Raw genomic sequence first — 57,671 nt, 5'->3', positions numbered from 1 at the left:
GCAGAACATGGTGGCGTTGGTACAGGGCTCTGTCGCGCTTCCGATCATGATTTTTTCGCTGCTGGCGGGGGTCTTTGCCGATAACTTTGACCGCCGCCGGGTCATGTTGATCGCGCAGAGTTTTATGTTCGGGGTCTCAATTCTACTGACCTTTATGGCCTTTGAGGGCTGGCTTACGCCGTGGCTGCTCTTAGCGTTCACATTCTCTATTGGTTGTGGCACCGCGCTGCACAACCCATCTTGGCAGGCGACCATGGGTGACATTGTTAGCCGGGAAGAGCTGCCCTCGGCGGTATCGCTGAACTCGATGGGGTTCAACCTGATGCGCAGCATCGGGCCTGCGGCAGGCGGGGCGATTGTCGCGATCGCGGGAGCCGCGGCTGCCTTTGCTGTCAATGCGCTAAGCTATGTGGCGATCATTCTGGCTTTGCTGCGCTGGAAAGCGCCCCTGCGCGACACGCATTTACCACGTGAACCGATGGGCAGCGCCTTTTCTGCGGGGCTGCGCTATGTTGCCATGTCGCCCAATTTGATGCGTGTCATCCTGCGCGGTTTCTGGTTCGGCCTTTCGGCCATAGCATTGTTGGCCCTGCTGCCGGTCGTGGTGCGCGAGACGCTTCAGGCGACAGCTTTTGTCTATGGCATTATGCTAGGCTGTTTTGGCATGGGCGCCGTCTTCGGCGCCTTGACGAATGCGGCTCTGCGGGCGCGATTTCGGAATGAGATCATCGCGCGTGGCGGTTTTGTTGGGTTCGCACTGAGCTGTGTCGTGCTGGCAGTGAGTACGCATCCTGCTCTGTCGGGCGGCGCTTTGATGCTGGCCGGTGCGTGCTGGGTGCTTTCACTGTCGATGTTCAACGTGACGATCCAACTTTCGACGCCGCGTTGGGTCGTGGGCCGGGTAATCGCCCTTTATCAGACCGGCACCTTCGGGGGCATGGCCGCTGGCAGTCTGATCTGGGGGATCGTCGCTGACCGGGGCGGCCCGGAAGTCGCTCTCGTCGGGGCCAGCGTAATGCTTTTAATCGGCGCGTTGATCGGCTTGCCGCTGCCGCTGCCTGAGTTCAGCGGGCTCAATCTTGATCCCCTAAACCGCTTCAAAGAGCCCGACACGCGGTTTGATCTTAGCTATCGCAGCGGACCAGTGATGGTCATGGTTGATTATGAGATCGCGCAGTCCGATGTGCCGGAGTTTCTAGCCGCGATGAGTCTCCGGCGTCGGGTGCGCATCCGCGACGGTGCGCAGCAATGGGCGCTGTTGCGCGATCTGCACCGGCCAGAGCACTGGAGTGAAAGCTATCATGTGCCAACCTGGGCCGAATACGTCCGTCACAATGAGCGGCGGACCAATGCAGATGCAGAGCTATCGGATCAGCTCAGACGGCTACATCGCGGAGAGACACCGCCCGAAGTGCATCGAATGATCGAACGGCAAACCGTGCCACTGCGCGACGACATGTTGCAAAAGGAGGGCGCGAGCGACGCCCATTAAAAATGATCAAAGCTAAAGCGCTTATCTTGTCCAAAGTGCTGCTCCGGCGCCGATGCCCCCTTCGATCTTAGGAGCGGTCACGCCACGGGGAATTCGAGAGAAAAGATCGTTCCCTCGTCGAACGCATAGCTGTAGGTGCCGTGCAATTGCAGGGCCATGCCTCGGATGATTTTGGTCCCCATGTTGATGGGACGTGTCCTGGGGTCAAACCCCGGTCCGTTGTCGGCTATGATGAGGTTGGCTTGCTCGTTGGTAAGGAGCTTAAGGCTCACGCGGATCTCTGCGGTGCCTTCTTCTGATTTCGCGTGTTTTAGGGAGTTGGTGACGACTTCGTTGATCAGCATCGCCAGTGAGGTGGCTTGCTCATGGTCAATCGAAACCTGATCTATATCGAGGCTTAGGTGATCTGAAGCGCCATGAGCCTTGAAGATGTTTTGCGTCACTGAAGTGATGAAGGCCGGCGCATCTAGGGTGGCATATTTGTCGTGGTTGTACATATGCTCGTGGACGGTGGACATGGCAGAGAGGCGCAGCTTGAAGTTGGTCTCCACGGCTTTGGGAAGTTTGTGCATGGCGACCAGTGCTTGCATCGCCTGCATGTTGTTTTTGACCCGATGGTGGATTTCCCGAAACAGCATTGCATTTCGTTCAAGCGCTTCCTCGAGGGCCTCGTTTTTTTGTGCTTCCCGCCTCAAAAGCCGGATGATCCAGATGGCACATGCCGCGAGGGCCAGAAGGGTGGGGATGACAATCGCCAAAAACACCTGAATACGCCGCCAGAAACGCGCCATGGCTTCTTCATAGCCATTTGACGCGATGGCGATGAGCCCCCTGTTTGGGAGGGTTTGATAGCCTACAAACCTTTTCTCTCCGTCTATGGGGGACGTGTCGATATAGGTCCCCGCATCCGCGTTGGGCAAGTGATCTTTGAAGATTGTGTGTTGCCTCAGGTCCACGGGGCCATCGACCGGGGGGAAACGGGCCACCAACATGCCATCTGTACGCAAGATCGCCAGAGCAGCGCTTTGCCCAAGGCCGAGAGATGTCAGCAGATCTTCCAGCAAGGCCGCATCAAAGGAAATGATCGCGACACCTACAAACACGCCCTCCCGCTCAAGGCGTTGACTGAATGTGAATATTGGGCTGCCGTCGATGCGGCTGGTAAGAAGTGAAGAGGTAAAGAACTGCTGCCCTCCGGCGGGGGCCGTAAAATACTCTCTGTCGCGAATATCTATATTGGGCGCATCGGGGTCAGTAGTGTAAAGGGTTTGCCCCTCGGCGGTCACGATATAGGCTTTGGCGCTGTCGGGCAGTCCTTCTAACGCATCCTCGATGGTCGCTAAGGTTGCAGCCTGGTTGGCCCGAACATCGGCACCCAATGCAAAATCCATCCGGCGCAGTGCCTGTTGGGCCACTTCGACGATCCAGCCGGTGTTGATCTGGACAGCCTTTGCGGCGGCGGCCACCGAGCTCTCGGCCCGATCTTCCGCCGAGTTGAACTCTTGATAGACAAGCACCGCCAGGATGCTTGAATAGATAAAAAAGGTCGCGGCGATGAATATGGTCGCGGCGCGCACGGAGCCGGTAATCGTCCTGGTCACCATGAAGACTTCCCCTGCAGTTGCTGGACGGAAAGACATAGCGCTCCGGCAACGGTCTGCACTTAGAGGTATTTTACCGGAAGTCTATGAGCCAGCGTCTCTAGGTATAGCGGGTCATCGCACGAGCCTATGCCGGGGGAGGAGAAAAGGCCCGCATGCAACGCTGGCGTGGGTCTGGTGTGGCCCAAAGACCGTGAATTTATGCGTCCCTGTCTGCCTCGGTGGCACTGCGATGCGCATGCGGCGCGTAGAAGGAGCTGCGTTGCGTCTGCAACATCCGGAATTTAGGTAGTATGGTGCGGAACTGAACAGCTTTTGCATGGTTGAGGTTGAGCAGTTGAGCAGGATTGAGAATGAACGCCAAAGTCGTATTACTGGTCGAAGATGAGGCGCTTATTCTCTTGGACATCGAAGCGGCCCTTGTTGACGAAGGGTTTGACGTGGTCCCGGCAATTAACGGTGCCAAAGCCATGGAGATTTTTGAAGCTGACCCGTCGGGCATCGACGCGGTCGTCACCGATATAAATCTTGGCAAGGGGCCGAACGGATGGGACCTCGCAAACCACATCCGGGCGTATCAATCTGAAATTCCGGTCGTCTATATGAGCGGTGACAGCTCTCATGAATGGAGCGCTAAGGGTGTCCCGGAAAGCACCATGATCCCAAAGCCCTTCGTACACGCACAAGTCATCACGGCTCTGTCCTCATTGATGAACCATTCGGACCAAGCCTGAGATGTAAAGAAACGTGGCAGGTCGCGCGGGCCGTGCTGAGGTTCTTCCTATGCTTTGGGATGTGCGCCGCCTGAGGTGAAGCGGGGACGCATTACGCTTTTGCTACAGCGGCTTTTCTGCGGTTTACTGTAATTCAGAGCCGCCATAGAAAGGGGCAGAAACTTGCCGCGGGGGAGCCTTATGATCCGAACCATCTTAGTTAGTGACTACATTCAAGTTCAGGGCGCGTTCGTGCGCGCGTCGAATGATGGAAACATCGTTGTTTGCACAGGAGAGGGTCAGTTCGAAGGGCGTCCGATCGGGCACCTTGGCAAGAAGCCGTCCTCACATGTAGTGCTTGCAGTCTCCTAAGATCCCAATGTGGCCGCAAGGCCGCATCTCGCCTGTCTGGGGGTCGCGTATCAACGGGAGTTCGCCTTTTTCGTAAGAAGCGCAAGCGGAGAGAAGCAGGGCTGATATCACGATGAAAAGTTTCATAGGGCATGGCTCCTAAGGCTTTTGGGCGTTGCGCGATCGGCCAACAGACTGCTTCTCTATATGAATTTATCCTTTGAACATTCAATGGAATTTTCGCCTCTGTAAGTGTGCGAGGGTAACCGCTTCGGAAAAATACTTTTGCGACCTGAAGAACTGCGTCTCTCCCCATAGCCCTGTCGGTGGAAGGTCTGCCGAAGCACTGGCAGAGAGCTGTCGTCTATCGCGAAAAGGCGCAATGGCTTTGCGTGGTCTGCGATGGCGACGGGCATATCGACTGACCTACTGGCGGCAGAAAGAGTAATAACGTGCCAAAGAGTAACACCCTAAGCCAAGGAGGCGCGCCGCTTGATCCTGAAGCGCTGTCTGAGGTGCTCGGATCTTTGGAGGACATGAAGGTCGGCGTTATCTCTTGCAGTCCCCGCCTCGCAGGAAGCATCATGTCAGATGCGGCCTTGGTGATCCGTGCTCTTGCAGAGAGGGCGGAGATCAAAATTGGTTAAAGGTGCGTAAGGGGTAACCGTTTGGCGGGCAACCGTTGGGGCGCTGGCGCTGCTTTCTACCGTGGTTTTTGACACGGTCTAGGAAAAAGCTGCCTATACTGCACGTATTGCTTGTTTAGATCAGGGGAAACGGGAATGGCGAGGATTACCTGGAAGGAGCCGGACCGCAGACGGGGGGCGAAATCTTGGTTGCTCCGACCAATTTGTTGGCTCATGGGTCATGGATATTACCAAGCGGATGGGGAGAGCTGGACGGAAGCGACGTTGGAATGCCCCCGGTGCGGGTTGGAGCATCCAAGATAGGAGATTGACGTGCAGGTCTTTGTCGCATCTCTTGAGCAGTGCCTCAAAGCAAAAAACTGGCCTGCGGCACTGTGCCTTGCGCTGACCCTGCCGGAGATGGCCGGTGCCGTGGAAAGCCCCGAAAGCGCTGCGCCGCAAAGATACGCACAGTGGTTCGATAAATGGGTGGGCGTTAAGTATCGAACCCGTCTTTTGTCTGGGCAACAGGCGCTGTTCTCCGGGTTCGACTGCTATGCCTTGAGGTGCGCGATGCTCTATCAGGAGCAGGACTCGGAGGCAGGTCGGCGCCGGTATGGAACAGATGCTCTTGATCGGTTTCAGTTTACCCAAGTCGCGGAAGAGCACTGCATGCATAAGAACCGGGCGCTTCAGCTCCACGCGGACCGCTTTTGCCGAGATGTTGCTGAGGGATGCGAAGCTTGGCTCAAATCCACTAAGAATGACGCCAGTAAATCGGCGGTCTTGAAGCGTGAGCTGAATATGACAATGCCCCTCTAGGGCTGCGTGCCAGTAAAGTCGCGCGGACGTGGCAAGCATCTCAATGATCAGCCCCTGGGTAACGGCTTTTCATATATGTCCGCGCCTTCCGATTTGGGTCAGACTTTAGATAATGGTGAAGGGTTTCACGGAGGCGGGTTAGATGGGGTCGTTCTCGCGGCGCCGATGACCTGTAAACATGGTCTTGGGGTAAGGCTTGCAGTACAGCGAGGCAGGGCATAGGCGGCAGACGAGCAATGCGTCACCTAGCTTAAACCTGACTTCGGGTATCCCTAAGGGGTGCGCGTCATACAAAATCACCCCTTTGCATCCGGCCAGCTACCGAGCGCCCAGAGGGGTGTCACTATTGGGTGCCGATAAGGGGTTATGGTTGCGTGCCGATTGACAATCAAAGTCCTTTAGGGGCGGATTTTGACTTGGGGCCTCAGGGTCCAATGGTTCGTAATAGAGGTCGACAAAAAACTGATACGTGGGGCCTTCGCGGGCATCCAAAAGGACGCTCGATAGACGATCTGGCGGCCCGAGCAGTCAGGCGGCTCTTGGCGGAGGCTTGGGCTGTGAAATCGTGGAATTGTGGCTTTGGCTATGGTTGAACAGACGGACTACTGGCTCACCCTTCCGGCAAGACATTTCAAATGGTGTTAAAGGGGAAGAAGTCGGCGCCTGTTTGTTGACATATTTCGGCCTCCGTATTTCCTTTAGGTGCTTAGAATTGTACAGTAGCGAAATTTATTAAATAGAATCAATTATATATCTGCATATCTCGGGTAGCCTCTTGCGCTTTCTTGGTGTGAAGCGGTTTTTTGCTATCCCGCTTATCCACCAAAGAAAGCGGCAGTATCACAATGACGCATTCCGTTCAGCGGGGCACGCCGTCCATGACAGGCGTCCCAAGGTGAGTTGGGGGTTTGCTTTTCAGGCAGCCCAGAACCGGGTCCATCCGAGCAAAGCTTCTCGGATGACGATTCCAGTCCAGCAGCGCAATGGCGCCGACCTGACAACGGTGATACGGGCACGGGGAGTGTAGGACTCAAAGCATTTGCCACAGGTCTCGTGCGACGGAGACGCCTGGTCGGCACCTGCATGTGCGGAGGGGGGGTAACACTGGTGTCTCGCAACCCGGCCTTACGTGGCGAAGTAGCCGGCGATCTGCTTGGTGCGCCGCGACGGAACTCCGGCGGCGTCTGCGTGTCGCGGCCAGTCGGCGATGGCGGCGCGAACCGGATCAATGAGCGCGGCGATCGCTGCAGGTTTCATCCCGAGCGCCTGCCCGACTGCCTCTACATGCTTCCTGCCGGGTCGGCGCCCCTCTCCGGCGATGGCGAGATGGTGCTCGCCGCCGGGCCCGTCGGAGAAGCTGACGTCGTAGGCCGGCGACAAGCGCCAACCGCCCCCAGCGTCCATCAGGAAGGCGTGGTTCTTCAGGTGATCATCCCGATTGTGGGCGAGGACGTTGAAGGCCATCCTGCGGAACATTTCGTCCTGATCTCCAGCATGCCGGGTGGTCCAACGCACCAGCTTATGCAGGTTCTCGTAATCGGTGGACGGCTGCCGGAAGTCGACGTCGAGCATGCCAGCGGCGGTATGCATATGCACCCGTCCGGCGCCTCTGCGGTCAAAGCGCTCAACGGCAAAGAAAGCATCGCCGCGCCCAGAGCGCAGCACCATCGTCCAGGGCATGGCGATACCGGCCGCCCGCGCCATCCTCGCGTAGGCCTCTTCCTCTTCGATCGCGGTCGGGCTGTCGGTTGTCGCCCGGTGCTTGATCAGCACCTGCCGTTCGCCGCGCTCCGGGGTTCGCCGATGGTCGCGCACGCGGCCGGTCTCCACATCGAGCAGGGCCACGAGTTTCGGTCGGGCGCCGGCAGAGCCACCGGCCGCCGCGCGGGCCTTGCGGAGGTCCTCCACGGAAGCGTCTTCGGCCATGCTGGTCGCGAGATCGGCGAACCACTCGAGGTCGACGCTGTTCGGGCCGACCACTTGCTCTTCTGGACGATAGATGAGGGCGCCCATGCCGTGGGTGCCGACGATCGCCAGACGGTCAACCGGAGTGATGGCGGTGCGACCGCTGCCGCGGCGCTCGAGTTCGCGGTCGATGAGCAACCGTCCCCAGCCGTCAGGGAGCGAGTCGCCGAAGACTCCAGGCAGGCCTTCGAAGGCGGCCGTATTGCCGGTGCGATAGAGCCCGGCCAGCGTCTTGATGTGGTAGGGCGAGATTGGGAGCGGGGCTGCGACGAAAGAGGGGTCCCATTCGACCGCAGCGGAGCGGCGGGCGGAATCCCAAGCGATCTGTCCCACGGGGCGGACATCGTCCGAGTCGAAGGCGATATCGACGCGAAGACGGCGGGCCATGGTTACGAACTCCTGCAGTTGCGAGCGCGCTGTCGCGTCGTTGGCTTGTCGAGATCATCGAGACGGGTCGCCTCGACAGCCGGGAACAGGGTGCCGAAGCCAGCGATGGCGTCGAGCGCGTCGGCGATGGCGAGCAGGCCAGTGAGGCTGATCTTCCCCTTCTGCTCGAAGACTTTTAGGGTCGCCAGAGGAACTCCGGACCGCGTGGCCAGGTCGCTCTGAGTTAGCCCAAGTGCGAGCCGGCGGTCACGAGCAGCCGCGCGAACCCTATCCTGCATCTCGGACGGCGTGTCGAGATTAAGCTTAAGGGTCATTATGATATCCTTTATTAGGATTTTTTGCTATTATGGATACTATATTAGTCGTTATCTTGGGGCAAGAAGGAAGTAGACTTGGTGCCCCGCACGCGATGACGCATTCCGTTCTTTGGGATCGCAGCAATGCGTGCTCTGTATGTCCCACGGAACGGAATGCGTCAGCATAACGGCCTGCATAGGCCGTATTCCTTCGAGCGGTGGACTTGCTTGCCGACCGCGCCCTGTAGGAGGACGCGCATCTGGTCAACCACTGGGATCGGCCGCCAGATTGTTGTCGATTTCTCTCGTGCAACGCCGGCTCTCGTGGTCCATTGCTTGACCACTTCCCGAACGGGCTCACGGTGGTTCCACCGCCAGACAATCTCGTCGAGGTATCGCTGAAGGTGCTGCCTTCCAAGATTGTGGTAGACCCCGACCAGGGCACGTTGCACCTGGGAGATCACGGCATCGGCCGTGTTCACGTGCGCGCCGGTCTCTGGATTGGCGTATTCTTTCCGGCTATGGATCACAGACTGATGGTCGGCCATGGTCTTTCCGAGTCCGATGTAGCTCTTGCTGCCATCGGTCATTAGACTGATCGTCGCCGGATCGACCCATTCCAGAAGAACCGGCTCGAGCGTGGTCCGTTTGTAATCAGAAACGACCCTGGCGCGCGCCTGTCCGTCGCGAGAGGCCGCGACGAAGATCATCGGCTTTGCTGTGCCCTTTCCCCTTTTGTTGTAGGTACCTGACAGAGACTTCGGTGCTCCTCCGACATAGGCCTCATCGACCTCGACAATGTCCTCCAGAGGCAGCAGCTCACCATTGCGGTAATACATCATCTCTCGGATCGCATGCCCCATTTTCCAGGCGGTCTTCTGGTTGACGCCAAGTAGCCGCGCCATCACGACCGAAGAGATCCCCTTGCTCGATGTCAGCACCAAGAACATCGCGGAAATTCAGACACGCAAGTCGAGCTTGGTGCTATGCATCGGTGTCAGTGTGGTGACCGTGAACTGGAGACGGCAATCACGACACTGGTAAAGCCCAGGGCGGCATGTCTTGCCTCGTAGCGGCGACGAGGCCACCGACCCGCAGTGCGGACAGTGCCTGCCAGTTGACCATATGAGATTTTCCAGAAAGCGTCGCGCGTGCATCTCGCTCGGCATTCTTTTCCAGATGTCCGGGATCGACTTCAGTTCGGTGATCATCAATGCTCTCCGTTCGTTCCGCCAGGCGAGCAATGTTGGCACGTAGGCTGTTTGACGAAAAAACCGGGAGAATCGCGCAAAATACGGCAAAAGCGCGGAAAACCTAAGTTACACCAACACCTTGCAATATTCGCTACTTTTTAGTGTGGATAGGCGGGTTTGCTATTGATTGTCCCCGCAGCTTTGATTTTGCTCAAACGGTAAGCCAGAGGATGGAATTGTGACCTTAGATTATGATGTTTCCCACGCTTTCCGCGAAACTGAAGCCATAGATCTGGGGGCGTCTTTATCTGAGCGAGACGCGCGCTTTGATAAGCTCACGAACATAGCATCCCTTACCATGCAGGCGCCTGTATCTCTTCTTACGATTATCGACGATGCCGGGGGCCAGCAGATTTTTAAATCAGCTTCTGGCTTGACAGGAGAGCTTTTCCAAACGCGCGCAACACCGCTAAGCCATTCTTTTTGCAAGTATGTGCGCGACAGCGGTAAGCCGCTTTTGGTTCGAGACGCTCGAACACACCCCGAACTTAAGTATAACCCAGCTGTCGCAGAGTTCGGGATCATCGGGTATCTTGGGGTTCCGTTTCGCAATGAACAAGGGAACGTAGTTGGTGCTTTATGCTGTATAGACCATCAACCGAGGAACTGGGATGAGAATGATGTCGAAATCCTTACCCGATTGGCTTCCATCGCAGCTGATCAGCTTCACTTGAACTCTGCTGAAACCGGACGCGTAAAAGCCAAACGCCTAGCCGAGCAAGCAGCGGCAACCCGGGCAAGCTTTCTGTCGCATGCCAACCATGAAGTGCGAACCCCACTGAGTTCGATTGGGGGAGCAACCCGCCTTCTAAGTACACTTATTACCGATGAGAAAGCGCGCAATCTTGTTGGCGTAATCGAGCGGAATGTCTCTCGGCTGAGCGCAGTTGCGGATGATCTCGTGCGAATTGCTGACTTAGACGATGCCAGCTCTTCTATTGCCGCGGAAACCTTTAACCTAACGGAAGTCGTTCGTAGCATTGTAGAAGAGCATCAAGGCGCCGCTAAGGCTAAAGGGATAGGTCTTACGTTCACCTGCAGCCTTAAAGATAACCCGCTTTTACTCTTTGATGCGCAATCGCTCACTCAAGTCATTCAGCGCCTTCTATCCAACGCGGTGAAGTTTACTTCCGTGGGCGAAGTGCATGCTGCGATCGCCCCAGAGCGCTGCCGTGATGGTGTCACCCTCCGCATTAGCGATACGGGTTGTGGTATTGAATCTGAGCAACTCGGAAGGCTGTTCGAGGAGTTCGAAGCCCACAATCCAAGAACGGCACGTCAAGGCGGAGGTACAGGGTTGGGTATGAGCATCGTTCGCCGCGAAGTTGAGCGGATGGGGGGCGAGATTTCAGTATCCAGCCGTCCAGGAGAAGGAACGACTTTTGTCGTATTTTTGCCTGCCAGTCTTGGCGCGTATTGCAGCGAAGTCGATGAATAGGACCAAGAGGGTGACTTTCATCTTTCCGCTTGCCTTGAATGGGGGAAAGATGAGCCTTCTGCGGCGCCACCTAAGCCAAGTGCGTGGACTGACGCCTGAGGCATATCGCGCAAAATGGAAGTTGGCGAACGACTACGCACTATCGGGCGAAAACTATAGAAAGGATCGACAGGCGGTCAAAGACTTGATGTGAGTGCAGGAGCACAACTGGGAGACGGGAAGTTCATCTGTGAACAGACTTGGAAGCTTGGCCCTGTAGGGGGGTGATCGGCGTCCAAAAATGCCCCCCTTATACTGATGTGGACAATGCTCCCGGCGAATTCTCGACCGCTCCTAAGCACCGCCTTTCGAAGGTCGCGCGCGTAGAGCCTCATTGATCAATGATACACACTTGTAGCATTCTCTCAGAGCCTTCATGAAAGATACAAGGCGGTAGCAATGTGCATTTGACGGCAGCAAAGTTGCCGAACTGTATCAAGAGGGGCTACCATGCAATTGAAGCCCGCAGAACAACGTCTGGCCCGTCAGTTTGGCGAGTACGTCCGCGCCCGGCGCAAGACGCTTGGCTATCCCAAGATGATCTCACCTCCATGATCGTAACCAACAGACGCTTTATCAGCGGACTGCAGCGGGGAAAGGGCGCCAGCTATCTTGGCTCATCCCTAGCGACCGCCGAAGCCCTGGGTATCAACATTTCCATTCTCTTCGAAGGCCCCCGAACGACGCTATTCTCTTCGCTTCCGAAGGCGTAGCTCATGGATATCTTTTTTGAAAGATACCGGAACATCCTAGGGAAATAGGTTTCGGGGTCATTCCAAGGGGTGGCGATGTTCTAAAGATGTTCTTTCATCAAAGGAAGGGTTGGCAGTAGTGCATCAATGGCCGCCCTAACGTCTTCGAGCATCGGTAGGGCATCTTTTTCACGCTTCCAGAGCGATGCAAAATCGCTCGCGGTTTCTCGTGCCACGTCCAGAACCATTTTTCTAGGTAAAGCGGCTTTCGCGGCGAGATGGGAGATTTCATCTTCATCAAAGGCAGCAAAGTCTCGCACGCGGCTGTAGTTCAATGCAAAGCTATCACCCGTAATGTAGGGAATTGTTGATACAAAATCATAGGCTGGCGACAGGGCGGCCGTGCGTCGATCAGGGTAGATTAGCGACCAGTTCTTAAGATGCATATCCCCGTTGCCAATCAGCGTGTTGAACGTCAGGCGGCGTAAGAATTCGCGGATATCCTCATCCGATCCTTCTGCGCCAATGACAGTCGCAATATTGCGCATGCTCGCCTTTTTATACTTGTCTTCGCTATAGACGCCAAAGACTTGCGCGAAGTCTTCGATATGCGCCCGGTCGCCGCTGGAGCGCCGGTCAAATCGTTCGATAACGAAGGCCTTTGTGCCAAAGCGATCAGTGTCAACTGGAAGATTGGCGATACTCTCTATGTCGACGAGGTTAATGCGAGGTACGTCTATGCCGAGCATGCTGGCCAGCCGCATCATTGAGAATTCGTTTTCAGGGACGCCTAGGTAGTCCCGTGACGGCAGCTTAACGATCCAGTTGCCGCCGGTGCCCGACGCGGGAATAGTCAGCCCACCACTTGCGGCCTCAATGGCGGAGAATTTCAGCTGAACGCCTGCAAGAGAGAACCGAAGCATGTTATCTTTGGGGTTCAGTCCGTCTTTGCCCGTTACATGCGCAGCCTCCGGTGGCCAGATTTCGCCGTCCGCAGGCTTGATCGTAATCGCCCCGGGAAGGTCACGCCCTAGGGCCCAAAGCAAAAAGAATTCTCGCTCAGCATTCACGCCTGCTTGCTCTGCGAGGTACTTGCGCAAGTGCCCCTCCGGCAAGAGGTTGGAGAAGAACGGCATGACCTGCTTTTGGACTGGCTTAAACTCCGTACGCAGGTCGCCGAATTCATCTTTGAAGAACAGGCCAAGTGTCGGGCGGTCAGCGCTCTCGATATAATCTTCGTTGAACGCGAACAGACTGCGATCCCCCGGGACGCGTGTCAGCGTGCCGATAGCTTCTCCATAAAGCTCGACATTTAAAACAGAGACATCAGCCATCACTGCCCTCCTCGTCCAGGCTGTAGGCGGGTCTGCTGGTTGGTTCGCTGATCATGCGTGACGGCACATTATGTGCTAGCATATTGCGCAGGCGCTGCGTCTCTCTGGCAATTTTTTCGAGTTTCTCAAGGTCTCCAGAACTTTTAATTCTTTCAATATCTTGGCGGATCCGCTTGATTGAGCCAGTCTCCTGCCAGATGTTGTGGAAGTCATTCAGTTCTTGAAGATGCTTTTGTAGCGCGTTTGCCGCAAGACTCTCATGGAGAGATGACGACAGTGTATCGAGGACGCGCTGCGCGCGCGCGAGCTCACGTAGTGCATCGTTATTGCTATGAGGTTTGTGGCTGCCCGTACTGCGCACAATCGACCTGACGGCTGGGACCGATTTACGCGGTATCATCGTCAGTTCAAGGTCAAGCGCATGGGCAAGTGAAGCAAGACTTGAGAGCCGCAGATCGACTGCGTTGCTCTCGATCTTTGAGATATGCGACTGTGGCACGCCTGAGCGAGCGCTAAGCTCTCTTTGACTTAATCCCTTGTTTTCACGTGCCAGCTTCAGGGAAGCAGCGATGTTTTCGCTAGCGTAACTCATTTTTGATCTGCCTTTGCACATCAAAATCAACTCCTGATATGCAATGATATATCAGGTATGCGGCGTGGCATCAATAATGATATGCGATAGTAGATCATCCGGTGAAAATGATCTGCCTGTGCATATCAAAATTTGCACCGCTTATAACAACCCAGAGCCCTAGAAGGGCGGCATCTAGAGTGCTTATCCACATTTTGCCATGGACTGCTGTCCATGCCAGCGCTCACCGCTTATGGATAGGTTTCATTGCCATTTTGGTGAACGAGCCCGAAGGGATGCATGAGGGAGCTTCATGCCTTACACACGAAGGCCCTTATCGCTGAATGCTTTCGAGATAGACCAGCAAGCCTGCCAACTCACGTGGGGTTGGGGTGAGGACGCCATTTATCTCAACCGGCACGGTATCATGTGCCATTGCCCCGCCAAACTGCGGCATAGGGCGTTCCATATTACGTTGCTCTGGATGCCCGTAGATATAGCTGAGGGCCCGCGCGCGGGGGAACGTGCCGTCGTTCTTACGGGCCAGCAGGGTGAGGTCTGTCGGCGCTTGGTCAAGGTTTGCGGCTAGAACGCCGTCTCCTTTTCCTGATGCGCCATGGCACGCAACGCAGTTTTTGGCGTAGAACTGAGCGCCATCAGGTGCTTCTGGCATGGAAGGTACTGTACAGGCTGCAAGCGCGATACCAGCGCTGGCCAAAAGGAACAGGGGCAGTTTGAGCGATGGCATATCTATTCCTTTAGATGTGAAGGCAAACGCAGCTCACTCAACCATAGCTGCTGCGTTGCGCATTGAACATAGCGGCATAGAGCCCTTCTTCGGCCATTAACTCGGTATGCGTGCCCTCTTCAACCACCCGGCCCTCGTCAAGGACATAGATATTATCGGCGTGGGTTACCGTCGACAGGCGGTGAGCGACCAGGATCGTGGTTTTGCCCTTGGAAAGCTCGTGGATGGCGCCGCGCACTTTCTCTTCGGTACGCTGATCGAGCGCAGATGTGGCCTCATCGAGCAGCAAGATTGGGGCGGACCGCAGGAACGCCCGGGCGATGGCGATCCGTTGTTTCTGCCCGCCTGAGAGTTGCGAGCCTTTTGGCCCCAGGGGCGCATCGCCGCGGTCGCGCATCAATTGGTCGATGCCTACAAGTTCAGCCGCGCGCCAGATTTCTTGTTCAGTGGCGTCGGGGCGCACATAGCGAATGTTTTCGTAGATCGAGCTGTTGAAGATGACGATGTCTTGAGCGACCACGGAAAAAGATTGGCGCAGCTTGTCGACGCGCAGCTCTTTCACGGGCGTCCCGCCGATGGTCACAACCCCTTCGCTGACATCGTAGAGCCGGGCGATGAGGCTGAGAACGGAGGTTTTACCGGACCCGGTTGCCCCGACGATGGCGGTGACCTTGCCACCCTCAAAAACCATGTTCACGTTGTGGAACAGGGGGTGTTTCTCGGAATACTGGAAGGTGACGTCATCCAGAATGATGTCGCCCGTGGCGTTGAACGTCTCTTTGGCGTCCGGCGCATTGGTGATGCTGGGGACTTCGCGGTAGAGTGAGCGCAGACTGTCGAGGATGATCAAGCTGGCTTGCATGCTGACAAAGAAGGCAGTGAGGCGGCGTGCAGGATCAAAGATCAGGGCCATGCCAATCATAAAGCCGATGATGCCGGCGCCATCCATCTCAAACCCTGGGCTGAGGGCCATGTAGCCTCCCACCCCGATGATGAGAACATAGATGATTGCGGCCAGCACATCGACGGTAGGGCTCATCATCGCCTGCAGTCTTTGCAGGCGAATAGAGAGGTCTTTGATCTCACCGGTAGCTTTGTTCAGGCGGGCTTTTTCCACGGGCTCTTGGTTGGAGATTTTGACGGTGCGCATGCCGTTCGTCATCTCTTCGATCCCGGACATGTAGTTGCCCATGGCATTCTCGGCGTTTGCCTGCGTGCCTTTGATGCCTTGAGAGATCCGCCGGACCACGATCGTGATCGTGGGCATGACGATGATCACCAGCATGAAGAGGGCTGGATTTTTCCAGATCAGATAGCCCGAAACGGCAATGATGGTCACGGTATCGCGCACCGCGTTGACCGTGGTCTGGCCAATGAAGCCCGACAGATCCTGCGCCTGATTGACCAGCCGCAGGATGATATCGCCCGACTTTGTCCGCTCAAAAAACGCCAGATCCAATGTCATCATGTGATCAATCAGATCGCGCCGCATCTTGAACACCGCGTCGCTGGCCAGCCAAGCCGAGAGCCTGGGAACCCAGTAAGACATCACCGCGCGCAAAGCAAAAATCGCCAGCACCATGCCGCAGACCTTTACCAGCCCTGTGACCGTGCCTTCGTCGAAGATCACCCTTAGCCCGCTTTCCGTGAGGGCGATAAACTGTTGATAGGCAAAGCCCTGAACCAGGATCATCAGCATCACCAGGCCCAACCAAGGCGTGCGTTGCTTCAAGTAGGTAGACCAGAACCAGGAGATGTTGTCCTTATCTTGGTCATTGAAGAGCGGCGCACGTTTTTTGCCTTTCGGTGCGGCGTTTGTCGTGTCTACTGGTTCTGCTGCTGCAGTATGATCTTGCTTGGCCATGGTCTGCTTCAGGCTTTCGTGGAACTGGCGGATACCGTGGCGATGATATCTGTCGCAACGTCTTTCCAAGTCCGGAGTGAGGAATGGTTGCGCCGTATTTTGTCTTTTGCAGCTTCATAGGCTGCGGGATCAGTATGCATTTTGTCGATAAGGGCTGCGAGCTCTCCAGGCTCGTTTGGATCGAAGTATTCCGCCAAATCCTTTCCTACTTCGCGCAAAGCCGGTGCCGAGGCGGAAATTCCGGGGGTTCCCAGCCATAGAGCTTCACCCAAAGGTAGGCCGAAGCCTTCCATATGGCTTGGGATAATGAGGGCGCGGGCTTTTTGATAGAGCAGGCGCAAGCTCGCTTGATTGGGGTTCAAAATGAGCCGCACTTTGTCTTTGATCGGCGCCAACTCTGGCTTGTCGAGATGCGCGACAGTTCTCTTTCTATGAGCGCCGGCCAAGACAAACAGCGGCACAGGGCGGCCGGTATCGTGCAAATGCAGCATTGCTTGGAGAATGCACTCAAGGTTTTTGCGCCCGGTCATCACCCCAACCCCCAGAAAATAGGGTGTATCGGGGATGTCGACATCGACCGCCTCATCGGTTGGGCGCAACTCATGGGGCAGGGGGACGGGCACAACGGGGGGGATGTCGGGTAAATGACCGGAGGCAGAAAACTTTTCGACTTCTGTTTTTGTAAAATGGGAATTGGTCATCACTTTTTCGGCGTGGCTGATGACGATTCCATTGTCGTGGGCAAAATTGCGCGCAAACATGCTTTGGCGGGGGTGTGCAAATTCATGCAGCGGGATCATGTCGTGGACCAGCGGATAGAACCGCGTGCGGATGTTCTGCTTATCCAAGGCGACGAGGTAATCTGCCATCATTTTGGGCCGTCCGAGGGAGACAAGGATTTGGCCTGAGAGATCAACTTCGCGCAGACTGCCTTCGGGGATTGCCCGGCGCCATCTGCGTAGGCAAATACGTTTCATCACTGTGCTCACAAGCGGGTAGAGTGCATCGCGCAGCCAATGAGGTTCGGGAAAGCTATAGCGAAAGCGCATAGGCTTTGCTTCAACCGGCATATTGGGGTCGCAGACACCTGTCTCGGAGGCAGATCCTATGTTTGGCTCAACCTCAAAAAAGCGATCATGTGCAGGAGAGAATACGACGAAGCGGACGTCAGCCGAGGAGCGGGCGAGCTCATAGCCCACCTCCATCACGGTGCGCGCGATGCCATAGTATTTGAACTTGACCCCAGAAGACAGAAATTGTTCTGAAAGGTCAAAATATATAGGGCTCATAAGTCGTCCTAACATCGTCTCTGGGGTTGAGGAACTTTAAATTGTTCTTCACTGAGCGTCGCAAAGCGGTGTTCTATCCCTCTTGGGGATTGTGCACCAGACTCAAGGAACCGCACCCGACATGTACTATTTTGACGTGACCGATATCCTAATCTACGTGGAAAAAGAAACCACTGTATCGGGTATTCAAAGGGTCTCTTTCGAAGTCATCCGCCGTATGGTCGCGCGCTTGGGGGCCGAGAATGTTCGGCTGAGTTACTGGGACCGGGGCCAACGCGCCTATGTCGCCATCGAGTCCAGTTTTTTGCGGGATATGGAAGAGTTCTCTCCCGATGATTTGGGGGCGGTGTTCTTTGGCAAGAAGGCACGCTCTCAACATGATGCGGCACCGACATTGGTGCGCTATCGCAACAGACCCCTGAAGTACTGGTTTTATCATAAGGTGCGTGCGTATCACGCGGCGCGCGGACATGAGCGCTATTTTGCCAAGATGGGCTCGAGCATTGAAGAATGGGAAGCCTTCAAGACGCGGCGCGCACCGCTTCAGGCGCGCGGGGTGCAGGAGCTTTCCCGAGAGGTTGTGAGCGAAACCGCGAAGCCAGGTGATCAGCTGATCATTCTAGGTGCGATCTGGAACATCGATGGGTTAGAGCCCGCTCTGCAGCGTTTGAAAGACGACAAGAGCCTTGAGATCTACCAGCTGGTGCATGATCTGATCCCGATCATTGCGACCGAGCATATTGCGGCGGATTTCTCGGGCGAATTTTATCACTGGCTGCGGTCCTCTTTGGACTATTGCGACCGCTTAATGGCAAACTCTCAAAATACCGCACGGGATTTGCAGCGATTTATGGACGAAGTCGGGCAGCAGCGCCCCATCGACGTGGTGCCGCTGGCACAGAAGTTCAACGTGGTGCACTCCAACCGGGTAAATGATCCTGCAAAGCCGTTTAAATCGCGTCTCAGCAGTTTGCAGGGGTTGCAGCAATCTGTGTTGAACCTGACCAAGACGCCTTTTGTTCTGGTCGTGGGCACGATGGAATCGCGCAAGAACCTTTGGAGTCTTGCTCAAGCTTGGCAACGTCTTATTCAGACCCCGGGACTTGAGGTGCCCAAGCTTGTCTTTGCTGGCAAGCCGGGCTGGTATAACGGCGATTTTGAAGAGTTGATGTCAGCTACGGGCAACCTAGGAGGCTGGGTGCAGTTTGCCAAACGCCCCAGCGATACCGAACTTGGGTTTCTGTATGAGAACTGCCTTTTTACAGCGACCGTGAGCTTCTACGAAGGCTGGGGGTTGCCGATCGGTGAAAGTCTGTCTTTTGGCAAGACCGCGGTGGTGGCAGATAATTCCTCCATGCCTGAGGTCGGTGGGGATTTGGTGGAATATTGCGATGCCCACTCCATCAGCAGCATCTATGAAGCCTGCCACCGGCTGATTGCGGATCCTGAACATCGGCGCGCTCTGGAACAGAAGATCAGCACAAGTGCGCTGCGCACATGGGACGATGTGGCGCAGGATGTTGAGGCCGTGTTGAACCACAAAGATGATTGAGCCGCGCGGCAAGAGATATCAAATGGCAAATCGCTCTCGGATATGGCACACTCCCTCACAAGGTTTCTGACGTGATATCTCATTACATTATGCGCGTTCTGTGAAGACGCGCGGCAGTAGGTGGATGGCGGAAGCCTGATCTTGGGGGCTTGTCTTTTAAGCGCTCAGAGCAAGAAACGCGCTTCCATCCTGCTTAAGCCAAAGAGAGAGCGCATATAAAAGGCGAGACGAGCAATGCAGATCAACCGTTTCAGAAGGTCTCTACGGCAGGCGAGCGTTGCCTTGCCTCTCGCGCTGGTGTTGTTGGTGCCGCGCCCTTTGTGGTCCGAAACATTGGCGGACGCGTTGGTGGGGGCCTATGAGCATTCAGGGCTATTGGATCAAAACCGGGCCTTGTTGCGCGCCGCGGATGAAGATGTCGCCAGTGCTAAGGCCGCGCTCAAACCGGTCTTGCGGTGGGCTGGGGGGCTAACGCAGAGCTTTGGCAGCACACGGGCCTCCAGTCTCGCACCCTCACAATCCACCGAAGCTCTGACCGCGTCAATCAACCTGATTGGGGAGCTGCTGCTGTATGATTTTGGCGCCAGCCAATACCGGATTGAGGCGACAAAGGAGACGGTACTGGCCACCCGCCAGACGCTTCTCGACCTTGAGCAGCGGGTGCTCTTGCGCGCCGTTTCCGCTTATATGGGGGTCATTGAAGCTTCAGACGTCGTCGCACTGCGCAACAACAACCTGCGTCTTTTGACCCAAGAGCTGCGTGCCGCGCGCGACCGTTTTGATGTGGGGGAGGTGACGAACACGGATGTCGCTCTTGCTGAAGCGCAATTGGCGCAGGCCCGCAGTGGGCTTGCGGGGGCAGAAGGTGCCTTGCTGCGCGCCGTGGAGGAGTATCTCAATGTCGTTGGCCGCAAGCCCGGCAATCTCAGCCCCCCGCCTCAGCTGCCGAACGTGGGTGGCAATTTAGAGGCGGCCAAGGCTCTGGCTGTGCGGACGCATCCCGCCGTTTTGGCCGCACAACATCAGGTCGCGGCCGCACGGTTGGCTGTCAGTTCAAACGAGGCGGCGATGCAGCCTCGGGTCACGCTGCAAGGGAACTACGGTCTTTCAGAAACATTCGACAGTCAGCGCTATAGCCGCAGTGGCAGTATTGGGGTGGAGGCAGGTCAAACAATCTATCAAGGTGGGGCGCTGTCTTCAGCTGTGCGGCGGGCCATGGCCCAGCACGATGCGCAGCGCGCCAATCTTCATGTTGTGAGCCGCGAGGTCTCTCAAGAAGTTGGCAATGCCTATGCGTCTTTGTCCTCGGCGCGGGCGCAACTTGAAGCCTCAGATCGGCAGATCCGCGCCGCGCGTGCCGCTTTTGAGGGGGTGCGGGAGGAAGCAAAGCTGGGGGCCCGGACCACCTTGGATGTTTTGGATGCCGAGCAGGTATTGTTGGACGCGGAATCTACGCGGGTCACTGCGCGCGCCAATCTCTATGTTGCGGCCTATGCCGTTTTGGCCGCCACGGGACAGCTCACCGCGCAAGATTTGCGCCTCCCCGTGCAGCTCTATGATGTCACATCCTACTACAACTTGGTCAAAGACGGGCCGCCCAAATATTCCAAACAGGGCAAAGCGCTCGACCGCGTTCTACGTGCATTGCAAAAGAACTGATGCCTTAGGGGGCATTGCGCCCGGCTGGGGGATGTAGCATGCGATCCTGTCGACTGCGAGGTCGGTACGGTCGGACCTATATTGAAGCCATGGTTGCCGAAGAGGGAGACCCCGCATTGGATGCGTTCCTTGGTTTTATCGAAGCTGACATCAAGATGCATCCGGAAGGCCTGCAGGCACTCAACGGTGGCTTGCATGACCGGCTCAAAGCATTGGTTGGAAACGCCGATGTTATTCTTGACGCGCCACTGTCAGACGAGGACGAATGACTGGCAGTGCCGCGCACCTGGAAGCGCTGCTCGTCGGTAACAGATGGTCGTTCTATGCTCACCCGGTTTTTCTTGACCAACTCGAAGCGCTGATTGAGTAGGTCGAAGAGCGCAAAGTACGCGATCCAAAAAAACTGCAAAGGTTATCGTGCTTGCATGGGTGAGGGATGAGAAGACCTTGCGGGCGTATGGCCGTAAGACTGATCCCTATGCAACTTTTAGAGGGATGCTGGACGGAGGAAACCCACCAAAGACATTTGATGCGCTCATGAATGAGGCCATGGGGGCAGCGAAGCGTTTTGAGGAAGCCCTTAATGGGGTGCCTAATCCTTAGCGTGAGCAGGGCGGTGGTGAGAGAGCGATCAGTACACGATTTCTGATCGCCTATCCTCTGGCTGCAAATTTTAACGCCTTGGTATAAATACAAAGCCGTCAAAGCGCTCTATAAATGCCGTCATCTCCGCCCGAGGGTGCTTAGCCTCGGGAGCTTTGAACGATAGGTTGAGCTTTCATGTCCAATTTGCGCGCGTTTGACTTGAAGACTTCGTCTCGCCGCATGATCGTTTTGTGGGTCACGGTAGGCCTGATGATTTGCATCGGTATGCTGATGCTTCTCCCTCTGGGGCTTTCCGATATGCCTGGTCGTGATAAGGACCACCATATATGGGCGTTCGCAGTCTTGGTATTGCCCTGTGCTACTCTTTATCCTCAAGGGCTTACGCGGATGGTTCCGGGGGCCACCGCCTATGGCGCTCTGATTGAGATCATACAGCCCTTTGTTGGACGTTCGGGTGATTTTATTGATCTCATGGCGGATTTGGCAGGCATTGGGCTGGGGTCCATCCTGGGCCTTGGGCTACATCACGCGGCCCGAAGCTATTCCAGCTTTCGGCGCGGGGGCGTTCAGAGTCATGCGACAAATGTTATCCAACTCCATGATTCCCGCCCCTCCGAAACCACTGCCAAAGACCCTTTGGAGTTTTGAGCGAGAGGCTTATGCAAGAACCATTTACCGATCATCACGCCCAGGGCCTGGATCTGAGATATGTGAGTATCTCCCAAAAGATTGCGTATTCCGGAGTATCCGCCCACTCATTCCGACAACATGCGCCCACCTATTCCGGGGTATCCGCCCACTTGTGACGCGTTGCCGTGAGGCAGTGGGTTTGGGTTATCAGGTTTGAGGGTTTTCGTCATCCATTTTGGTGACGCTTTTCCGCATAGACTGCCCCTCGAGTTCGAGGCGGTAAGCGTTGTGAACGATGCGGTCGAGGATGGCATCAGCGAAGGTTGGTTCGCCAATGACGTCATGCCAAGCCTTGATGGGTAATTGGCTGGTTATCATTGTTGAGCCGCGACCGTAGCGCTCTTCCACGATCTCCATGAGATCCCGGCGTTGCGTGGCGGTCAGTCGGTCTGGCCCCCAGTCATCGAGGATGAGCAGCTGTGCTTTGGTGATGCTGCGGAACAGGCGAGGGAAGCGCCCGTCGCCATGGGCCAGTTCGAGTTCTTCGAAGAGACGCGGCATTCGCTTGTAGGCCACAGTGACACCGTCGCGACAGGCTGTTTGCGCCAGTGCGCATCCGAGCCAAGTTTTGCCTACACCACAGGGGCCGGTAATGATCAGATTGCGCTTGTCGGTGATCCATCTACCGGTGAGCAGACTCCGGAACAGCGTCTTGTCGAGACCACGGCGCGCGCGGTAATCGACATCTTCTGGGCAGGCGCCCACATGGCGCAGCCTGGCGGCGCGCATCCGAGCTTCAAACCGCTTGGTCTCACGGCTGGCGACCTCACGGTCAACGAGCAAGCCAAGCCATTCAGCGTGGCTGAAGTCTGCTGCGGCATCCTGCGCTTGCAGCTCGGCAAAAGCTTCGGCCATACCGTCCAGCCGCAGGGCCTTCAGATGATCGAGGGTTGGGTGATCAAGCATTGTGTTCCTTTCAATGGAAATAATCGGCGCCACGGATGTTGGGATGGGTGATTGCAGGCTCCTCCGTGGCGCGGGTGCGGGGCTTGCTCTCCAGCCCATTCTTGAGAATGGATTGGAGTGACGAGTAAGAACGGGCGTTGATCTCGAGCGCGCGGCGGCACGCCGCATCAAGGCGGGCAGCACCGAACTTGTCGGCCAGCCGGATGATGCCCAGACAGCTCCGGTAGCCCTGTTCGGGGTGCTTGCGTTCGCGCATCACAACCTCTGCAAAGGTAGCGACATTCGGCCCGACACGAGCGGCCCGTGCGATAATACGTTGTGGTGTCCAGTCCTCGCGGAACTTGTGGTGCGCCGGCATGTGGTCGCGCTGTGTAGAATGCTTGCCGTTTCCAGAGGTGCGCACATGGGAAGCAACACGCTGTCCAACATGGAAGACTTCGACCGTGCGGGCGGTGATGCGAGCCCACAGCTCTTTCTTCAGCAACTGATGGGGCACAGAGTAGTAATGTTTGTCGATCACTACGTGATAATCGAGCCCTGCTCGGCACTTCTTCCATTCGGCATAGACATATGGAGCCGTCGGTAGCGGCTTCAGGGCGGGCTTGTCCAACTGCTCGAACAGCTGCTTGCGGCTGGCCCCAAGATGGCGAGAGACCTTGTCGTTGAGCTGGTCAAGCAACGGGCGAATGGCAGCGTTCACATCCCCGAGGCTGAAGAACTGCCGATTGCGCAACCGCGCCAGAATCCAGCGCTCGACCAGCAAGACCGCCCCTTCGACCTTTGCCTTGTCCTTTGGTTTATGCGGCCGCGCGGGCACAACGGCTGTGTCGTAATGGGTGGCGAGATCCGCATAGGTTCGGTTGATCACAGGGTCGTAGAAGCACGCTTTGGTGACCCCGGCCTTCAGGTTGTCGGACACGACCTGCGCCGTCACACCCCCAAGGAAGCCAAAGGCACGCACATGGCTCGAGATCCAATCCGGCAGCGATTGCGTCCAGGTCGCCTCTGCAAAGGTATAGCTTGAGGCCCCAAGCGTCGCGACGAACAGCTGTGCCGTGCGCACTTCCCCGGTCTGAGGATCAATCACGTCGATGGTGTGCCCTGCGTAATCGACGAACAACCGCTCGCCCGCCGGGTGACGCTGTCGCATCACCGGCGACAGCTTGCCTTCCCACCGCGTGTAAAGTTCGCAAAATCGGGAGTAGCCGTATCCCTCGGGGTGGTCGGAGCGATGTTCCTCCCACAAAAGTGACAGCGTTACGCCCTTCCGACGCAACTCGCGGTGAATATACGACCAGTCAGGCTGCGTCTCGATCCGTTGGGTGTTCTGGTGAGCGCGGTGAAAGAGGCATCGCTCAAGGTCCGTATCAGACATCTCTGCTGGCAGCGGCCAGCTCAGACCCAACTCAGTAGCGCGATCAAGGTAGCCCCGAAGGGTTGTTCGCCCAATCGCCAGGCTCGCTGCGATCTGGCGGGTTGATAGGCCCTCGGCTGAGAGCCGCAAAACATCTCGTATCTTCCGCATCGGCAATCTCTTCATCGGGCTTCCTTCATGCCAAAAGGACGAAGGGTAGCCGGTTACAGATTGCCTCGCAGCAGCACGTCACAGGGGTGGGCGGATACCCCGGAATCAGTGGGCGGATAAAATCGGTACGGGCGGGCGCATCAAATCGGAATCGGTGGGCGGATCACCCCGGAATGCGCACAAAAGATAGGAAGCGTGAGCTACCAGTTGATTGATGAGGCGGGGGGGATGTGATTTCCTCTGGAAAAGTGGAGGCTTTCACTTCCTATTCTTCAGAAGGTAATTTGTCTGTCGCCTCACAGCATGACGCCAGTGAGAGATTGCTTATCATCTTGGCCGATAGGGTGATTTCCAAGCTAGCGGCGCAGTTGCCTTCTGGCCAATGAGCACCTGCGTGTCGCACTCCTTGGCGAAGGATAAGCTGCGCAAAGCGTAGCGGCTGCGGCAATGCGCGGCCAACTTTAAACTCGGGTGGAAGCTGCGTGGGAAGGGGGCAAATTACGCCCTCTTGGCCAGATGAGATTGCGAGAGCAGATCGAGTTCAATCCAAAACACCGATCCGTCGCCTTCGACGGAGGTAAACCCTACCTTGCCGCCGAGCAGGTCTATCAATTGTTTGGTGATGCTCAGGCCTAAGCCGCTGCTTTTGTTTGCGCCCGTGGTGCCAGGGTTAATCTGATGAAAGGGGGTAAAGATGTCGGGCTGCAGGTCTGCGGGGATGCCGATCCCATGATCGGTAACCTCAATCCGCGCTCTCTCGCTGACCCGCGTCAAGCGAACTTCAACCACATCCCCGGCGGAGGTGAATTTGGCAGCATTGGAGATCAGGTTGTTCAAAATTTGCGTCACCCGTGCGCCGTCTGTGAGGGTGATCACGGGCTCTTGGGGGATGTGGACAGCGTAGCTGACGCCGAGTTTTTCTGCGTAGGCTTGGCAGTTCTCGACTGCAGTTGTGACCACGTCATTGAGGTCCACCGTCTCGCGCTTTACGGAGACTTTCCCTTCGCTCAAGGCTTGGGCGTCCAAAATATCGTTGACGAGTGTCAGGAGCCGATTTCCGTTGCGGTCAGCGACATCGAGCAGTTTCAGGGCGGCTGGGTCTTTCAGGGTGGTGCCGACCCTGGCTTTCAGCAAGGACAACCCGCCTAGCAGTGACGTCAGTGGCGTCCGCAACTCGTGGCTGACCACACTCATGAAGTTCATTTTCAGGCGCGCAGCTGAAGTTGCTTCTTCAGCCAGAATGCGCATTTTCCTTTCCCTTTTCTTGGCGGCGCGCAGCTCGAGCAAAAGCAGAGAAACGAAGATACCGAAGAGGATTAAAAGCGTCGTGCCGAGATAGGCAATGACCTGTGATAATGACAATAAGCCAGTTCGGAACTCTGATAGCGTGCTCGTTTTAGCCTGGGCAAGGGCCACCAACAGATTGCGCAAAGCGATGTCGTAGCCCGCGAGTTCTGCAAGAATCTCTGCAGCCTTTTGGCGTCCCGCGTCATTTGTCAGCTCTTGTGACGCGAACTCAGCGATATCGGGCTCAACGGTCTGGAAGGTCTGCTCCAGATCAGAAAGCACTGTTTGATCTATGCCAAAGCTCTTGAGGAGCCGTGCAAGCTTACCTTCCTGCAGGATCGTGATCCGGCTCCAAGCGATGTTGAAGCGCAAAACCACCTCGGTTGGGGGCTTGAGGCCGAGCACGACTTCGCTGAGCGCTTTTTCAAGCCTGAGCACTTCGAACTGAAGCTGCGAGCCGATCCAAAGGGGGTCGCTTTGCTCCGCGGTCTGGATATTGTCGACCCTATCGCTCAGCTTATAGACGACCCCGATACCAAAGAGCACGGCACCGACAAAAACGACGAGGAGTACCGCGCGAATGATCCTGCTTTTACCGTTCACTCGATAGCTATGGTTTTGAGCTGCCATACCAGTCTGCCATTAAAGGCCTCGTCTCGAAGCTCCGCATGGTCGTCCATTGGATAAATGACCCATATCGGTCCTTTATCCCGCACCGACATCGGCTCACCATCGCGTAGCACTGCCAGAATGACATCGTACTCGAAGGCATCTACGGCCGGCACATTTGAGCTGAAATCATTGAGTGCGACCATCTTCAGGGACGCGTCAGGCCCGACATTCAGGGGTTCCAGCACAGCGCGCAGACGCGGCCCTTGGAACGTTGTGGCGGTATCTACATAGTCGTTTGTGGTCACAACGGTGGTCTGAGGCAGCGCGAGCAGCTCTTCCAGCGTATAGGTTGCGGATTGCTCAGGGGTCGAAACCGTCAAGATTGTTTGCGCGGCCCCGATAGTAGGAAGGGCGAGCAGCGCAGCCGCGAAGAGGGCGTTCAGAAAATTCTTAAGTCGCATAACCGATCCTTGATAGTCTTTGTTGCTCTCGCATGTCGGTTCGAAAACGACCAGATCTTGGTGGCAATTTTGAGGCTTTTGCAAAAAATGATGCCGCTTTGCAGCGCTATACCAAGGCTTTGAATGCCCCTGGGGTGCCCCGCCGCGCAGTCGTGGACCACAATGAGCTATAGTAAGTGTTGTGCTCAATATCGGCGCGGAGGACAGCCGGTAAGGGGGGGGGCGAGGCCCATGGCCAAGTAACCTCAAGTAACTTCAAGTAAGTCCAAGTAACTTGGGATACCTGCGGTCGCTCTTGCCAGCCGTCTTACTTTGCGGCACTGTGAGAGTATGAGCTCGCATCTGCACACCAACCACATTCCCTACCCCCGAATATCTAGCTGATCCAGCCAGATATAATCGGGGGAGTGCTTTGGTGGGCAACGGGCTTTATACACCCTATGGACAGTAGATGACTGTCGGCGCGAGAGTTCAAATCTCTCCACTCCTACCATCCCTCATATGATTCCCTTGGGAGGTAGGCATGACACAAGCGATCGCATTAGCCGCCGTGCAAGATACGATTGCCGCGCAATACCCTGACCTGACCATCGAGCTTGTCGCTCAGGTGCATTACGTCCGCCCCGATGAAATTGCACATATCGAAGTTTATGGATGTGAGGATGCAGTGACCCGCAGGGCGATCAGGGCTGATGCAGTGCGCCTGCTGCGACAGCTTAGTATTCATGTCGAGCTGGTCGGGGGGCATGACGTATATACCGTATCGCCGGATTACTCGGATCACGCGACCTTGCAAGACTACGCCAGCAAGTTGCATCCCAAACTGCTCACCCCTGCAGAGTTTTTAAAAGCATACAGCGAGAGCCGCGTGACGCGGGATGTCGCCATGGCTGGCATCGGCGTAGACAATTATCGCGATTTCAACAAAGCGCTGCTGGACTGTGGGTTCCGCCTGCCGCGTGACACGGACGAGCAGACAGAGGCAGAAGTCGCTGCAGTGTTGCCCCACCTGCGCCTGATGTTATCTGACCTGCCCGAAGATGAGCGGACGTACCTCCGAGACTGCTACAGGGCGGGCTCATACGTAGACCCAAAACGGTTGTCAGCACCCTTGCGTGCGCGCGTTGATGTGCAGGGGGCGCGCCAACGGCCGGTCATTGACGGCCAAGAGTATTATTACGTCACTGATGTGTTTGAGGAGCTTGATGATGTCTGAGATGTCCGACCGGCACGCCGCAATGCGCGCTGACATCAAGCTCGTCCTGCTGACTGATCCAGCGCCAGCAGGTTTGGTCTATGTCGACCTCGAGGGCATCAACCCTCGCATCCTCGCTCACGCGGAGGACAAAGCTACTTTTAGCGCATATGCAGAGAGGTTTCTCGCTATCCTACAAGCGCTGTATGGAGAGTTCCGCGCTGACCGAACGCAGTCTATGCGTGGCATGAAATTTCAATATAACACCGCTGCCTTTTCGGAGGAGCAGAGAGCGGCAGCGCAGCCTGCTTTGTAGGCTCGGCTCGCTGAAGCGGGCTGCTCAGATGATGAAATCAAGCAGCTCATCGCGCTTCGATGACTGACGAGCTGTTTCTGCCGGGCATCACGCAGCATGAGTTCGAGCGTCGCGCAGTCTGCAAATGCGGGACAGGCTGGCCTCAAGTTACGCGGCATCCGCGCAAAGCGCCTACTTCGATCTAATACTCGTCGAGATCTGGCATCATCCGTGTATGGGTGCAAATGATCTCCTTCACAGGATCACGCCGGGCGTAGAAGCAGGTAAGGCCCACCAAGTCATCAATTGCATCAATGCGGGTGTTTGCGCATGGAAGCATCGGTTTAAGATTATCGACAAAAGAAGGCCTGAAGACCCTTCCATGGCATTCAATCAAGATGTTCGGTTATGCACAAACTGTGTGCGCTGCACTGCGGAAACTTTGATCGTGTTGGGCCCGTTACTTCCCCAGCAACGATGAGGTCGCAATCCCGCGACAGTCGTAAGATCAAAGGATCACAGTATGAAACTGATTATGACAACTGCCGCCGCCGCCCTGATTTCCACTGCCGCCCTGGCTGATAGTTCGACCTATCGTCAAGACCTCTTCCTCAACACCGCGATCGGTGCCGAGAAGACTTACGGTGATGAAACCCGCATGCTGGCCCCCCTCGAGTCAACCAAAGCGAATGACATCACCTACAGCACCGCTGATTACAGCTTCGATGCTGACACGGTCATGAGCACCCGCTCCGCAGAACGCAGCCCTGGTGAAGGTTACATCTACGGTGGCTACGGTCCCGGCAACGACAGCCGGTAAGATCGATCAATTCAATTCGCAGAATTGCTCACCAAGGCTTTGGAGACGGGTATCGTTTCTGCTAAACTGCTTTTTGAGATGATGGACCAGCTGCAACAGCGTCTCCCCGCCTTTTCACAGGTCAACGCGTGAGCGAGATAATCAAGTGGACGTTGGATCACAGGGCCGCCCTCGGGCGGCCCTACTTTATGGTACCTTCAAATTTGGTGCATTGCCCGAAGCGAAGGATTTACGTGATCAAGTGCGTGAGGTGGGAAGAGCCCTGTTCCATTTTCTGTGCTGCGCCAATAATGGGTACCGCGTGTTTTGGATCGCACGGGGGAGATCGTGCCAGCCACTGGCTAGTGTTCCGCCACGAAGACTACCTGTAAGGGGCCGGTGGTGCTCTTAGCCTCAGTACGGTACGTGCAACGCGGATCTCCTCGATGCTTTGATTTTTTGAATCAATCGCAGGTCTTCTTGGTAGAAGGTTTCAATTGATTTTCGCGTTTTCTCAAGCATTTGTATAGAGAACTTCACGCTGCTGTTGCGGTCGAGAGGCACGATGGCTCGGTCGGTTTGAGTGACATGGTCAATCCAACGGAGCACCTGTTCGAGGCCTTCTTCAAAGAGGAATATTTTTACGTCGGGTCCGGTAAACTCCACTTGAGGTCGGATGTGATTATCCGACAGATAGGGATCATTAATTTGATCTGCAAAAACCTTTGCAACCCATGCATCAAACGTCCCGCTAAACTCTTCCCTCCAATCAAGCTCCACGGTCAGGGTGTCGCCAGGCCCGATGTGCTCAGGTAGCGCCTCGGCGGGATTTTTTCGAGTTGCACGGTAGCGATACTCACTGAGCAAACGCTCAAACGGATCGCGCAGCATACAGAACCGATGATCGCAAAACCCGTCGGGTAAGATCATGCGCTGCGTTGCTGCTTCCATATGCTGAGGCGTGGTTTTAGACCATTCAACCGGCTCGCGGCTGTAAAAAGCCAGCGGCCCTTTGGCCCGGAGATAGCTTGTGATGCACGATCCACCCGTCTTAGGGATATGGACAAAATGCAGAAGCTTACCGTTGATTTTTGAAAGGGGCACCGGTCGCCTCGCGATTTAACATAGATTGTTCATCTAGGTAAGAAACCCTTAGCAAGTCAATTCAGGCCGGGATCTCGCATGGCTGTCTCAGGCGTGCTCTGCAAACAGTTCGAGACGCGCGGGCTCTTAATCAGTGCCACCAGATGGAGGAGGGCGCCTAAGACGCTGTCTTGCCGTGGTGTGCCATGGTGTTACCGGTTAAACCACTTTAGCGTGCGGCCGACAGAGCGAAGGGGCGCTTATGACTATTGAAACAGAGGTGTCAGATACTCCTGATCGGGAGGCGGCCAAAGCGGCGCTGGCCACCTTGCGTGCCTGGAGCCAAAAGGCCACTCCGGCCGAGATCGCCGCTCTCGATCCGGCGGTCGCGCGGATGGGGGCCGGTACCGGGTACCCTGCGTTTTCCCGCATCTATCCGGCAGATTTCACCGGGGGCGACAATTACAAAGCCACCTTGCCTGATCTGCAAAACGGCCCCACCAGCCTGATCCGCGGCGCGCAACAGTTGATCCAGCATGTGGGCATTTCGAACTTCCGCCTGCCAATCCGCTATCACAGCCGCGGCGGGGGTGATTTGCAGCTTGAAACCTCAGTCACCGGATCGGTCTCGCTTGATGCTGAGAAGAAGGGCATCAACATGTCCCGTATCATGCGCAGCTTCTACCGCCATGCCGAAGCCACTTTCAGTTTTGAGGTGATCGAAGCCGCGCTGGATGATTATAAGGCCGATCTCGAAAGCTTGGATGCGCGGATCCAGATGCGCTTTTCCTTCCCGATGAAGATCGGCAGCCTGCGCTCGGGCCTCACGGGTTATCAGTATTACGACATCGCGCTTGAGCTGGTCGAACAGAACGGCGAGCGCAAGAAGATCGTGCATCTCGACTATGTCTATTCCAGCACCTGCCCCTGTTCGCTGGAACTGAGCGAACACGCGCGCCAGACCCGTGGGCAGTTGGCGACGCCGCATTCGCAGCGCTCCGTCGCGCGGATATCGGTCGAGACGCGGGACGAGGGCGATTGCCTGTGGTTCGAAGACCTGATCGAGATTTGCCGCCGCGCCGTGCCGACCGAGACGCAGGTCATGGTCAAACGCGAAGACGAACAGGCTTTTGCTGAGCTGAACGCGGCCAACCCGATCTTCGTCGAAGATGCGGCGCGGCTCTTTTGCGAACAACTTCTTGCGGAGGCGCGGGTAGGGGACTTCCGCATTGTCGCGAGCCATCAAGAAAGCCTGCATAGTCATGATGCCATCAGCGTGCTGATCCAAGGCGATACCTTTGCGGCGCAAAGCTTTGATCCGAAGCTGTTCAACACGCTTTTCCATGTCGGCTAAGGCGTGGTTGTGATGGTTTCCTGATTTGCACTTGGGGAAGCTAGTCACGAAGGGTTCAGATTGACACTTCCGCCTGTTGTAGCTGTGTTACTAAATTAGCGCACTTGGAAGGATGCAAGTGATGAGAATGACAACGATCAACAGCCGGACGTTCAAGCGAGACGTCAGTGGCGCAAAACGAGCTGCGCAAGACGGACCTGTGTTCATCACAGACCGGGGCAAACCCGCGCATGTCTTGCTCAGCATTGAAGCCTACAGGCGGCTTACAGGATGGCAAAAAAGTATTCTTGATTTGCTTGCCGATCCAGAAGCGGCAAGCGTAGCTTTTGAACCGGATCGCTTGGTCCGCCTTACACGTCCCGCTGATTTGTCCTGATGTTCATCCTCGATGCGAATTTGGTGTCCGAACTGCGCAGAGCAAAAGCAGGGAAGGCGGATGCCAATGTCGTTGCGTGGGCCGAGGACCAAGACCCGTCAGCGCTGTTTTTGTCAGTCATCACCATCTTGGAACTTGAGATGGGCGTCAGGCAGATGGAAAGGCGTGACAGCACGCAAGGTGCCGCCTTGAGGGCTTGGATGTCTGATCGGGTGCTTCCGGTTTTTGAGGAGCGTATCCTACCCGTGGACGGGCCTGTCGCGCTCTGCTGTGCTGCTTTGCATGTTCCAGATCCCCGCAGCGACCGGGACGCCCTGATCGCCGCGACAGGGATCACCCACGCCATGCCAATCGTTACGTGCAATGTTGCGGACTTCGAGTCGACAGGCGTGCAGATCATCAACCCGTGGGAGCCGATGCCCTGACACCCAACAGCTCGACAGCTACCGTTCTCAAAACAGGGCGAGCCACCATCGAGGGCATCCAGCACGGGTTTGCGGATGTTAAAGCTGGCCGGAAGATGAGCCATGAGGATGCAAGGGCATCCGTGCGAAAGGTCATCTGCGCGAGGGACGCGAGGCCCAAGAACGGCAAGCCGAGCTAGACGCCGCGCGAGAGCCCCCGTAAAGTACAGGCGGAAACACCATGAAACTGCCTGTTTTGGGGTCTGGTGCTGCGCGCGCTTTATGTGTTTTACCCAAATGTACGTATCATCTGAGGAGAGGCGCCATGCAGCGAGCACTGGTGACCGGCGCCGGAAAGCGCCTTGGGCGCGCTATGGCGCTCTACCTTGCGGGACGCGGGTTTGATGTGGCCGTGCATTACGCCACCTCGCAGGCAGCGGCGGAAGAAACAGTATCTGACATTATAGCGCAGGGGCAGCGGGCCTCTTTATTGCAAGCCAACCTACTCGACGAGGCTGAGACACAGGCCCTGCTGCCCCGCGCGGCGGCGGCGCTTGGAGGTCCGATTACCTGTTTGGTCAACAATGCCTCGATATTTGAGGCGGATGATATTCATACGGCCACCGCTGAAAGCTGGGAGCGCCATATTGGCAGCAACCTGCGCGCGCCCTTTGTGCTGACGCAAGCCATGGCGGCGCAGGGGCTGCAGGCAACGTCAGATGAGCGCGGCGAGCCGCGCGCCACTGGGCTCATTGTGAATATGATCGACCAACGCGTGCTGAGTCTGACGCCAGAGTTCATGAGTTATACCATCGCCAAGATGGGTCTTTGGGCCATGACACGCACGACGGCCCAAGCATTGGCGCCCGCAATCCGCGTGAACGGCATAGGCCCTGGGCCGACTTTGCAAGGCCAACATCAGACTGAAGAGGTCTTTGCCCAAGAGCGCCGGGATACCGTTTTGGAGCGGGGGGTAAACCTTGAAGATATCACCGCAGCCTTGGGCTATTTTATTGATGCCCCTGCAGTCACCGGGCAACTGATCTGCACCGATGGGGGCGAGCATCTGAAATGGTAGATGTTCGCACAGTCTCTAGGTGTGGACTAAGGCGAGTTCTGTGGAGTTCTAAGGCTTAAGGCCGGGCGCTTTAACGCGCGAGAAAGTGACAAGCAAAAGGCCACCACTATTTCCAGCAGAGGCCCTTTTTCGTTCGGCTGCCAACAGTAGCAGCTTACTGCTGCGGCTCAACCTTGGCCAGTTCTTCGTGCAAAGCCCGGGCATAAGCATTTCGGGCCGTTTTAGCGATCGCTATTTGACGCTCCAAGCGCTGGACTTCGGAATCTACAGCGCGGATGTTACCCAACTGACTTTTGGCTTCGTTTGTTAGCTGGTCGATCTCGTAGGACTTGCCGTCGATATTGATAACTTGGCCTTCAGCCATGTCTACACTCCTGAATTTCCGTGAGGTTTAGATGTGGAAAGGGGCCACCCGAAGGCAGCCCCAATCTCTGATCTTATAAGCTGTTAGCTTAGAAGATGAAGTTAAAGGCGTCTGTCGACAGATCAGTACCTTGGACGGTGATGGTACCGTCAAACTCACCATCGGCTGCAACGATAGTAGTGTCGTTGCCATCAAAGGTGATTTCCAGATCGTTGAGACCGGACACGGCTTCGAACGCGCTGAAGTCGATACGGTCGCCATTGCTGCCCACACCGGAGGTGAAGCCACCAATGTTGATTGTACCAATCTCATCACCGGTGAAGCCAAAGGTTTCACGGTCGTCTTCGTCTGCGTCAAAGCCGGTGTAAGTCAGATCACCGTTGCCGATCAGGAAGGACAGGTCAGCTTCAATGTCACCAACGAAGGTGAGCGTTGTCGCGCCGGACATGTCAGTCATATCGACGGTAGCCAGGCTCTCTTCTTCACCACCGAAGGTATACTGAGCAGTGCTGTCGTCGCCACCGTTGATGTCGATGGTAGCCAAAGCTGCTGCAGTACCAGAAGTCGGGCCGACAAAGTCGCTATCGTCACCGAGGTTCAGCGTCATGCTTTCCAGCGCATCCGCGTTGAGGCTTGTCACAGTGAATGTGCTATCCTCATCAAGGGTCAGCGTCAGATCAACCAGATCTTCTGCAACGAAGTCAGCAGTAACGTCATCATTTGCATTGAGCGTCAGTGTCTCAAAGCCTTCAAGTGTGAAGGTGCCGGCACTTACTGCTTCGTTAACTGTGATAGCGTTGAAGTCTTCCGAACCGATGACGGTGAACGTCCCGCCAGTTGTCCCAGAGATACCACCATCCACGACAAGGCTGGTGAACTCGGTTTCGCTGAGATCGAGAGTGTTGTCTTCAACGTCGATCGTCGGGAAGTCCAGAGTCAGTTGCTCAAAACCCGAAACATTGGCGAAGTTCAGAGCAGAAATATCAGCTGCAGCCGAGAAGCTGTTGAGTGTCAGGTTGTCTTCACCTTCACCGCCGTCCAGCATTGCCAGGTCTTCTTCGTCAGCGGCCGTCAATGTTTCAACGTTAACAGCCAAGCTGTCAGCGCCGCCACCCAGAGCAACGTTCAGATCGGTGCCAACGTCCTGACCGCTGATGTCCAGTTCCAGGTCACCAGTGTAAGCTGTTGCGTCAACGGTTTCGATGGAGCTGAAGCTGCCATCGGCTGCCAGCATAAGAGCTGCATCACCTGAGATTGTCAGGTCCGCAATGGACGCAGCATCATCTTCAAGAACGATATTGTTCACACCAGATGCTGCGTTCAGGTTCAGGCCCGTGATCATGTCACTACCAGCGGTATCGATGTTAAGATCGACAGCTTGCGTGGCAGTCCCAGCACCTTGAGCAACAACAGTTTGAGTGAAGTCGTCACCGAGAGCACCAGCAGCGTAATCAACGCTGGTTTGGGCGCGCGCACCGTTCAGGCCGATAACAGCGCCTTCTTGGACGTTCTTGAAATCAAGCTGAGCTGTGGAGCGATCGTTCCACAGTTGCTCAGCACCGCTTACGCCGGTCATGTCGAAATCGGAAGCACTTACAGCGCGGACGAAGAACTGCTCAACATTGGAGATGAGGGGGCTGCCGGTGGTGCTTCCGCCAAATGCGCCATTATCATTCAGCGTCACATTAAGGCGGTCGGTGCCCTCACCGCCATCCAGCGTGTCCGTGGCGTTGAGCGTTTGAACTTGGATGCCAAATGTAGAGGCAACAAGCGGAGCGGAAAAGGTGTCGTTGGCAGCTGTACCAGTAAGTACATCCTCACCTGCAGTGAGTGTGAGTGTATCACCTTGGTTGGTTTCACCAGCCAGGTAGGCGTCTGTTGCTGCTTTTGCAGCTTCAACGGTCGCAGGATCTTCGGTCACACCGTTAACAGCTGCTTCAGCAGCCATTTTCGCGTCTGCGTCGAATTCGAAGCCAGAAACATCAGCGGTAGATTCGGCAAAGTCCAGACCAACTTCGATTTTGTTGTCGAGAACTGTTTTGTCGAAGGTGCCAGCGTCTTCATCGTTTACTGCGCCCATGATGATCTCTTCGATCATCTCTGCAACGGAAACGCTTCCATCGTTCAGAACGCCGGTCCAGAAGTCCAAGCCCGCTTGGTCAGGTGTGCGACCGAACAGGTTCAGATAAATGCTTGTAATGAAAGTAGATGGCGTCGAAACGTCTGGCGTGGACAGGTAGGGGTACTTTGCCAAAGCTTCAGGCGCAGCGGCGAAGTCAGCTGCGATTGTGGAGAATTCGCGGCCGTTGTCGATCTGGTCAATCCAGAATTGCAGACCATCCGGATCAGGCGCGCGGTCATAGTACCCTACATAGAGGGCCGTAAGCGCTTGCTTTTGCTCTTGAGTTGCCATGTTTATAATTTCCTGCTTTGTGAACGTTCACGATAGGGTTCATTTAGGCGATCAGTAATTCGGAGAGACGCGTCTAAAGACGCATCAACCCAGCTCACCTAAGGACCGCTGTTGACTGATTACCAAAACTGGAATTTTCCAGCAAGCCTAATAATGCAGTAAAAAGTATACCATCTTCTCTAGCTCTATGTTAAGAAGAGTAAAGAGCGACTTTAGCCTGCTTTTGCGCTTATTTTCGCTCATGTATGCGACAAAACTACAACTTCGCCGCGCGGAAGAATATGTGACGGCTTTGCAACGAAAAGAGTGTGCCACGATGCCCAAAACGACAACGTCAGCGGTTTTGGAAAAAGGTAGTGATCCCCGCGTCGAGTTGGGGGTCTGGTTGAGGTCATTGCGTGAAGCTCAGGGGCTTTCTCAACGTAAGATGGCCGAAGAGCTCTCGTTGGACTATTACACCTTTATCTCTCAGCTTGAGACCGGGCGTGGAAAAATCCCAAGCGCGCGCTATGGTGATTGGGCCAAGGTCTTGGACCAGCAACCGAAGCCTTTCATGAAAAAGCTCCTGAGCTACTATGAGCCGGAAGCTTATGAAATGCTCTTCGGTGACATTCAAAACGCCTAGAGCTTCTCGCTAGCGGTTGCTGTCAGCACCTCGAGGCGCTTTTGCAAATCGGGGTGTAGGTTGCGCGCTTTGTGCCGCTCTGAACTCAAGCGCAAGGCCAGCTCTCGGCCGGCTTGGCTAGTGGTTTCGTCAGCCCAGTCGATAATGTTTTGCGCATAGATGGTGGGGGCGTGATGCGCCTCAAAATAGGCCCGGCCTGCCGCGCCAATCTCATCCCCTGCGTGGCGATCGGCGGCAAGCTTCACAAAAAGCGTCTGCAGTTGGGCGATCTCGTTGTCCGTGTCGACGGAATAAACCACGTCTTCGGGCAATCCAGCGTACCAGCCCTCCCGGGTGACGACCGACGGCGCCGCTGCATTCCAGATCCGCAACTGACTGCCTGAGGCCTCCCCCATGCTCGGATGGCGTAGGTTCAGCACCAGATGGGCCTGGCGCAGGGCGTCATCCAAAACCGGCTCGGAGACAAAACCATGCAGATGAACTCGATCTACCAAGTTCAACTGGGTCAGCTTGTCGTATATGAGATCCGACTTCCAAATTTTGCCCATCACATCTAGCCGGTAATCGAACCCTTCCGGCATCTGTGCCAAAGCTTCCAAGATCTGCTCGAGCCGCCGGTTGGGACCAATCCAACCAAACTGCAAAAGCCGCAGGGGTCCGCTCGAGGTGCGACGCGGTAATGGCGCCGGGCCGATTTCGAAAGGGAGGGGCAGGACCTGGGCGGGCAGCTGTGGCAGCCGCGCTTGCACGGCATGATGGGCCAGCTCCGTATGCGTGAGCACGCCCAGTGCCTTGTCCAGCACCAACTCAAAGCCTGGCAGGCTGGCGGAGATAGCAGAACCATTTTCTGTTCGGTCTAAACAGGCTTGGCCGAGGCGTTGACCCTCGTCCCCATACCACTTTGCCAGACCAGCCAAATAGCTTGGCGCATCCCATTCGTTCTGCTCAATCGCTTCGATCATCAGTTCCTGGATCGCGAGATCATGCAGCACGACAAATGTGGGAATACGCTGTGCCAAGCGTAAGAACCCCGCATGAAAGACCCAAGAGTTGCCGATATGCAAAAAGAGCATTTCTGGCCCTGACCCGCGGCTGGCGGCTGCAAAGTCCCTCGGCATGACCGTATCCGGGTCAAAATGCCTGACTGTGGCGTGACGCTCTAGGGTCGGATCCCACTCCCTTGCATCAGTCCAGAGAACCACCTCGGCCCTAGCGCTGAGGGCCGGTAGAACGCGCGCAGTGTAATGCGCAATGTCTGTCTCAGCCGGAGGGAGGGGGCTGATCCAATGGAGGGTCGGGCGCGGTTCTACATCAGCCATCAAATTGCCTGTTTGGCGAGAGCCAAGAAGGTGGCTTCAGAGCAGGGCAGCTCCAGAAGGTTTGCCCGTCCTGTACCAGTAAAGGCCCCGACACCGGTCTGGAAGAGCTGCAGCCGCAGCGTTCCCAAACCTGGCTGATCCGGAGCCCGGCGGAAACTGAACGTCGTTTCTCCTCCTGGTGCCACAGCTTCACTCAGAGGCAAAATGACATTGGTATGAACCAGATAGCCAGCATCGTTAATCCATTCTGCCAAGAGAGCCGTCGCTTGATTTCCCGTCGCCGGCCACCAGCTTGAAGAGGTGTTTTGAGCGGTGATTTGCGTAAGCCCGGTCTCGGCCTCGTCCTTAGTCAAAACCAGTTTACCTGAGAGCCGTGCAGGATCGCCGTGATAGAGCCCGGGTGGGGGGGCACTCGGCACGCCTGTTTTCCGCCCTACAAAGACAATTGTTTCTCCGCGTAGTTCCAATGCGTCTTCGCGGGCAATCATGAGAGCTGCAGTCGCGGGGTCCACATGGGTGTCATAGACATCTGTTGTGCCCAAGAACTGGGTTTCAAAACCTGCGCCATGGGCAAGAGCCTCTACCTCCCGGGGGGTGTATTCGCGGTTGTGCCGCCCGTAGACCCCGCCTGTGGGCACAAAAAGGCCGAAAGAGTAGGGGGATTCGCGATCCAGCATCTTTCGCACACCGCGGTGACTGCCGACATTGGGCGTGGTCAGAATGATATGCCCGCCCGGCCGCAACACGCGGGCCGCTTGGGACAGGAAGAAATGCGGGTCCAGAGCGAGATGCTCGAAGATCTCCATGCCCAACACCATGTCGAACTCCGCATCCCCATAGGGCATGACATCACGCTCGATGTTGGCAGGGCGCAGCTCAATATCAAAATCAGGGTAGGCCGGGTTTAGGCTTTTGACCGACTGCGCATAAGGATGTGGCCCTTCCCAAATCCCGCTCATTTTAACGTCCTTAAGGGCGTTTACGACCATGGCCTCAAAGGCCAAAGGCGGAAAGACACCGACATCCAGAATGTCGCGCGGAGCACAGCTGACAACATGATGCAAAGTGGTCAAGTAGCGCGTCCAATGAGAGCCCAGATATTGCGCCAAGCCAGGCTCAACCGGCGCGGGCCCCGCACCTTTTTCCTGTGGCATGGTGTCAAAGGCATAGGCCTGCAGCACGTCGGTGATGGAGGCAAAAGGCAAGGCCGGCGCAGGCGGTGGCGCCACGGCAGCCTGTACACGCGCCACCGCTTCTTCGGCCGGCGTGGCTGCGGCTTTTGCTTCAAGGGCCGCGATCTGCGCAGGTCCCGGGGCCGGCTTTGCCGTTTCTCCGGTTAGCGTCTCCACTACATGCTCCCACGAGATCTGCATGCTTTGATAGCGCTCGAGCCCAGCCTGACCCATTGTTTCGGCCAAGCTGGCATCTTCATAAAGCATGGTGAAGGCCTTCGAGAGCGCCTCCGCATCGGGAGTGGTAATCAAACCCTGTTGCTTGTGGGAAATGAACTCCAGCGGACCACCGGCGTCGGTGGTCGTGATCACCGGCTTGCCCGAGAGCATGGCCTCCAACGTGATATAGCCCAGATCTTCATCTTGCGGCGTAAAGACGACGCCGCGGGCTTGGGCATAGTGTCGGATCATCGTTTCATTATCGATGCCGCCCAACCAGTCGACGCGCCCCGAAATCCCCAAAGCCGCGGCCAATTCTCGCAAATCGTCTAGGTAGGCGGGGTTTTCTGGCACACCAGCGATGACCAGGCGCATTGGCCCAGGGGTTTTGGCCAAAGCGCGCAGCATCAGATCGACCCGCTTCGAGGGGTTCAGACGACCCGGGGCGAAAAGATAGTCACCAAATGCGTCTTGTGTCATTCGGTCCGCGAGCGGTGGGGGATGGTACAAAGGCGTCGAAGGCAGTCCAAGATATGTCTTCAGCCGTCCAGCGACATTTTGCGAATTCGCATAAATGGGGCGCTGACTGCGCGCAAAAGCCGCCCGGTCTTCCGCGCGGATCATATCACGGGCCATCATTCCTTCGGAGCTGTCCAGCAGATCTGATGTGCCTGCATCCCATTGGTCATAGGCTTGCCGATGTTGGTGGATCAGCCAGAAGACCGGGTTGGGATGCCGTGCGAGATAGGCGGGAAATTTAAGCCCGATCATCATGTCGATCGGCACCCCTTCCGCCTCGGACAGATCCGTTAGGCGCGCGGCGAGGATACTGTCGGTCAAAGTTTCCACAGGATACCATTTGAAGGGCAGAGTAATCTCGCAGGCCTCATGCCCATAGTGGCGCAGAGCGCTCACTAAGCTGGCCGCATGACGCTCGGCTCCGCCGGTCACAAAGGGCACTTGGGTTCGGACGACACCAACCCGCATTTCAAACCTCCTGAAGAGGTTTGTGGCCGAGAATGGCGAGATCCTGGGCCCCAAACATCAAGTTGGCCAACTCCGGGTCAAAACCTGGTTTGGCTATGAACTCGGCGAGCTTCTCATGAGGGTGCAGCCGGCGCGTCTCAATGGGTTGGTATCCTACCGTTTCGAACAGAACGGTGAGCACCGGATCGGTCATGGGGTGCAAATGCGTCGGATCATTGTGAAACGACGTCGCCCCGACCAGAACATTGCGCACATCAGGCGTCTCGAACAGAAGCACCCCCCCTGGTGCCAGGACACGCATGGCTTCTCGCGTGATCCAGAGCACTTCTTCAAAGGGCAAATGCTCGATCAGATGATGCGCACTGATGCAGGCTAAAGAGTTGTCTTCTGCCTCGCTTAGCGCGCGGCGCGCGTCTCCCTGCCGCGCATCTAGTCCTTTTTCTTGTGCTTCGCCAATTTGCACTGAATTGGTATCGATGCCGATGGCGCTAAGACCTGCGTCATTCAGCAATTCCAGCCATTCTCCTCGGCCGCAGCCGATGTCCATGACCGGTTTGCCGCCCGTGCGGATGACAGCGCTTTCCACATCAGGCAGATAGACGCGTAGCCTATTGCGGATGTCGGAGACGGAGCCGCGGTATTTGTTTTCCAGCCGATGATAGAAACTGTCCATGACAGCCTCGAGGCCCCCTGCCTTCGGAATTTCCGGGGTAGGGTAGGGGGGCTGTGTCCGCTCACCTGGGGAGGCGAGTAAGACCTGATCTAAGCGGCGAGACAGTTCGACAAAATTCCGCGCAAGTTCTGCATTGCGGGCCATCAGGGCTTGGGTCTCACCCTGAACCATCTGTTTAATCCCGTCCCGAAAGCGCCGCTCGCGGGCTTCCAAACCGTTAAACCGTTCTTCGATCGTCCGCATGTTGCGATGGGCTTCTTTGGCCATACGCTCGGTGCGTCCCAGCTTGAAGAACGCGGCTATATAATCGCCGATACGCTTGACCTTGCTCACATCATCTCCCATCGGATCTTTGGACGTCTCACCAAAAGCACCTTTTATTTTCTTTGTAATTACTCTTCGCGCAAGCTTTTGAAGATCGCTTCGGACAGAGGATCTAACAGGTACTGCAACACGGTCCGCTCACCTGTCAGAATAACGACATCTGCAGGCATGCCGGCGGTCAAACCTTCTCGTATTTCGTCAGTCAGGTTCTCATCCGGCACTTTGATCCGCGCGAGATAGTAAGGCGCCTCGTTCGTGTCTTTGGTCGTCACAACATCAGTTGAGATCGACAGGACTTCTCCCAGCACCAGTTTGGACAGGCGGGCCTTGAAGGCAGAAAACCGCACTTCGGTTTCAAGCCCGGGGCGTACGTTGTCGACATCTACAGGTGCGACTTTGGCATCGATGAGGAGCGTCTCATCACTGGGAACGATCTCCATCAGAATCTCACCAGAGCGGATCACGGAGCCACGCGTGGTTACGGCGAGGCTTTGCACCTTACCGGTCGTAGGCGCCAGAATAGTTGTGCGCCGCATCCGGTCAGCGGCCACGGTCAGTTTTTCATTGATCTCAGCAAGCTCGGAGCGTGCGGTCTTAAGTTCGCTGTTGGCCCGTTCGCTATATTCTTGTTTGAGCTTGAGAATGTTGAGACGTGCCTCTCCCGCAGCTGCTTTAACCTGAGCGATATCGGACATGGCCGTCCCAATGCTGGCTTCGATCTGGATCACTTCATCTTGCATCTCGGAAAGGCGATTGCTTTCGATCACACCCCGCTCTTCGCCTGTGCGCATCCGCTCAAAAAGCTCGTTGCGCAGCGCATGGCGTCGTTCCACAGCAGCGAGTTGGACTTCGTAGCCTTCCGCCTGACCGTTCAACTGCTCTGCGCGGAATTCAAGAATTTCGGTTTGCGATAGAAAGATTGATCGGCGGTCTTCAAAAATGTTGCGTTGAGCTTCTACCGCGCTTTTCACGTGAGGGTCTTCAGAGTTCAGCAGATCAGGGGAAAAGTCGATCTCTTCGGCAAAGGTCTGCTCTGCAACCAACCGAGCGATCAGGGCTTCTGACGTGGCACGCCGCTGCTCAAGCACCGTTATTTCCGAATTGACCTGGATATTGTCGAGCACGAGTAAAGGGTCACCTTGCTCTACAAAGTCTGCTTCACGCACCAAGATCTCTTGGACGATGCCGCCCTCAAGGTGCTGCACGACTTTGCGGTCGCTTTCCAGCGCCACCACTCCAGGGGCTACCACAGCGCTGGCGATGACCGCAAAATATGCCCAAGTGCCTAGGATGCCGAAGGTAATGAACAAGATGACATACCCTGCAAAAGAATACTTCCGCGGGCTCGCCATCTTTTTCAGTTGGCCCGCAATCAGGGTCGATTCTGTTGTTGCCACGATTGAATCCTAAATCTCTGGTCGCTTTGTATGCATGAGAGCTGTTTTGTCACTTTGATCAGGGTCGGACCAGCGCCCCCTGTGGGCTTCGGTCAAATCCTGCCAAAGTTTACAGCTTGGCTGTGGAAAGCGATATGGTCTGGGGCTGCTGCTGCGGCTTTTGTTGTTTGGGCTGCTGCTGAGGCTGCAACAGTTCCTTTGTGGCCACGAAGCGTTGCACCGTTCCGTCTTTGAGGATCAAGGTGAAGTCGGTGGCGCTCAGGATGTTCGCCTTATGGGTCACTAGGACAATCGTTTTGCCTTCGTTTTTCAGCTGGGTGAGGCACCGTGCCAGAGCGTCTTCGCCTTCACTGTCCAAGTTGGCATTGGGCTCATCGAGTACCACCAAAGAGGGGTTGCCGAAAAGCGCCCGGGCCAGTCCCACCCGCTGTCGTTGACCGCCAGACAAGCGCCCGCCACCATTGCCGATTTGAGTGGCATAGCCATCGCTTAGACCTGAAATCATTTCGTGGGCCCCGGCGAGCTTAGCGGCCGCAATAATGTCGTCGTCGGTGGCCCCCTCCATGAAACGGGAGATGTTTTCGGCGACGGTGCCCGAGAACAGTTTTACGTCCTGCGGCAGATAGCCGATGGTTTTGCCCAGTTGATTGCGATCCCAATGGGGAAGCTCTACCTGGTCAAGACGGATCGCGCCATTGATCGGGTCGCCCACACCGACCAGATGGCGTGCCAGAGTCGATTTCCCAGACCCGCTGGGGCCAATGAGGGCCAACGTCTTCCCGGCAGGCAAATCAAAACTGACGCCCCGTAGGATTGTATCGCGGGTGCCGGGGACAACAGTCGTGACAGCTTCAGCGCTCAGATGCCCTTTCGGCTGCGGCTGTTGAAGGCGTGTAGGCTCCTCGGTGACAGCTTCAAAAAGCTTTTTCAGCCGGGCGTTGGATTGGCGTGCCGCAACAAATTCTTTCCATTGTCCAACGGCCTGCTCAACAGGAGCCAAAGCACGGCCCATCACGATAGAGGCTGCGATCATGACGCCTGCGGAGATCTCCCCTTGCATCGCAAGATAAGCACCGGTGCCGAGGATCGCGACTTGAAGCGCCATTCTAACAAACTTTGAACTCGACATGACAGCGCCGGCCCAATCACTGGCTGTTGCTTGCGACACAAGCATTCCGTTGCGCTTGATCTGCCAGCGTTCCGCCAGTGCGTCTTGCATTCCCATTGCACGAATGACCTCAGCATTCTGCATGGTTGCCCCGGCAAATTCGGACGCTTGCTGACCTTCTGTATTGGCCGACTGCAGCGCGTTACGGGTCAGGTATTCATTAAGAAGCGCGAGGGTAAAGATCACGACCGTACCTGTTGCAGCTACCCAGCCTAGCCACGGATGGAAAGCAAAGCACAGCGCAAGAAAGATCGGGGTCCACGGCACATCAAAAAAGGCCAGTACGCCTTGCCCTGTAATAAAGCTGCGGACCTTGTCTGCATCACCTAGAGTGGTGCGCGCGCCGCTTGCCGGATTGACCAATTGCATCCGAGCCACGCGGTCAAATAGAGGCCGCGAGAGGATGCTATCAAACTGCAGACCTGCACGCACCAGCATACGCGAGCGGACAAACTCCAGCGTACCATAGGTGATGAGAAGGGCCACGGCGATTGCGGTGATCACCGCGAGCGTCATCTCGTTTCGGCTGGAAAGCACCCGATCATAGATCTGGAGCATGTAAAGAGGGCCTACGAACATCAGCAAGTTCACAAAGAAGCTGAACAGGATCGTCGCCCCGAAAATGGCGCGGAACTTCCGGTAGGCCTGCTGAAGCGGGTTACTGGCACTCATTGGATAAACATCTTTCACAGCCAAACATAGTCGTTTCGCTATAAACGCTTTTTCAATGAAGGTCACGCTCAGTATGCACAGCTCAAACTGCGAGGAAAGGGCTTAATCGAACTGGAGCAGAAGACGCTTAGGTTCCGCTCGCTCGCAAGCGGAGGTCGTTTTCCGCGCATCCCTAGAAGATCGTCGAGATAAGTCTGAGCTCAATGCACTTTTCGGGACAATCGCAGCGCGCAGTGTTATCAACTATAACACCTTGGACTTTGTCCTCAAAATGATATGGTGGCGCAAAGGATTTACTTGATGTCTGATGTTATTCGGTTTCCACGGTCTGTTAGGTCCACTGCGCTGGCCGTCTCTGGTTTGACCGAGACAGAGGATGGGCCCGGCAGCTTCAAGATGTCAGACCTCTATGGCAGTACAAGAGAAGAGAAGGCCGTCGATGATGGTCTCTCAGAGGCTGATGCCAACGTTTCCTACCTCCAACAGCCCAGCAGTCTGCCCGTCTCGGACACAGGATGGTCCAATCAGGAACTAGCGGACCTGTACCGCACACAGCGAATTCTGGCGCTGGCGGGTGTGACAACCCACGTGGACCGCGGGATCACTGATGAAGGAGATCCGTGGTTTGTTTTTATGGACAGCCAAAACGAGGTGCTGGTTCATTTTAGCCGTTTTGACGGGGCTTATATGGTCACTAGTCAGATGCAGGATGCCCCCATTAAGGGCGATAGCCTGCAAGATCTGGTTGCTGAATTCTCCAATCGGGTGAAGCCGGTAACGCAGACCGGGCAAAGGGCGCAAAACGTTGTCTCGCTTTCAAAGCGCAATCGCGATGTGGTCTTCATACATCCCGCAGCGGCTTTGGCGGCGCTGGTGTGGTCGATCTATCTGATGTCAGATGAGCTTATTGCAGCCACCCCAATGATTGCCGCAGGGGAGGCTGAAGCCACAGGACCCACTGCTGCTGATAAGAGCGCAGTCGATAACTTAAACCCTGCAACAGATCACTCAGGTGATCAGCCGCTCGCCTCGCAGAAAGCGCCCCAGCTCCCCGCAGGGTTGGACCTAGCCAAACAGGGAACGATCGCGTCCACCAGCCGCGAAGGCTTGTCTTTTAGCTCCTCGGGACATGGTACTAAAGCCATAGGAGCCAGCTTGAGCCTTGTTGCTCTTGCTGTAGGCCTGCCACTGCCTGCAAGTAATGCTGTTGAAATCGTCAATGACGATAGCGCCTCTCAAAAGTTAAGCTTAGCAAGTCTGTCCGCAGCGCTCACCCAAGTCAAAGCGAAAGAAGCTTCGCTCTTGTTGGCCTCGGAGACAATGCACCCACAACAGCGACAGATTGATACGACGGCACTGTCTGACGATGGAGCGGAGGCAGAGGCGCTAGATATTGATGCGACTGTAGACACTCCTGTAGTGTTTGAGATCACAAAACCAATGCATAGCACTGAAATTGCGCTTCTTTCTACGCGTGCCCCGGCTTCTATGACCTGGGATGATGTCTCCGCTCAGGACTTGGAAAACATCACAAGTACCAAAGAGGTTACGCAGACCCCGTCTGCAGATGCCGCGCCTGAAGCCGTTAAAGAGATTAGTTTCCTGCAGAGCTTTGACGCAGCTTTCGATAGTTTCGAGATCACCAGTCTCGACAAAATTGCTGAAACTGAGCTCATCCAACTGATGGCCCCCGAGGGGAGGATGGATGCGCCACACCCGCTAAACCCGTTTCAGGAGGCCCATGGCTTTGAGACCTTTGATCAGGATGCACGCGTTTTCCTAGAATTCTTGCTGCACACCTACAGCAATGTCAAAGTCGTCAACTTGGCCACAGAAATCATATTTATTCATATGGATGCCTTTGAGGGAAGCGACAGCGCACAAGAGATCTACGCCAAAAGCTGGTCTTTTGACGATGGTGGAACAGTCTCTACCATCGGTTTCAAGAGTGATATGGCCCTATTTGACCTCATCGCCTAAGGAAGGTCTGCGTTTCTTGCCTATCGGCATGGGCAAAGAATGCTTCTCCTCTGTGCCCCTTAGTTTGGGCCCGAATGCCCGCCAAGCCGCGCAAATAACCGGCCAAACTTGGCCTTGATGCGATAGAGCCGTTGGCCTTGCCGGCTCAAGAAGGCGTCGAGCTTCGCCCGCCATCCGAACGCCAAAGCTGCCGCGGGTGTTTGGATTCGGCCTTTTACACTTAGTTGACTGTATTTGCGCTCAAGCCTCTCTTGAGCTTTGGGGTAAGTGCCATCGACAAGGCCTTTTCCGTGATGACGGAGCAGGAAGGGGATAACATAGCTCGTTCCTCCCGCAGCGCGGGCTTGAAGGCACATATCCGTCGCAAACAGATGAAAGCCTGAGAAGTCCAATGAGGGCAGCGGCATGCGATGCCTGGGCATGATGAGGAAGTTCTCATCTAGGCCCCAGACCCGGACCGGGTCGGACGTAGGCAGGCGAAAGCTTCCATGGGGATCATCGAGGTGCAGAAAATGGGTATCCCCTGATCCTATGAAGACACCCCCGGCGTTCCCGGCGAGCATCCATTTCGGGTCAAGGACTTCTAGTTTGGCCAGTAGTCTGCGAAGCTCATCTATCCCGTCAGATATCAGTTCGATGTCATCATGGGTGAAGAGGATATAACGCCCACTCAGACCAGGTAAGACGCCTCGCAACGCCGAATAGCCATCAAAGCTGTTCCCATTACGGTTGTCGATCGCGAGAAACTCTGAGTTCTCGTTATTAAACCCCTTTGCCGAGAGCGAACGAAGCAAACGATCATAGCGCTCTTGTGTGGCGACAAGAGATACAATGGAAAACTCCTTCTCGGAAGGAAGCGGTTTGGTAACGAAAATCGGAGATAAGGTGTCGCGCAAACCAACATTCTCCTGATGACATGGGGCTAAAGGATGCTTAGCGACCTTCGGTTCGTGTCCGATGTCGTGCTTCTAAATCCGACCCAAAGAGCGGGTATCGAAGGAGTGAAGCGCTAAGACACAGATGGGTTCTGTAGGTAAATTCTACGCAAGGCCGAGATGGCAGCGCTCAGTCTGCCATCTCAACTAAAACTTCTTAGACGAAAATACCCTCGGAATATGTGGTCCCGACCAGCCCTGCGAACTCCTCTGACTGCATCATATAGGCCAGGGCTTCGTCGACGGAATCGGCAATCCCATTTGCATCGAGGTATTCTTTCCAGAATGTCAGTCCCGCTGCATCCGCTTCGCGATCAAAAAGATTATTGTAGATGGACTGAACCAAGGCCTCAGCATTGTCTAGGACGGCACCATATTGCTGAGCAAAGGCGTCCGTTTGCGTGAACGCATCTGTAAGCGCAAAGGTATCGATTGTGCCCCCTTCGTAGAGATCGAGCCAAAAGTCAAAACCAGCCGCATCGGGTTGGTCATTGCCAAGCAGCGCGTCGTAAGCAGTTTTGACCAAACCTGCGCCATCCTCGACATCCAAGAATAATGTGCCATCGATAAACTCAAGACGCTCTACGCCGACAAGTTTCGTAGGTTCCTCCCCCGGCAAGGTGACTGTGACACCATCATCCTCCACGGATATTGTTGTCCCGCTAAAGGGCAGTGTGAACGTTTGAATATCATTGCCGTTTTGGTCTTGTGTGACATCGGGGCCATCACCAGTGCCATCACCAGGCTCTGCGGTCCCAAAGCCTTCGACCTCACTCAGCAAAGTTTCGTCCGGCAGGTTCTCAATTGCGCTTCGAAACTCTTCAACACCTGCCGAAACGAGGATTGGGTTGTTCTCAATCAAAGTCAGCGCTTCATCAAGCTCAGGGGTAATCGTCACTCCAAGACTGATAATAATGTCTCGTAGTTGAGACGCGAGGCCTTCAGAGTCGTCCAATAAAGGGCTGCTCGCCGCGAGCGTGAGTAGAGGGCGGACATCTCCAACCGTGAGTTGTTCCATGCTAAAACTCCTGAATAGAATAACCTTACCAAGGGCAACCCTCGTGCAACCCAGGCGGGAGAATCACCACGTATTCAAAAGGATAGGCGAGCAAAGGAAACCTGGCTACAAAAATGACGGGAAAGTGGCGTCAAAGTAACTTTGCGTCCTTGGGGTAGATTATCTGTACAAACCTCGGCGCTGGATTCTTGAGCTCGTAAAGCGGCGGGCCAAAACTGCTTGGGGTAGCTATTGTCGTATAACGGAGCGACAGTATTTTTGCCGCTTTACTTCAAGCACTTGTAAGTCGCGCCGAACGATTACCCGCTCAATCGATTGTCCCATTTTTGTTAATTCCGAAGACAGGACCGAAGCGCGAGAACGTGGCGAGTGAAGCATTAGAGGCCCTCGCTGCCGCGAGGGCCAAATCTTTATCAGTTAGAGATGCGCATTGCCTCTGGCGTGGCACCTGCGGCAATCTGATCGCGGTACCAGTTGGGCTGTCGGCCTTTTCCCGTCCAAGTCTGGGACTTGTCAGACGGATTGGCAAAGGCTGGTTTTGATGGTTTTTTGGGGGTTTTTGCTTTTCTTTTCGTCTTTGCAGGTGTCGGGCTTGTTGGCTCTGCAATGTCACCCAGCGAAAAGCCAAACTCGGCAGCTGCTTTGGAAGCGGCTTTTTTTGCCTCTCGGTGATCTCTCGCTTTTGCCGCTGCTAACGCCTTTTTAACTTCATTCAAAAGCTTTTCGAGCTCTTTTCGAGACATCGCTTTCAGCTCAGCTTTATCAACCATATATACGTTCCACTTTTATTTCGAGACAGACCTATGACAAGCTTCATATGCATGCGGTGTTATATACTCAAGGTATTTCAGTAGCTTCAGCGATTATCGTCTCGGTCTTGTGAAGCCTACGACCAACAAAAAAGCATCGCATGTATTCGCGTCCAAATCATCAAGAGACGACGATACCGGATATTTCTTGGGCAATCACTTTGCGGAATAAACGTTGACTTGAGCTACAAATCCGCTGAGCATACCCTTTATCGTCCCTTTGGTTGAAAGAGTTTTCCATGTTGTCTCGAAAATCTTGGTTTGCTTGGCTCCTTCTTGCCGCTCTGCCGGTCAGCGCATTTGCTGACCCCTTGCCCTACGGCGCCAAGACACCTGCACCGAGCCAGATCATCGCGGCCTATATTGGCAAGACTGAACAATGGGGCGGTGATTGTGATGGCGGCATTTACTTCGGGCCGAACAATCAAGCGCGTGTATGGTGCGCGCAGAGCAGCGACAGCCTAGGCGCGGGTTCATGGACCGTCGATGAATACGGGCGTATGTGTCATGACCTTACCTGGTACTGGCCCAATAATGGCCGGGCCGGCAGCTCACCAGGAGAGAAAAGTTGTATTCTGCATGTGGTTGACCGATTTGACCGCGTTTGGCGGAGCTACCCCGGCCAAACAGAATGGTGGCCGGTTAAGGGGGATCCAAACTTGATCCGCGGCTACATATACCAAAATGAGGTTTTGGCGCTTAAAAATAAGCTCGGGGTGTAGCGGAGCAAGCGCTGCTCCTTTTCCTTTCTCTGGTAGTGGCCAAAGAAGTAGAGTGCCGACCTGTTCTGGGCTGACGCTGCGGTTCGAATGATCGGTTTTTGCTCTTTAAGGCATTGCGCATCATCTGGGTGCGGCACCTGCAAAGTGGGCTGCAATCTCGCGCTATTAAGTGCTCAAAACTCCAGCGCCCTAAACAACGACGGCTACAGCCGAAGCTATAGCCGCCACTGGGTTAACCGTGTGCTGTAGGATACACGATTAACTTAAAGTCGCCCAAAACTGCGATTCAGTCAACGATTCTCAGATAGAAGATGGCATGAAGGAGGCGCAGTTGTCGCGAATGCCGCGAATCGCTGATCTACCTTTTATTTGTAGCTGAAGTAGCTGCTCTAGATTTTCTGTCATCAATTCAATTGCTTTTGGCTCAGCGTTTAACTGGGGGAAACAATATCTCAACCCCAGATTGCAAAATGGGCGAAAACTGGGCAATATGATGACACACTCTCGCCTTTATCTATAGTCGTTTCTGTATAGATTTTGTGGCTAGGCAAAGCATTTAGATTTCGAACGGGTTCGCGCGCGCCAATACGATATAGGTGATCGCAGGTTAATTAAGGGCACCCTTCAACTGAACTGTGTTCCTTTCATCTTTTAACGCGACCCCGATCGCTTCTGCTTAACGCCGGATTTCGGCGCTGTGCCGCAAAACGCTCCTATACGACCAGTTATAGATGCGAAAGCGTGAATGCATAATATCGGGCGGCCTAAGAGAAGCGCTGACAAAGCAGCGAGAAGTGAGCGGGGATATCACGAAACGCGCACCAGCCGCGGGCTGTCGGATCGCGTATTTCTGGACCCTAGCCACCGAAGAAAAACACGCGTTCTTTTTTCACTCGGAACTGCTGTTATTGGTGCCGTTGTTTGGCTGATACTTTTTGCAGCCATGGTGGGCTCGAATGGCGGCTTGGAGGCCGCACTGCCTGAGCCTATCAGTATGTTAAAAGAGCAAAACATTTGGTCTGAGAGGCAGCGCCTCCCCATGGAGGAAGATAAAGAAGCGCCAAGCCTTGCAGCAATCGAACTTCATGCCCAGCAAGAAGCACTTAAATACCAGTGTGTGTCAGGGGATGCACCGGCGCAAAAACAAAAAGTCTATGCGGTCATTCCTGCCAAGCTTCCTTGGGCTGCAAAATCCCTTCCGCAAAGCTGCGACACCCTTCATGTGGTCTTGCCCACTTGGTTCCATATCACGGAGGCTGAGGGGGCGGCACAAGTTGTTGGCGTAAGCTCAGGCACCCGCGATCCGGTGCTAGAGTATATCGAGAAGAGCCCTCAAGTAGACATCATGCCTCTGCTCCAACTCGACGCAGCCGCAACGAGGCTTTTGACGACCCCCGACGGCTCTAAGCAAGTGACGAGGGCCCTGACGAATTTCTTTGAGCGCCCGACTCAAAATGAGGCCGTGACGGGATATTGTCTTGATGCAAGCCCCTTGGTGCCTCTGTCTTCACGGGCCTTCAGTACGCTCGGTCAAGAGATTGCGGCGGCATTGAGCAGGCAAGGATTTACATCTTGCGTGAAGCTTCCAAGCAGTACGCCCAACACCCTTTTGGTCCTAGCGAACCGGTTCTTCGATACGGTCATCGTCAATGGCTATCAGGAGTACTGGATTGGCTCCGCACCTCAGCCATTGGCGGACAAGGATTGGTTCAAAGCGCATGTGGCCTCCCTTCAAGAGCATGTGGCACCTGAAAAGCTGGTTATTGAGTTGGGGACCCATGCCGTTGATTGGGTCACGGGCCAACCTTTGCCAGAAATACGGTCCTTTGCGCAGACCATGTCTGCGCTTGCTAAAGAGGGGGGCACCGCAGAGTTTGCCCCGCAGGCCGGGAACACCCGGGCGAACTATATAGACGCTCAGGGACTACAACACCGGGTCTGGATGCTTGACGCCGCTTCGGTGCAAAATCAACTTCTTGCACTGCAAAGCCAAGGGGTCACTGCAATTGGTCTGAGTGGGCTGGGCTATGAGGACCCTGGCATTTGGGCCGTCCTTGATCAGACGAGCCGCGGCATGACATTATCGGGCGCGCGCCTCGAAAATGTTGTTCTGTCAGACTACGTTGAGCTTTTCGGTAAAGGCCCATTTGTCGCGCCAATCGCCATGCCACAGGTCGGCAGACGCGCTGTACAGACGGACCCCACAACCCAAGAAGTGACATCGGTGAGCTATAGCGAGATGCCCCGAGCGGGTGCTGTGCGGCTTTACGGCGCCGGTGCGCCCAACAAGGTGGTCCTGACCTTTGATGATGGTCCTCACCCCCAGCATACCCCCGCCGCTTTGGATATTTTGCGCGAAACCCAAACGCCCGGCGCATTCTTTGTTCTGGGTAACAGCGCGATCGCCGCTCCAAAACTGGTAAAACGCATTCTGGCAGAAGGTCATGAGTTGGGGTCTCATACCTACTCGCACCCCAATATGGGAGAAGTGTCCGCTTCCCGGGCAAAGGTTGAAGTCAACTCCACGCAGTTGTTGATCAATGGCATAACTGGCAAGAACATGCGGCTTTACCGCGAGCCCTATATGCGCAGCGGCGGTCCGATCACCTCCAAGGAGGTCGCCTCTCTTCTCCCCCTTGAGGAGGCGGGCTACATTATTGCCGGAATGGATGTTGTGCCGCGCGACTGGATCACTCAAACCGCCGATGAGCTGGCAGATGAGATTATCCGGCAGGTAGAACTCAATGCCGGGGGCGTCGTGCTGCTTCATGATGGGGGCGGCGACCAGAGCCAAACCGTGGCGGCTCTCCCCCGGGTGATTTCTGAACTGCGGGAGAAAGGCTACACCTTCACCACTCTTGCGGACCTTCTGGGGGTCTCACCAGAGATGTTGCTGCCAGAAGGCGACCGCGTCACATCGACTTTCGGCAACATGTCCTTTTTGGCCGTGGGTAACAGCTGGTCTCTTCTTACGATTGCTTTTTGGACCGTGTTTGGGATTGGGGTTTTTCGCTCTCTCGGCCTTCTTCTTTTAGCTGCAAGACGCCAGCGCCATGTAGCGCCCCCTTCAGAGCACGTGCCCTCGGTTACAATCGTGATCCCTGCTTATAACGAAGCGCGCGTCATTGAAGAATGCATCCGCAAAGCTCTTTATTCAGAGTATGAGGATTTCGATATCATCGTGGTGGATGATGGTTCGACCGATGACACCTACGAGAAAGCGATCAGCTTCGCATATCACCCGCTGGTGACCGTGCTAAGGCAGCCCAACCGGGGCAAAGCTGCGGCGCTCAACGCAGCCCTTGATGAATCTCAAAGCGAAATTTTGATCTGTATCGATGCGGATTCCCAAATCGCTCCTGACGCCGTGGGCCTACTGGCTGCGCACTTTAAGGACCCCAAAGTGGGGGCCGTAGCCGGTCGTGTGGTGGTGGGCAATCGAGACAATCTTCTCACCCGCCTCCAAGCGCTTGAGTATATCACGGCACAAGCTGTTGAACGCCGGGCCAAAGAACATCTCAATGCGATCACCGTTGTGCCCGGCGCAATCGGGGCATGGCGCACGACAGCTCTGATGGAAGCGGGTATCTTCTCAACTGAAACGCTGACAGAAGATGCTGACATGACGATGGCGATGATACGATCAGACTATCAAGTGATCTATGAAGATCGGGCCGTTGCATCGACCGAAACGCCAAGGTCTCTTAGTGCATTGATGACCCAACGGCTGCGTTGGTCGCTCGGCATGATGCAAGCTGGCTGGAAGCATCTCGGCGCGACGGTCGAGCGTCGCAACTTAGGTCTCGTGGCCCTGCCAGACTTAGCGATCTTCGGGTATTTGATGCCCCTTATTGCGCCCTTGGCAGATCTCTTTTTGGTGATCCTCATCATAGAGTTTTGCGCGAATTTCGGCGCGACTGAGCCTGATTTTGCAAGCGTCATAACCAGCCCGTTGCTTATCGCCTATCTGGCCTTGCCGGCTTTAGAGATTGCGAGTGCCGCTATCGCCTTTCGGTGGGACCCTACAGAGAACCCGCGCTTGTTGCTTTTGCTGCCAGTGCAACGGATTTTCTATCGTCAGATCTTGTATCTCTCAGTCATCCGGGCGCTCTGGCGCGCTATGACAGGCTCTTTGGCCAATTGGGGGCGTATGACGCGTGAAGGCTTTCAATTTGACCAAGCAAAGTTGACATGATCAAGCGTCGCACCTTTCTAAAATGGGGGTCGGCAGCACCGCTCTTGCTAGCCCATCCTTCACTGGGCCGTAGCGCGACTGCCACCCCTCAGAACACTCTTGTTGTGATGGACGATATCAACAGCGCCACCGACCCTGAGCGCATCGCGATTGTTCTGGACGCCTTCGCCCGCAAAGGGTTGCCTGTGAGCTGTCTGGTCAACCCCAACTATGCAAGGAATCTAGAGCCAGGCAGCGCGCTTTCCCAAGCTCTCAGAACACGGCTGCAAAAAACACCCGGTTTGCTTCAAATCGTACCTGTGGTGAACGATCTTGCAGGCATGACCTCATACTTCCAAGCGCGCGCAGTTCACGACGCGCGCCTTGCCTTGCATAAAGCCGTATGGGGCACCGTAGATTACTCTCCCTATGCCGCTGAAAACCAAACCATTGCCTGCGATATGATGCCCACGACCATGGCCCCCTCGGGCGTTCGGGCTTCTGGCATTCGCAATGTTCTAATGCGTCCTCAGGTGAGCACTGATGTCAGACCTGAGGCGTGGGATGACGGCGTGGTCAGACTAGTTGGTGGGCAGCGCGTCCAACTTCAGCCTGCGCAGAAAGCCTATAGCTTTCCCCAGTCCCAAGCCGTGGAACGCGTCCTCTACCTTTCTGCGCAAGACTTCTTGGCCATCCCTTTGGCAGGGCTTGCCCTTGCGGCTTCTGCTTTTGCCGCTCAAGTCTTGCGCCAGACAGGCGCGTATTGGGTCAGTCCTATCCTCGCGTCCGATCTCCAGTTTCGGGACGCTTATACTTATAAGAGGTTTGTAGGGCTGCATTTTGTTCTAGGGGAGAATGCGACAGCAGAAGATCAGGCCGCTTTGGCTGATTTCCAGCGCGAACTGGCGGGTGAAGGCCGACCCTCAAGCTCTGGGTCAGAAACAACCTCAAACGCCGCTTTGAGGTACTGGGTTTCTTTGGAGGAGGGGACGCCCTTAACTGAACCCTTGGATGCTATTGCGCTCTTTGACGAAGGGCGTCATGCGTCCCCTGAGGTTTCGGCTGGGGGCGGCTACGGGATCGCAACTGAGCTTACTGAGAAAACCCGAGCGGGCCTGAGGTCGCAGAACGTTTTGGGCCTGCCGACAGTGCGCCTAAGAGACATCAGAACCGCTAAAGAAGCTTTGGACAGGTCTCTTGGGACGACAGATTGTATCCTGGCTGTTTCAGCCGAGCTTATACAAAATCAAGCCTACAGACGTATTCTCAAAAATGCCCTGTATGCGATCGAGAATGACGGCATTTCTCAGCTGGTGTCGCTCCCAGATTATGTAAGACGTCTCGTTCCCACAGGCCCTTACATTACACATTTTCGCCGAACGCAGGCTTATCAGCCGCAACTCGTAAAGACGCCGGTTGAACCCAGTGCCACAAACCGCGCTCGATTGATGGCCGATGCCAAGGTTGCCTGGTCGTATTTTGAACGATGGACCAATCCAAAAACAGGTCTTTGCCCCGCCACTGTGAACTTCGCTACCGGCCAACAAAGGCTGCATGAAACCGTGACAATGTGGGATGTGGGGAGCCATATCTTTGCGCTCATGGCGGCGGTCGACCTTGAGCTCATCTCGCCCCAGAAGTTCCAAAGCGCGATCGGTCGCATTTTACCCAATATTGCCGGCCGACGCTCCCAAGGACGACTGCTGCCGCAAGGGTGGATCGCAACAGACAAGTTCAAATGGGGCAACAGAAACTTTGATGGGTGTGATGCGGGACGACTGCTGGCGGCTTTATACAACCTTGATCTGCATCCTTTGGTAAAAGAACGCGCCGCCCCCACCGTTGTGCGTTGGGATCTACGTGACATTGTTCAGGATGGAATCGTCTACTCTGTAGAGAACGGCGAACTCGAAACAACCTTCAGATCACATTGCGCGCACTATGCCGCTTGGGCTTTTCGAACTTGGGGCATCGAAGTGAAGTCGCCCTATGAAGTTTTCCAAGGCAAAAGCAGTCCTGACGGTCAGATGGCTTTGCTAGAAGTCTGTGGGCATATTGGCCCTCTTGGTGCGGAACCTCTGCTGATGGAAGCGCTGGAGTTCGGCATGTCTGCTGAATCAGCCTATCTCGCGGATGTTTTGTTGGCAGCTCAAATCGAAGAGCATGAGGAAACCGGAAGGCTCATCTGCGTTTCAGAAGGGCCTATTCCCAACGCGCCTTGGTTCTTGTACCAAGGACTGCAATTTGATGCACAGGGGCGCGTGTGGGCGACTGACACGGTCGCGGGCTTGGAGGCTCATCGCACACAGGCCTTTCGTGATGAGCATCTCTCGATCAGCTCAAAGGCCGCTTACTTGTGGTCTGCATATAAAGACCATCCGTTTTGTGATACGCTGCTGGCCATAGTGAGAGAGAAGGCCAAGACCCCCTATGGTTTTGCATCCAGTATCAACCAAAGGACGGGGGAGGCGAGCAAAACCTACAGTGATATCAATACGAACTCAGTCATTCTTCAATCTATCGCACATATGTTGAAAGGGGAGGGCTGAGCCGCATATGTCGCAAAACGCTGTCTGAGCGCGGGCATATAAGCCAGTTTTTACGGCCTGTTCCAAAAGACCTGACATCCCCTTTCCACGATAGGTCCGGGTGAGATGCGGTACCCCCGTCTTGGCGCTATCAGAACCGATTGGATGCCCGTAAAGCTTTCCATGCAGCGCTTGCTGTCCTCAGCATTGCGCGTACTGCCATCGACATAGATATCCAGCCAAGGGTATCCCTCCCACCCAATGTGACAAGGCCCGCTTTGAGGCTTTGCCCCATCTCCACACAAGTCTTCGACGATGGCATATTTGCGTAAGCGCGGAATATAAAATCGTGTGCCAGGCTGGAAATCTTCAGATACTTTGTTCCCGTCTATCCGCCAGCCCACCGCCAAGGTCACAGGGTCGTCGTAAGTCCCTGTGCCTGCGGCAAATTGATGTATGACAGGGCGCCCGATGATAGCAGAGGCTGGCGGCGTGTTGTCCCAATAGCTGTAACCCGTCAAGAAAACGGTCATATGCCTCTCTTTCGGCAACCAGGTGACACCCAAGAGCACTAGGACGAGAAGAACACGTATGAGGGTTGCAGACCTTCGATTGGTCATCGTTTTCTTTCGTTCGCTTCGTACTGGCCTTGATCAGGCACCGGTTAGAGCACAAACATTGCACCATTCGTCCTACGTGCCATATGCCAGCTCAACCAAGTAGCGTCATGCTGGTGGTGTAACTTCAGGTCTGGAAATTCATTTGATGCTGGCGCCATGAGCTTCTGCCGGGGCGCGCCCCGGCAGAAG

Annotated in this window: 46 protein-coding genes, 1 tRNA gene and 1 pseudogene (1 of these 48 running past the window's edge); 23 read left to right on the top strand and 25 right to left on the bottom strand. The window is 55.6% G+C overall.

The window, feature by feature from the left end; genetic code table 11:
• On the top strand, window positions 1-1,492 hold the 3' portion of the coding sequence (locus ACGYKA_RS18165; protein WP_271690036.1) for an MFS transporter. It extends 140 nt beyond the left edge of the window; 1,492 of the gene's 1,632 nt are visible here — the last part of the coding sequence; the start codon falls outside the window, past its left edge; its stop codon occupies window positions 1,490-1,492.
• 77 nt (window positions 1,493-1,569) lie between these two features.
• On the opposite strand, the gene ACGYKA_RS18160 is transcribed toward ACGYKA_RS18165, so the two are convergent.
• Window positions 1,570-3,096 carry a sensor histidine kinase gene (locus ACGYKA_RS18160; RefSeq protein WP_271690037.1) on the bottom strand — a complete coding sequence of 509 codons (1,527 nt, stop codon included), beginning with the start codon at window positions 3,094-3,096 and terminating at the stop codon, window positions 1,570-1,572.
• 350 nt (window positions 3,097-3,446) lie between these two features.
• Here ACGYKA_RS18160 and ACGYKA_RS18155 point away from each other — a divergent pair, with 350 nt between their 5' ends.
• Together ACGYKA_RS18155 and ACGYKA_RS18150 are read left to right on the top strand one after the other, a co-directional pair.
• Complete coding sequence (locus tag ACGYKA_RS18155) at window positions 3,447-3,827, top strand: response regulator (RefSeq protein ID WP_394439500.1); 381 nt, start codon at window positions 3,447-3,449, stop codon at window positions 3,825-3,827.
• Between the two features lie 1,289 nt (window positions 3,828-5,116).
• The gene (locus ACGYKA_RS18150) at window positions 5,117-5,605 is read left to right on the top strand and encodes a hypothetical protein (protein ID WP_276155313.1); all 489 of its coding nucleotides are present in this window, start codon (window positions 5,117-5,119) and stop codon (window positions 5,603-5,605) included.
• A 1,125-nt stretch (window positions 5,606-6,730) separates the two neighbouring features.
• Here ACGYKA_RS18150 and ACGYKA_RS18145 read toward each other — a convergent pair.
• From ACGYKA_RS18145 to ACGYKA_RS18135, 3 genes and pseudogenes are all read right to left on the bottom strand, one after another.
• A complete protein-coding gene (locus tag ACGYKA_RS18145; RefSeq protein ID WP_271690044.1) occupies window positions 6,731-7,957 on the bottom strand; it encodes a type II toxin-antitoxin system HipA family toxin in 1,227 nt (408 codons plus the stop codon).
• A 2-nt stretch (window positions 7,958-7,959) separates the two neighbouring features.
• On the bottom strand, window positions 7,960-8,271 hold the full coding sequence (locus ACGYKA_RS18140) for a helix-turn-helix domain-containing protein (protein ID WP_271690045.1): 312 nt from the start codon (window positions 8,269-8,271) through the stop codon (window positions 7,960-7,962).
• Between the two features lie 161 nt (window positions 8,272-8,432).
• A pseudogene (locus ACGYKA_RS18135) lies at window positions 8,433-9,464 on the bottom strand (IS1595 family transposase).
• Between the two features lie 220 nt (window positions 9,465-9,684).
• Between ACGYKA_RS18135 and ACGYKA_RS18130 the strand changes: the two are divergent.
• On the top strand, window positions 9,685-10,944 hold the full coding sequence (locus ACGYKA_RS18130) for a GAF domain-containing sensor histidine kinase (protein WP_271690046.1): 1,260 nt from the start codon (window positions 9,685-9,687) through the stop codon (window positions 10,942-10,944).
• Window positions 10,937-11,137 carry a MucR family transcriptional regulator gene (locus tag ACGYKA_RS18125; RefSeq protein ID WP_394406253.1) on the top strand — a complete coding sequence of 67 codons (201 nt, stop codon included), beginning with the start codon at window positions 10,937-10,939 and terminating at the stop codon, window positions 11,135-11,137. The genes ACGYKA_RS18130 and ACGYKA_RS18125 overlap by 8 nt, the downstream gene beginning before the upstream one ends.
• 639 nt (window positions 11,138-11,776) lie before the next feature.
• On the opposite strand, the gene ACGYKA_RS18120 is transcribed toward ACGYKA_RS18125, so the two are convergent.
• The 5 genes from ACGYKA_RS18120 to ACGYKA_RS18100 all read right to left on the bottom strand — a co-directional run bounded on the left by ACGYKA_RS18120 (window position 11,777) and on the right by ACGYKA_RS18100 (window position 17,481).
• Window positions 11,777-13,009, bottom strand: coding sequence for a type II toxin-antitoxin system HipA family toxin (locus tag ACGYKA_RS18120; RefSeq protein WP_271690048.1), 1,233 nt, complete (start codon window positions 13,007-13,009; stop codon window positions 11,777-11,779).
• Complete coding sequence (locus ACGYKA_RS18115; protein WP_271690049.1) at window positions 13,002-13,601, bottom strand: helix-turn-helix domain-containing protein; 600 nt, start codon at window positions 13,599-13,601, stop codon at window positions 13,002-13,004. The genes ACGYKA_RS18120 and ACGYKA_RS18115 overlap by 8 nt, the downstream gene beginning before the upstream one ends.
• A 313-nt stretch (window positions 13,602-13,914) precedes the next feature.
• Window positions 13,915-14,328: a cytochrome c gene (locus tag ACGYKA_RS18110; protein ID WP_271690050.1), complete on the bottom strand. Its 414-nt coding sequence runs from the start codon at window positions 14,326-14,328 to the stop codon at window positions 13,915-13,917.
• A 37-nt stretch (window positions 14,329-14,365) separates the two neighbouring features.
• Window positions 14,366-16,027, bottom strand: a complete 1,662-nt coding sequence (locus ACGYKA_RS18105; protein ID WP_271690051.1) for an ABC transporter ATP-binding protein — start codon at window positions 16,025-16,027, stop codon at window positions 14,366-14,368.
• 173 nt (window positions 16,028-16,200) lie between these two features.
• The gene (locus tag ACGYKA_RS18100; RefSeq protein WP_271690052.1) at window positions 16,201-17,481 is read right to left on the bottom strand and encodes a glycosyltransferase; all 1,281 of its coding nucleotides are present in this window, start codon (window positions 17,479-17,481) and stop codon (window positions 16,201-16,203) included.
• A 121-nt stretch (window positions 17,482-17,602) separates the two neighbouring features.
• Here ACGYKA_RS18100 and ACGYKA_RS18095 point away from each other — a divergent pair, with 121 nt between their 5' ends.
• From ACGYKA_RS18095 to ACGYKA_RS18075, 5 genes are all read left to right on the top strand, one after another.
• Window positions 17,603-19,033, top strand: coding sequence for a glycosyltransferase family 1 protein (locus ACGYKA_RS18095; RefSeq protein WP_271690053.1), 1,431 nt, complete (start codon window positions 17,603-17,605; stop codon window positions 19,031-19,033).
• Window positions 19,034-19,267: 234 nt separating this feature from the next.
• A complete protein-coding gene (locus ACGYKA_RS18090) occupies window positions 19,268-20,692 on the top strand; it encodes a TolC family outer membrane protein (protein ID WP_276155234.1) in 1,425 nt (474 codons plus the stop codon).
• 38 nt (window positions 20,693-20,730) lie between these two features.
• A complete protein-coding gene (locus ACGYKA_RS18085) occupies window positions 20,731-20,961 on the top strand; it encodes a type II toxin-antitoxin system PrlF family antitoxin (RefSeq protein ID WP_271690055.1) in 231 nt (76 codons plus the stop codon).
• Between the two features lie 148 nt (window positions 20,962-21,109).
• Window positions 21,110-21,295: a type II toxin-antitoxin system YhaV family toxin gene (locus ACGYKA_RS18080; RefSeq protein WP_394387787.1), complete on the top strand. Its 186-nt coding sequence runs from the start codon at window positions 21,110-21,112 to the stop codon at window positions 21,293-21,295.
• A gap of 177 nt (window positions 21,296-21,472) precedes the next feature.
• Window positions 21,473-21,946 (top strand): hypothetical protein, encoded by a 474-nt coding sequence (locus ACGYKA_RS18075; protein ID WP_276155235.1) that lies wholly within the window; start codon window positions 21,473-21,475, stop codon window positions 21,944-21,946.
• 189 nt (window positions 21,947-22,135) lie between these two features.
• On the opposite strand, the gene istB is transcribed toward ACGYKA_RS18075, so the two are convergent.
• From istB to ACGYKA_RS18055, 4 genes are all read right to left on the bottom strand, one after another.
• Window positions 22,136-22,894 (bottom strand): IS21-like element helper ATPase IstB, encoded by a 759-nt coding sequence (gene istB, locus ACGYKA_RS18070; RefSeq protein ID WP_394381055.1) that lies wholly within the window; start codon window positions 22,892-22,894, stop codon window positions 22,136-22,138.
• A gap of 10 nt (window positions 22,895-22,904) precedes the next feature.
• Window positions 22,905-24,434 carry an IS21 family transposase gene (istA, locus tag ACGYKA_RS18065; RefSeq protein ID WP_394381058.1) on the bottom strand — a complete coding sequence of 510 codons (1,530 nt, stop codon included), beginning with the start codon at window positions 24,432-24,434 and terminating at the stop codon, window positions 22,905-22,907.
• Between the two features lie 483 nt (window positions 24,435-24,917).
• The gene (locus tag ACGYKA_RS18060) at window positions 24,918-26,336 is read right to left on the bottom strand and encodes a sensor histidine kinase KdpD (RefSeq protein WP_276155236.1); all 1,419 of its coding nucleotides are present in this window, start codon (window positions 26,334-26,336) and stop codon (window positions 24,918-24,920) included.
• On the bottom strand, window positions 26,306-26,779 hold the full coding sequence (locus tag ACGYKA_RS18055) for a molybdopterin-dependent oxidoreductase (protein WP_276155237.1): 474 nt from the start codon (window positions 26,777-26,779) through the stop codon (window positions 26,306-26,308). Before ACGYKA_RS18055 ends, ACGYKA_RS18060 begins: the two co-directional genes overlap by 31 nt.
• Before the next feature lie 403 nt (window positions 26,780-27,182).
• Here ACGYKA_RS18055 and ACGYKA_RS18050 point away from each other — a divergent pair.
• From ACGYKA_RS18050 to ACGYKA_RS18035, 4 genes are all read left to right on the top strand, one after another.
• Window positions 27,183-27,272 (top strand) — tRNA-OTHER (locus ACGYKA_RS18050).
• 30 nt (window positions 27,273-27,302) lie between these two features.
• Entirely contained in the window at window positions 27,303-27,995 is a 693-nt protein-coding gene (locus tag ACGYKA_RS18045; RefSeq protein ID WP_394439493.1) for a hypothetical protein, read from the top strand.
• The gene (locus ACGYKA_RS18040) at window positions 27,985-28,290 is read left to right on the top strand and encodes a hypothetical protein (protein ID WP_394439491.1); all 306 of its coding nucleotides are present in this window, start codon (window positions 27,985-27,987) and stop codon (window positions 28,288-28,290) included. Before ACGYKA_RS18045 ends, ACGYKA_RS18040 begins: the two co-directional genes overlap by 11 nt.
• Window positions 28,291-28,792: 502 nt before the next feature.
• Window positions 28,793-29,089: a hypothetical protein gene (locus ACGYKA_RS18035; RefSeq protein ID WP_276155240.1), complete on the top strand. Its 297-nt coding sequence runs from the start codon at window positions 28,793-28,795 to the stop codon at window positions 29,087-29,089.
• A 393-nt stretch (window positions 29,090-29,482) separates the two neighbouring features.
• Here ACGYKA_RS18035 and ACGYKA_RS18030 read toward each other — a convergent pair whose 3' ends face one another.
• Window positions 29,483-30,172 carry a sulfotransferase family 2 domain-containing protein gene (locus ACGYKA_RS18030; protein ID WP_394439489.1) on the bottom strand — a complete coding sequence of 230 codons (690 nt, stop codon included), beginning with the start codon at window positions 30,170-30,172 and terminating at the stop codon, window positions 29,483-29,485.
• Between the two features lie 241 nt (window positions 30,173-30,413).
• Here ACGYKA_RS18030 and folE2 point away from each other — a divergent pair, with 241 nt between their 5' ends.
• The 4 genes from folE2 to ACGYKA_RS18010 all read left to right on the top strand — a co-directional run bounded on the left by folE2 (window position 30,414) and on the right by ACGYKA_RS18010 (window position 33,363).
• Complete coding sequence (gene folE2, locus ACGYKA_RS18025) at window positions 30,414-31,505, top strand: GTP cyclohydrolase FolE2 (protein ID WP_394439487.1); 1,092 nt, start codon at window positions 30,414-30,416, stop codon at window positions 31,503-31,505.
• A gap of 127 nt (window positions 31,506-31,632) precedes the next feature.
• On the top strand, window positions 31,633-31,881 hold the full coding sequence (locus ACGYKA_RS18020; protein ID WP_394439485.1) for a type II toxin-antitoxin system Phd/YefM family antitoxin: 249 nt from the start codon (window positions 31,633-31,635) through the stop codon (window positions 31,879-31,881).
• Window positions 31,881-32,306 (top strand): type II toxin-antitoxin system VapC family toxin, encoded by a 426-nt coding sequence (locus ACGYKA_RS18015; protein WP_394439484.1) that lies wholly within the window; start codon window positions 31,881-31,883, stop codon window positions 32,304-32,306. The genes ACGYKA_RS18020 and ACGYKA_RS18015 overlap by 1 nt, the downstream gene beginning before the upstream one ends.
• 304 nt (window positions 32,307-32,610) lie before the next feature.
• Entirely contained in the window at window positions 32,611-33,363 is a 753-nt protein-coding gene (locus ACGYKA_RS18010; protein WP_394439528.1) for an SDR family oxidoreductase, read from the top strand.
• 154 nt (window positions 33,364-33,517) lie between these two features.
• Here ACGYKA_RS18010 and ACGYKA_RS18005 read toward each other — a convergent pair whose 3' ends face one another.
• Window positions 33,518-33,727 (bottom strand): DUF6447 family protein, encoded by a 210-nt coding sequence (locus tag ACGYKA_RS18005; RefSeq protein WP_276155245.1) that lies wholly within the window; start codon window positions 33,725-33,727, stop codon window positions 33,518-33,520.
• A gap of 88 nt (window positions 33,728-33,815) precedes the next feature.
• Entirely contained in the window at window positions 33,816-36,140 is a 2,325-nt protein-coding gene (locus tag ACGYKA_RS18000) for a DUF4214 domain-containing protein (RefSeq protein WP_394439482.1), read from the bottom strand.
• Window positions 36,141-36,456: 316 nt separating this feature from the next.
• On the opposite strand from ACGYKA_RS18000, the gene ACGYKA_RS17995 reads away from it, so the two are divergent.
• Complete coding sequence (locus tag ACGYKA_RS17995; protein WP_271690068.1) at window positions 36,457-36,765, top strand: helix-turn-helix domain-containing protein; 309 nt, start codon at window positions 36,457-36,459, stop codon at window positions 36,763-36,765.
• Here ACGYKA_RS17995 and ACGYKA_RS17990 read toward each other — a convergent pair.
• The 5 genes from ACGYKA_RS17990 to ACGYKA_RS17970 form a co-directional block, all read right to left on the bottom strand.
• Window positions 36,762-37,838 (bottom strand): glycosyltransferase family 1 protein, encoded by a 1,077-nt coding sequence (locus ACGYKA_RS17990; RefSeq protein ID WP_394439480.1) that lies wholly within the window; start codon window positions 37,836-37,838, stop codon window positions 36,762-36,764. The two genes, ACGYKA_RS17995 and ACGYKA_RS17990, sit on opposite strands and share 4 nt — an antisense overlap.
• 245 nt (window positions 37,839-38,083) lie before the next feature.
• A complete protein-coding gene (locus ACGYKA_RS17985; protein ID WP_394439478.1) occupies window positions 38,084-40,462 on the bottom strand; it encodes a glycosyltransferase in 2,379 nt (792 codons plus the stop codon).
• Window position 40,463: 1 nt separating this feature from the next.
• The gene (locus ACGYKA_RS17980; protein ID WP_394439476.1) at window positions 40,464-41,468 is read right to left on the bottom strand and encodes a class I SAM-dependent methyltransferase; all 1,005 of its coding nucleotides are present in this window, start codon (window positions 41,466-41,468) and stop codon (window positions 40,464-40,466) included.
• Between the two features lie 59 nt (window positions 41,469-41,527).
• The gene (locus ACGYKA_RS17975) at window positions 41,528-42,856 is read right to left on the bottom strand and encodes an HlyD family type I secretion periplasmic adaptor subunit (RefSeq protein ID WP_271690074.1); all 1,329 of its coding nucleotides are present in this window, start codon (window positions 42,854-42,856) and stop codon (window positions 41,528-41,530) included.
• Between the two features lie 109 nt (window positions 42,857-42,965).
• The gene (locus ACGYKA_RS17970; protein WP_394439474.1) at window positions 42,966-44,762 is read right to left on the bottom strand and encodes a type I secretion system permease/ATPase; all 1,797 of its coding nucleotides are present in this window, start codon (window positions 44,760-44,762) and stop codon (window positions 42,966-42,968) included.
• A 234-nt stretch (window positions 44,763-44,996) separates the two neighbouring features.
• Between ACGYKA_RS17970 and ACGYKA_RS17965 the strand changes: the two genes are divergently transcribed.
• Window positions 44,997-46,676 carry a hypothetical protein gene (locus ACGYKA_RS17965; RefSeq protein ID WP_394439472.1) on the top strand — a complete coding sequence of 560 codons (1,680 nt, stop codon included), beginning with the start codon at window positions 44,997-44,999 and terminating at the stop codon, window positions 46,674-46,676.
• Between the two features lie 59 nt (window positions 46,677-46,735).
• Here the strand turns inward: ACGYKA_RS17965 and ACGYKA_RS17960 are convergent, their stop codons facing one another.
• The 3 genes from ACGYKA_RS17960 to ACGYKA_RS17950 form a co-directional block, all read right to left on the bottom strand.
• The gene (locus tag ACGYKA_RS17960) at window positions 46,736-47,572 is read right to left on the bottom strand and encodes a hypothetical protein (RefSeq protein WP_394439470.1); all 837 of its coding nucleotides are present in this window, start codon (window positions 47,570-47,572) and stop codon (window positions 46,736-46,738) included.
• 196 nt (window positions 47,573-47,768) lie between these two features.
• Window positions 47,769-48,629, bottom strand: a complete 861-nt coding sequence (locus ACGYKA_RS17955; protein WP_271690081.1) for a DUF4214 domain-containing protein — start codon at window positions 48,627-48,629, stop codon at window positions 47,769-47,771.
• Between the two features lie 413 nt (window positions 48,630-49,042).
• Window positions 49,043-49,399, bottom strand: a complete 357-nt coding sequence (locus ACGYKA_RS17950; protein WP_271690082.1) for an H-NS histone family protein — start codon at window positions 49,397-49,399, stop codon at window positions 49,043-49,045.
• A gap of 278 nt (window positions 49,400-49,677) precedes the next feature.
• Between ACGYKA_RS17950 and ACGYKA_RS17945 the strand changes: the two genes are divergently transcribed.
• The 3 genes from ACGYKA_RS17945 to ACGYKA_RS17935 all read left to right on the top strand — a co-directional run bounded on the left by ACGYKA_RS17945 (window position 49,678) and on the right by ACGYKA_RS17935 (window position 56,883).
• Complete coding sequence (locus ACGYKA_RS17945) at window positions 49,678-50,160, top strand: DUF995 domain-containing protein (protein ID WP_394439468.1); 483 nt, start codon at window positions 49,678-49,680, stop codon at window positions 50,158-50,160.
• A gap of 745 nt (window positions 50,161-50,905) precedes the next feature.
• A complete protein-coding gene (locus ACGYKA_RS17940) occupies window positions 50,906-54,355 on the top strand; it encodes a glycosyltransferase (protein ID WP_271690084.1) in 3,450 nt (1,149 codons plus the stop codon).
• Between the two features lie 107 nt (window positions 54,356-54,462).
• Window positions 54,463-56,883 carry a DUF3131 domain-containing protein gene (locus tag ACGYKA_RS17935; protein WP_394439466.1) on the top strand — a complete coding sequence of 807 codons (2,421 nt, stop codon included), beginning with the start codon at window positions 54,463-54,465 and terminating at the stop codon, window positions 56,881-56,883.
• Between the two features lie 50 nt (window positions 56,884-56,933).
• Here the strand turns inward: ACGYKA_RS17935 and ACGYKA_RS17930 are convergent, their stop codons facing one another.
• A complete protein-coding gene (locus ACGYKA_RS17930) occupies window positions 56,934-57,395 on the bottom strand; it encodes a hypothetical protein (RefSeq protein WP_394439464.1) in 462 nt (153 codons plus the stop codon).
• Between the last annotated feature and the right edge of the window lie 276 nt (window positions 57,396-57,671).

Source organism: Sulfitobacter sp. 1A15106 (assembly GCF_043556995.1).
In the GTDB taxonomy this organism is placed as follows: Bacteria; Pseudomonadota; Alphaproteobacteria; order Rhodobacterales; family Rhodobacteraceae; genus Sulfitobacter; species Sulfitobacter faviae.
This window is presented reverse-complemented; position numbering and strand designations above follow the sequence as displayed.

Coding starts and splice junctions, on each gene's coding strand:
- ACGYKA_RS18160 (WP_271690037.1), bottom strand. CDS start 3,096: ATGGTGACCAGGACGATTACCGGCTCCGTGCGCGCCGCGACCATATTC.
- ACGYKA_RS18155 (WP_394439500.1), top strand. CDS start 3,447: ATGAACGCCAAAGTCGTATTACTGGTCGAAGATGAGGCGCTTATTCTC.
- ACGYKA_RS18145 (WP_271690044.1), bottom strand. CDS start 7,957: ATGGCCCGCCGTCTTCGCGTCGATATCGCCTTCGACTCGGACGATGTC.
- ACGYKA_RS18140 (WP_271690045.1), bottom strand. CDS start 8,271: ATGACCCTTAAGCTTAATCTCGACACGCCGTCCGAGATGCAGGATAGG.
- ACGYKA_RS18125 (WP_394406253.1), top strand. CDS start 10,937: ATGAATAGGACCAAGAGGGTGACTTTCATCTTTCCGCTTGCCTTGAAT.
- ACGYKA_RS18120 (WP_271690048.1), bottom strand. CDS start 13,009: ATGGCTGATGTCTCTGTTTTAAATGTCGAGCTTTATGGAGAAGCTATC.
- ACGYKA_RS18115 (WP_271690049.1), bottom strand. CDS start 13,601: ATGAGTTACGCTAGCGAAAACATCGCTGCTTCCCTGAAGCTGGCACGT.
- ACGYKA_RS18110 (WP_271690050.1), bottom strand. CDS start 14,328: ATGCCATCGCTCAAACTGCCCCTGTTCCTTTTGGCCAGCGCTGGTATC.
- ACGYKA_RS18105 (WP_271690051.1), bottom strand. CDS start 16,027: ATGCTGATGATCCTGGTTCAGGGCTTTGCCTATCAACAGTTTATCGCC.
- ACGYKA_RS18100 (WP_271690052.1), bottom strand. CDS start 17,481: ATGAGCCCTATATATTTTGACCTTTCAGAACAATTTCTGTCTTCTGGG.
- ACGYKA_RS18095 (WP_271690053.1), top strand. CDS start 17,603: ATGTACTATTTTGACGTGACCGATATCCTAATCTACGTGGAAAAAGAA.
- ACGYKA_RS18090 (WP_276155234.1), top strand. CDS start 19,268: ATGCAGATCAACCGTTTCAGAAGGTCTCTACGGCAGGCGAGCGTTGCC.
- ACGYKA_RS18085 (WP_271690055.1), top strand. CDS start 20,731: ATGCGATCCTGTCGACTGCGAGGTCGGTACGGTCGGACCTATATTGAA.
- ACGYKA_RS18075 (WP_276155235.1), top strand. CDS start 21,473: ATGTCCAATTTGCGCGCGTTTGACTTGAAGACTTCGTCTCGCCGCATG.
- istB (WP_394381055.1), bottom strand. CDS start 22,894: ATGCTTGATCACCCAACCCTCGATCATCTGAAGGCCCTGCGGCTGGAC.
- istA (WP_394381058.1), bottom strand. CDS start 24,434: ATGAAGAGATTGCCGATGCGGAAGATACGAGATGTTTTGCGGCTCTCA.
- ACGYKA_RS18060 (WP_276155236.1), bottom strand. CDS start 26,336: ATGGCAGCTCAAAACCATAGCTATCGAGTGAACGGTAAAAGCAGGATC.
- ACGYKA_RS18055 (WP_276155237.1), bottom strand. CDS start 26,779: ATGCGACTTAAGAATTTTCTGAACGCCCTCTTCGCGGCTGCGCTGCTC.
- ACGYKA_RS18045 (WP_394439493.1), top strand. CDS start 27,303: ATGACACAAGCGATCGCATTAGCCGCCGTGCAAGATACGATTGCCGCG.
- ACGYKA_RS18040 (WP_394439491.1), top strand. CDS start 27,985: ATGATGTCTGAGATGTCCGACCGGCACGCCGCAATGCGCGCTGACATC.
- ACGYKA_RS18035 (WP_276155240.1), top strand. CDS start 28,793: ATGAAACTGATTATGACAACTGCCGCCGCCGCCCTGATTTCCACTGCC.
- folE2 (WP_394439487.1), top strand. CDS start 30,414: ATGACTATTGAAACAGAGGTGTCAGATACTCCTGATCGGGAGGCGGCC.
- ACGYKA_RS18020 (WP_394439485.1), top strand. CDS start 31,633: ATGACAACGATCAACAGCCGGACGTTCAAGCGAGACGTCAGTGGCGCA.
- ACGYKA_RS18015 (WP_394439484.1), top strand. CDS start 31,881: ATGTTCATCCTCGATGCGAATTTGGTGTCCGAACTGCGCAGAGCAAAA.
- ACGYKA_RS18010 (WP_394439528.1), top strand. CDS start 32,611: ATGCAGCGAGCACTGGTGACCGGCGCCGGAAAGCGCCTTGGGCGCGCT.
- ACGYKA_RS18005 (WP_276155245.1), bottom strand. CDS start 33,727: ATGGCTGAAGGCCAAGTTATCAATATCGACGGCAAGTCCTACGAGATC.
- ACGYKA_RS18000 (WP_394439482.1), bottom strand. CDS start 36,140: ATGGCAACTCAAGAGCAAAAGCAAGCGCTTACGGCCCTCTATGTAGGG.
- ACGYKA_RS17995 (WP_271690068.1), top strand. CDS start 36,457: ATGCCCAAAACGACAACGTCAGCGGTTTTGGAAAAAGGTAGTGATCCC.
- ACGYKA_RS17990 (WP_394439480.1), bottom strand. CDS start 37,838: ATGCTCTTTTTGCATATCGGCAACTCTTGGGTCTTTCATGCGGGGTTC.
- ACGYKA_RS17985 (WP_394439478.1), bottom strand. CDS start 40,462: ATGCGGGTTGGTGTCGTCCGAACCCAAGTGCCCTTTGTGACCGGCGGA.
- ACGYKA_RS17965 (WP_394439472.1), top strand. CDS start 44,997: ATGTCTGATGTTATTCGGTTTCCACGGTCTGTTAGGTCCACTGCGCTG.
- ACGYKA_RS17955 (WP_271690081.1), bottom strand. CDS start 48,629: ATGGAACAACTCACGGTTGGAGATGTCCGCCCTCTACTCACGCTCGCG.
- ACGYKA_RS17950 (WP_271690082.1), bottom strand. CDS start 49,399: ATGGTTGATAAAGCTGAGCTGAAAGCGATGTCTCGAAAAGAGCTCGAA.
- ACGYKA_RS17945 (WP_394439468.1), top strand. CDS start 49,678: ATGTTGTCTCGAAAATCTTGGTTTGCTTGGCTCCTTCTTGCCGCTCTG.
- ACGYKA_RS17940 (WP_271690084.1), top strand. CDS start 50,906: ATGCATAATATCGGGCGGCCTAAGAGAAGCGCTGACAAAGCAGCGAGA.
- ACGYKA_RS17935 (WP_394439466.1), top strand. CDS start 54,463: ATGGACGATATCAACAGCGCCACCGACCCTGAGCGCATCGCGATTGTT.
- ACGYKA_RS17930 (WP_394439464.1), bottom strand. CDS start 57,395: ATGACCGTTTTCTTGACGGGTTACAGCTATTGGGACAACACGCCGCCA.